Here is a 57,671-nt window from a genome sequence, read left to right on the forward strand (position 1 = left end):
CTCGAAACCGTCGAAGGAATGCAGTGGGGTCGGCGCCTGCGCGTTGGCGAAGCACAGGGTATCTGGCGTTACGCTCAGCACCCGCTTGCCGTGCCGGCGGTATAGCACGACGGCGCAGGCTAGCCCCGCTACCCCGAGGCCGGCCAGGCCGAGGCCGAAACCAGACATCAGCCAGATGACACCGCTGCTGGCACCGGGACTGAACTGCACCGCCAGGGCGGTCAGCCATATCCCCAGTGCGCCGAACAGCAGGCCAATCACAGCACAGGCCAGCGCCTTGCCGAGCGAGCGCTCCAGCAGTACGAAGCTGTCGGTGGGGCCATCAGCCTGCTCCTGCAGGTACGCGAGGTGGGCTTCGCGTTCGCCGTTATCCATCGGTCTGCAACAGATCCAGTTGCCGTTGCGCATGTGCCGCATCGCGGTAGGCCGCCAGCAGGGCGAGCACTTCCTCGTTCCCCAGCTTGCGTCCGTTGCTGGCCAGGCCTGCGGACATGATGCGGATCTGCGGTCGCGGTTTCTTCAACACCATGGCCTGGTTACCGAAGAACTGCAGTTTCACCACATGATGCTTTGGCAGGACGGCTTCGCTGCTCATTTCCAGCGTCTGCACCATGACCAGCCCTTCATCCTTGACCGAAACGTCTTCTACTTCCGCCAGGTCTACCGGTGCATCCAGCGTATCGACAAACAATTGCCGGCGGGTCAGGCGCATGAATACCTGGGTACCGGCATTACGGTGTTGCCAGGTCACCGCTGCTGCAATCAAGGTGATGAAGACACCGGCTGCAAGCGCCCCCAAGCGTTCAGGGTTGAATGTCACGGCCGTGATGATCAGGGAACCCAGCAACAATACTGGCCCCCAGACCCGGTAACGCCGGGAGTTGGTGAACTCGCTCTGCTCGGGCACGCGCTCGATCACTTGCTTGAGCTCAGCGATCACTCGGTCGCGCTGGGCGGCACGGCTTTGCTCATAGTCCTGACCGAGCGAGCCAGACAGCTCGGACAGCGGGTCGTTGAACTCGCTCATGGTCATTGCGCCTCCGTGCTCTGTGCTGCCAGGTAATCGGTAAGGAATGCCTGGGCATTGCCCTGATGCGACAGCCCTTCCGAATAGCCGACCTGCATTGCCTGAGCCTCACCCGGCAGATACAGTTCGCCGCCCCAGTTACCCTGGATGATCAGCACAACGTATTTCTTGCCATCCACGGTGGTGGAGTAACGGGTATCCCTGCTGGTTTTCTCCACCTGCATTTTCTGGATGCGCATGTTCCAGTCGTGATCGACGCCCTCGATTTGTACCAGCGCTTCGTTGGCGGCGCGTTCACCGATGCGCAGCGTCCACACCTTGGCACCTTGCGTCCCCGTGTAGGCAATTACCTGGTCAGCCACTTCCGGACGTTCTTCAGCGTGAACCTGGCCCAGCCACAGGCTGAGCGCAGCCACCAGAAGGGCAGTCCATTTGCGATAAGCGAGCATGTCTTTTCCATCCTGAATCGGAACAAACGCCCATTGAAATAAGCCTGGCCCGTCTAGCCAACCCCGCTGACCGGTTCGCACAACAGACAGCGCTGTGCGCACAATGGCTGTCGCTGAAAATGTGCACGCGTTACCATTTCCGGCCATGCCGCCCTCAGCCAAGGATGCCTAGCGCACATGCGATCGATCAGCCCCTACCTCGACACCGACTTTTCATTCGATAGCCCCGGGTCACTCGCCGAGGCCGGTGTGCTGGACGCGAACAGCGCGCGGGTGATGGGCAGCGCGTCCGGCCACTATCGGGCGCAGACGGTACACGACGGGTTGCAGTACTTCGATTGCAACCTGCAATTTCCGGAGCCGCTGAGGATCGACAAGGTGCTGCCGCAAAGCCTGTGCATCGTGCAGGTGTTCGACGGGGCGTGGCAGCACACGGTGGACGGAAGGCTCAACAGTTATGCCCCTGGCGAATTGCACATGCTGGGCCTTGGTGAAAGCCTGGAGGCGCGGGACCAATTGCCCGCCAACAGTCACGCCCGTATGGCCGGGGTACGTATTGCTGGCGATTACCTGCACGAGCTGGCCCGGGACGACGCGCAGCTGAAGCCTCTGCTGGCGCTGATCGCCGATGGCATGCGCTTCGACCAGTTGCCACAGTGCCCAGCGGTGAGCCGCCTGTTCCAGCAGCTCTATCTGTCGCCCTACACCGGCGGGCTCAGGCGCCTGCATTGCGAGAGCCTGAGCCTGGCCATCGTGCTGGAGCTGGCCAGCCACCTGATCGGGCACAGGTCTGCCGAGAAGATTCAGGACCGGGGGCGCCGCGATCTGGCCGTTGAAACGCGCCGCCAGCTCGACGAAAACCTGAACGCCCCGCCCACTGCTGCAGCCCTCGCTCGCCAATTGGGGGTGAGCGAAACCACCATGCGCCGCGCGTTCAGCCACGAATACGGCCGGTCGCTCCTGCAATACGTTCGGCAACAAAGAATGGAACTGGCCCGCGCCCTTCTGCTGGAGCGTCGATGGCAGGTATCGCAGGTTGCCTACCATGTCGGCTACGCCAACCCTGCCAATTTCTGCCATGCCTACAAGGCGTATTTCGGGCATTCTCCTGGGGCCGAGTAGGGTTTGGCAAAAAAAACGGGCCTGCAATGCAGGCCCGTTTCATTAACCGCGAGGCGGGATCATTCCCACTCGATGGTCGCTGGCGGCTTGCTCGACACGTCGTAGGTAACGCGCGAGATACCGTCGATTTCGTTGATGATACGGCCGCTGACGGTTTCCAGCAGTTCGTACGGCAGGTGCGCCCAGCGCGCGGTCATGAAGTCCACGGTCTCGACGGCACGCAGGGCCACGACCCAGGCGTAGCGACGGCCGTCGCCAACGACACCAACCGACTTGACCGGCTGGAACACCACGAATGCCTGGCTGGTCTTGTGGTACCAGTCGGCCTTGCGCAGCTCTTCGATGAAGATGTGGTCGGCGCGACGCAGGATGTCGGCGTATTCCTTCTTCACTTCACCCAGGATACGCACGCCCAGGCCCGGGCCCGGGAACGGGTGGCGGTAGACCATGTCGTACGGCAGGCCCAGCTCCAGGCCGATCTTGCGCACTTCGTCCTTGAACAGTTCACGCAGCGGCTCGACCAGCTTGAGGTTCATTTCCTCAGGCAGGCCACCGACGTTGTGGTGCGACTTGATCACGTGGGCCTTGCCGCTCTTGGCGCCAGCCGATTCGATCACGTCCGGGTAGATGGTGCCCTGGGCGAGGAACTGGATGTTTTCCAGCTTGCTGGCTTCGGCATCGAACACGTCGATGAAGGTGCGGCCGATGATCTTGCGCTTCTTCTCCGGGTCGGCTTCGCCGGCCAGGTTGTCGAGGAACTGCTTTTCAGCGTCGGCGCGGATGACCTTGACGCCCATGTTCTCCTTGAACATGGCCATCACCTGGTCGCCTTCGTGCAGGCGCAGCAGGCCGTTGTCGACGAATACGCAGGTCAGCTGGTCGCCGATGGCGCGGTGCAGCAGTGCGGCAACGACGGAGCTGTCGACGCCGCCGGACAGGCCCAGCAGGACGTTGGCCGAACCAACCTGCTCACGCACCTGGGCAATGGCGTCTTCGACGATGTTGGACGGAGTCCACAGGGCTTCACAGCCGCAAATGTCCTGCACGAAGCGGGACAGGATGCGACCGCCCTGCTTGGTGTGGGTCACTTCCGGGTGGAACTGCACGCCGTAGTAGCCGCGCGCGTCGTCGAACATGCCGGCGATCGGGCAGCTCGGGGTGCTGGCCAGCACGTGGAAGTTGCCCGGCATCTGGGTGACCTTGTCGCCGTGGCTCATCCACACGTCCAGGCCCAGTACGCCGTCGGCGTCGATGTGGTCTTCGATGCCGTCGAGCAGGCGGCTCTTGCCGACCACGTCCACGCGGGCATAACCGAATTCACGCAGGTCGGAGCCTTCGACCTTGCCGCCCATCTGCTCGGCCATGGTCTGCATGCCGTAGCAGATACCCAGCACGGGTACGTTCAGGTCGAACACCGCCTGCGGGGCGCGCGGGCTGTTGGCTTCGTGGACCGACTCGGGGCCGCCGGCGAGGATGATGCCGCGCGGGTTGAATTCGCGGATCGCTTCATCGTCCATGTCGAACGGATGCAGCTCGCAGTACACGCCGATTTCGCGCACGCGGCGGGCGATCAGCTGGGTGTACTGGGAACCGAAATCGAGGATCAGGATGCGGTGAGCGTGAATGTCGAGGGCCATGACTCAATCTCGTCAGTGGAAATCGGAAACGACGCGGGGCTGTCATGACAGCCCCGCATGCTTGTATTGCTTGAAGCCTCAGCCTACGCGGTAGTTAGGGGCTTCTTTGGTGATCTGCACGTCATGCACGTGGGACTCGGCCATGCCGGCACCGGTGATGCGCACGAATTCCGGCTTGGTGCGCATCTCTTCGATGGTTGCGCTGCCGGTGTAGCCCATGGACGAACGCAGGCCGCCCATCAGCTGGTGGATGATCGCGGCCAGGGCGCCCTTGTAGGGAACACGGCCTTCGATGCCTTCCGGTACCAGCTTCTCGGCGCCAGCCGAGGAGTCCTGGAAGTAGCGGTCGGACGAGCCTTGCGCCTGTGCCATGGCACCCAGCGAGCCCATGCCGCGGTAGGCCTTGTAGGAACGGCCCTGGAACAGTTCGACTTCACCCGGAGCCTCTTCGGTACCGGCGAACATCGAACCCATCATCACGCAGGAAGCACCGGCGACGATGGCCTTGGACAGGTCACCCGAGAAGCGGATGCCGCCGTCGGCGATCAGCGGCACGCCAGTGCCTTCCAGTGCAGCGGCAACGTTGGCGATGGCGCTGATTTGCGGCACGCCGACGCCGGCAACGATACGGGTGGTGCAGATCGAGCCCGGGCCGATACCGACCTTGACCGCGTCAGCGCCAGCTTCGGCCAGAGCCTTGGCGGCAGCGCCGGTGGCGATGTTGCCGCCGATCACCTGCACTTGCGGGTAGGTTTCCTTGACCCAGCGAACGCGGTCGATCACACCTTTGGAGTGACCGTGGGCGGTGTCGACCACCACCACGTCAACGCCAGCAGCCACCAGGGCGGCAACGCGCTCGCCGGTGTCCTTGCCGGTGCCGACCGCGGCGCCGACGCGCAGGCGACCCTGGTCGTCCTTGCTGGCCAGCGGGTAGGCCTTGGCCTTTTCGATGTCCTTGACGGTCATCATGCCCTTGAGGTTGAACTTGTCGTCAACGATCAGGACTTTTTCCAGGCGGTGCTTGTGCAGCAGCTCACGGACTTCGTTCTTGTCGGCGCCTTCGCGGACGGTGACCAAACGCTCTTTCGGGGTCATCACGTCGCGGACCTTGGCGTCCAGGCGGCTTTCGAAGCGCACGTCACGGGAGGTGACGATGCCGACCAGGTCGCCGTTCGCCAGCACCGGAACGCCGGAGATGTTGTTCAGGCGGGTCAGGTCGAACAGGTCGCGCACGGTGGCGTCGGCGTCGATGGTGATCGGGTCCTTGACCACGCCAGCCTCGAACTTCTTGACCTTGCGGACTTCGCTGGCCTGCTGTTCGATAGTCATGTTCTTGTGGATGATGCCGATGCCGCCTTCCTGGGCCATGGCAATGGCCAGGCGCGCTTCGGTCACGGTATCCATGGCGGCGGAAACCAGCGGAATGTTCAGCTCGATGCCGCGGGTCAAACGGGTCTTGAGACTGACTTCATTGGGCAGTACCTCGGAATAGCCAGGTACAAGGAGGATATCGTCGAAGGTCAGGGCTTCTTGGCTGATACGCAGCATCGCGGGGGCTCCCGGGCGGGAAAAATGGAAGCGCGCCATTATACTCATGCACGGCGCGCCGCTCAATGCAAAATAAGGGCCTTCGGTCAGCCTTGTGGCAGTTTCACCTGTACCACGGTCACCGGCTGGTCGAGCCAGTCGGCGAAGCTGTCGAGAAAGGCCTGGGTGAACCCGGCCTCGCCCCAGTTGTTGAAGATGAACCCCAGGTTGGAAAAGGCACATGGCTGCAGGTAAATGAAGCCATTGATGTCATCTTCGAAGCCGCACAACGGGCAGGTGAAGTTGTCGCTCACCGCCGGCATCCATTCTTCCAGGCTTTCGAACAGCGGCTCACCCACCTCGCGCCGGCACTCGGGGCAACCGGCCTCTTCGAGGAAACCTTCGGTAGGGGTATAGATGCAGCGCTTGAGCATTACCTCCAGGCCGTTGACCTGCTCGCCGAAGGGCAGTTTCTGCGGGTGCAGGGCCACTTTGCGGGCACCTTCGGCCAGGGCATGGCCCATGCGGTTGCCGGTGCGGCCACAGGTGGTCAGCTGTTCCTCGACGACTTTCTCGCGCACCAGCCAGCGCAGGATGGCGCGGGCCCGGGCTTCGTGCACCGGGACGGTAGACAGCTTGGGAACGATGATGCTCTGGGTGTTCATGAACGGGACAAGCCTGAAAAAAACTGCGGTATTGGCGCAATTCTACCGCCTGCTCAGGCGCTCAGGTAGCGACCGATCAGCGCCAGGCCGCTGGCCAGCACCAGCCAGGTGACCAGGCGCACGAAAGCTTCGCGGGACAGCCGGTGGGTGAGCCTGCGCCCCAACCAGAGGCCGACGAGCATGACCGGCAACAGGCAGGCGGCGAGCAGCAGCAGGTTCTGGTCGGCATAGACACCTGCGATCAGGAACAGTGTCAGGCGCACCACCGTACTGCAACTGATCAGCGCGCTCTGGGTAGCGCGCACCTGTTCCTTCACCTCCAGCCGCGCGCTCAGGTACAGGGCATAAAGGAAGCCGCCGCTGCCGAACAAGGCGCCGAACAGCCCACCTGCCGTGCCCATCGGCATTGCCCAGAAACCCGACAGACTGGCCGGCCGTACCTTCACCGCCAGCCCGTACAAGGCATAGGCCGTGACGAACAGGCCCATCAGCAGCAGCAACAGGTCGGACTTCAGCTGTAGCAGGAATACCACGCCCAGCGTGCAGCCAATGGCCATGAACGGCAGCAGCCGCAGCAGTTCGCCGCGCACGACATCGCGGCGCGAGGGCAACAGGTTGCCGAAGGCGGCGACGAAGTCCAGCAGCACCAGCAGCGGAATGATCCTCGACAGCGGCATGAAGTGGATCAGCACTGGGCCGGCCACCAGCGCGGTGCCGAAACCGGCGATGCCGAAGACGATGTAGGCAGCGCCGACACCAAGCAGGATGGGCAGCCAGTCAAGGCCGGAAAACGACAGTTGGGCGAGCATGGCAGCAGCTCCTGGGAAGACAGGCAAAGGTTAGCCAGCCATGAGCCATGCCGACTAATATGCCTTTGTCGCCACACTCATCTCGAAAAGGCATGACATGACGTCGATCCGCCAATTGCGTTACTTCGTGGAAATCGCCGAATGCGGCAGCTTCAGCGCTGCCGCCGAGCGGCTGTACATCGCCCAGTCGGCGCTGAGCCGGCAGATCAAGGAACTGGAGCAGCAACTGGGCACGCCGCTGTTCGAGCGCACCGCGCGCCTGCCGCGCCTGACACTGGCTGGCCAGGCCTTCCTCGAACGGGCGCGGCGCTTGCTGGCCGACCTGGCACAGGCCGAGAGGGTTACCCGCGATATTGGCGAAGGGTTGCAGGGCAGCCTGCGCCTGAACCACTCCAGTACCGTACCGCTGACCGGCCCGTTGCTGGCTCGCCTGGGCGGCTACTTGCGCGACAACCCAGGGGTTTCGCTGGAAATTGCCCAGCAGTCGTCGGAGGCGCAACTGGAGGATATCGCTGCCGGGCGGTTGGATATCGGCCTGCTGCGCTTGCCGGTGCTGCGCCAGCATGAAGGGGTGGTGCTGCATGAACTGTTCAGCGAGCCCCTGCTGCTGGCGGTCGCCGCCGGGCATCCCTTGGCCAGCGCGCCACAGGTGAAACTGGAACAACTGCGGGAAGAGCGCTTCATTTCCATTCCGCACCGGGACCGTGGCGGGCTGAGCTACCTGTCGGCCTCGATGTGCATGGAGGCAGGCTTTTTCCCGCGAGCGGCGCAGGTGCTGTCGCGCAAGACCACCCAGTTGCAGTTGATTCAGGCGGGGTTTGGGGTGGCGTTGTTGCCGGAATGCATGCGTGAGATTGCGCCAGCCTCAGTCAGCTTCGTGGCGCTGGAAGGAGGGTGTGAGAGTACTGTGGCGATGGCTTGCAGGCGTGATGCAGGTTCGATGGTACGCCAGTTCGTGACGGCGATGCAGGCCTGAAAGGCCCCATCGCCGGCAAGCCGGCTCCCACAGGGACAGCATGAGGCCCAAGCCAGCGCGATACCTGTGGGAGCCGGCTTGCCGGCGATAGGGCCGGGACAGACAACCGGGGCCGATGTCCTTTATGATGCCCGCCATGATCAGAGACCCTTTCGAACGACTCGGCCTGGACCGCGAGGTCCTTACCGTCAGCCAACTCAACGGCCGCGCCCGCGTGCTGCTGGAAGACGTGTTCCGCAGCGTGTGGGTGGAAGGCGAGATTTCCAACCTCGCCCGCCCGGCGTCCGGCCACATGTACTTCACCCTCAAGGACAGCGGCGCCCAGGTGCGTTGCGCGCTGTTCCGGCAGAACGCCACGCGGGTGCGCCAGGCCCTGCGCGACGGTCTGGCGGTGCGGGTACGCGGCAAGGTTTCGCTGTTCGAAGGGCGTGGCGACTATCAGCTGATTCTCGACACCGTCGAGCCGGCCGGTGATGGCGCCCTGCGCCTGGCCTTCGAAGCACTGAAGGAAAAGCTCGGTGCCGAGGGGCTGTTCAGCGCCGAACGCAAGCAGCCGCTGCCAGCCCACCCGCAGCGCATCGGCATCATTACCTCGCCCACCGGTGCAGTGATCCGCGACATCATCAGTGTGTTCGGTCGCCGCGCCCCGCAGGTGGAGCTGAACCTGATCCCCACCGCAGTACAGGGCCGCGAAGCCATTGCACAGATCGTGCGCGCCATCCGCCTGGCCGACAGCCTCGGGTTCGATGCGCTGATCCTGGCCCGGGGCGGTGGCTCGCTGGAAGACCTGTGGTGCTTCAACGAAGAAGCCGTGGCGCGGGCCGTGGCCGCTTGTGTCACGCCGATTGTCAGCGCCGTGGGCCATGAGACCGATGTCTCGATCAGCGACTTTGTCGCCGACGTGCGCGCGCCCACACCCTCTGCTGCCGCCGAGCTGCTGGCCCCCGACAACAGTGGCCTGCAGCAACGCCTGGATGGCCTGCAACGGCGCTTGCTGCTGCGCATGCAGAACCGCCTGACCCACGACCGCCTGCGCCTGGAGTCGCTGACCCGGCGCCTGCGCCACCCGGGCGAGCGCCTGCGCCAGCAGGCCCAACGGCTGGACGACCTGGACATGCGCTTGCGCCGCGCGTTCATGCTCAATCTCAACCAGCGCCACGAGCGCCTGGCACGCCTGGACACCCGCCTCGCCGCGCAGCACCCGGGGCGCACCCTGAAACTGCTGGGCCAACGCCTGGACAGCCTGGCCGAGCGCCTGCCACGGGCCATGCGCGAGGTGCTCAAGGACCGCCGCCAGCGCTTCCAGGCCCAGTTGCAGACGCTGCAGGTGGTCAGCCCGCTGGCCACCCTCGCCCGCGGCTACAGCATCCTGCTGGACGAACAGGGCCAGGCCATCCGCAGCGCCGAACAGACCCGCAATGGCCAGCGCCTGACCGCCCGCCTGAACGAAGGCGAGCTGTTGGTGCGGGTCGAAGACAACCACCTGACCCCGGTCACCCTCTCACTTCTGGACTGACACATGCCCCGCCTGCTCGCGCCCCTGCTTGCCCTTTCCCTCCTGCTGCTGGCCGGCGGCGCCCAGGCCAGCTACATCGCCCGCACGCTGAACAAGCCGGTACCCGGCGGCGTGGCGGTGGTCGACCTCGGCCCCGCCGCCAGCGCGCCCAGCGCCCGCTTCGACGGCAAGCCGGTGCTGGTGGTGAAAGAGCAGGACAACTGGCTGGCCATCGTTGGCATCCCGCTGACCCAGAAGCCCGGCACCGCGGTGCTGAGCCAGGGCGGCCGTACCCTGCCTTTCACGGTCGGTAGCAAGAAATACCCCGAGCAGCGCATCACCCTGAAGAACACGCGCCAGGTCAACCCGAACCCGGCCGACCTCAAGCGCATCGACCGTGAGCTGGCCGAGCAGATCAAGGCCTATCGCAGCTTCAGCCCGACCCTGCCCAGCAACCTGATCCTCGACAAGCCGGTCAGTGGCCCGCTGTCGAGCAAGTTCGGCGTGCGCCGTTTCTTCAATGGCGAAGAACGCAACCCGCATGCCGGGCTGGACTTCGCGGTGCCGGCCGGCACGCCGATCAAGACCCCGGCCAATGGCAAGGTGATTCTGGTGGGCGATTACTTCTTCAATGGCCGTACGGTGTTCGTCGACCACGGGCAGGGCTTTATCAGCATGTTCTGTCATATGTCGAAGATCGATGTGCAGGTGGGGCAGCAGCTGCGCCGGGGCGAGGTGGTGGGGCGTGTGGGCTCGACCGGGCGGGCTACCGGGCCGCACATGCACTGGAACGTCAGCCTGAACGATGCGCGGGTGGATCCGGCGATTTTCATTGGCGCGTTCCAGCCCTGAGACCGCGGCGCCTGCTTCGCGGGCATGCCCGCTCCCACAGGTCCCGCGCAGGATTCGAGGCCTGTGGTAATCCTGTGGGAGCTGGCTTGCCGGCGATGAGGCCAGAGCAGGTAAACTCGCTTCCAAGGTGTTGCGCCATCGAAAAATACTGCGCAAAAATAGAGAAGCACTCAGAAAATTACAGCGATAAAATCTCGCATTTCGGCTTTTTTTAAGCATTCCTCTCAATTTTTCCTGAATGCTTGCCATCCCCCACCCCACTGGTTAGGGTTGAAGGCATGAAAACCTTCAGCACCCTCATCCTGCTCCGACAACATCGCAGCCTCTGCCTGGTCAGCGCCCGACTACCAGGCTGAATCGCGTCGCCTCGCCTTTCATCTCGTTATCGCTCGGCAGGCCCGATCTCGGCCGCACACAAAAGGATTGCTTCCATGACCATGCTCAAAGACCCTTCGAAGAAATACCGCGCTTTCCCGACCATCGACCTGCCTGACCGTACCTGGCCGTCGAAGACCATCACCGCCGCGCCAATCTGGTGCAGCTCCGACCTGCGTGATGGCAACCAGTCGCTGATCGAGCCAATGGATTCGGAGAAGAAACTGCGCTTCTGGAAGACCCTGGTGCAGGTTGGCGTGAAGGAAATCGAAGCCTCGTTCCCGTCCGCTTCGCAGACCGATTTCGATTTCGTGCGCATGCTGATCGAAGACGGCCACATCCCGGACGACACCACCATCCAGGTGCTCACCCAGGCCCGTGAAGACCTCATCGCCCGCACCTTCGAGTCGCTGCGCGGGGCGAAGAAGGCCATCGTCCACCTGTACAACGCCACCAGCCCGTCGTTCCGCCGCATCGTCTTCAACCAGGACAAGCAAGGCGTGAAGGACATCGCGGTGAACGCGGCCAAGCTGTTCGTCAAGTACGCCGCCCAGCAGCCGGAAACCCAGTGGACCTTCCAGTACTCGCCAGAAACCTTCAGCGCCACCGAGATGGAGTTCGCCAAGGAAGTCTGCGACGCGGTCATCGAGGTATGGAACCCGACCCCCGAGCACAAGATCATCCTCAACCTGCCCGCCACCGTGGAAGTGTCCACCCCGAACATCTACGCCGACCAGATCGAATGGTTCTGCCGTAATGTCAGCCGTCGCGACAGCGTGATCATCAGCCTGCACTGCCACAACGACCGTGGCACCGGCATTGCCGCCACCGAACTGGGCCTGATGGCCGGTGCCGATCGCGCCGAAGGCTGCCTGTTCGGCAACGGCGAGCGTACCGGCAACGTCGACCTGGTGACCCTGGCGTTGAACCTCTACACCCAGGGTATCGACCCGCTGCTGGACTTCTCCGACATCGATGGCGTGCGCAAGGTGGTCGAAGAGTGCAACCAGCTGCCGGTGCACCCACGCCACCCGTACGTGGGCGACCTGGTCCACACCGCGTTCTCCGGCTCGCACCAGGATGCCATCCGCAAGGGCTTCGCCAAGCAGCAGGAAGGCGAGCTGTGGGAAGTGCCTTACTTGCCGATCGACCCGGCCGACATCGGCCGCAGCTACGAGGCGGTAATCCGCGTCAACAGCCAGTCGGGCAAAGGCGGCATCACCTACCTGCTTGAGCAGGAATACGGCATCAGCCTGCCGCGCCGCATGCAGATCGAGTTCAGCCAGGTAGTACAGGGTGAAACCGACCGCCTGGGCCTGGAAATGACCGCCCAGCAGATCTACAGCCTGCTGCACAAGGAATACCTCCAGGCCAACGCCCCGTACGCGCTGGTCAGCCACCGCCTGCAGGAAGAGAACGGCCACAGCGCCGTGGAAGTGGAAGTTGCCGGTGAAGGCGAAACCACCCTGCACTGGCGCGGCAAGGGCAACGGCGCGCTGGAAGCACTGGTGGCCGGCCTGCCGATTGCCGTGGAGATCATGGACTACAACGAGCATGCCATTGGCGCCGGTACCAATGCCAAGGCCGCGGCCTATATCGAACTGCGCGTGGCCGGTGGCCGCCCGGTGCATGGCGTGGGTATCGATGAAAACATCACCACGGCCAGCTTCAAGGCACTGTTCAGTGCGCTGAACCGCTCGCTGAGCCAGCAAGAAGCAAAAGCGGCCTGAGCCAAACTACAATAAATAATCCCGCATCCTGTGATGCGGGATTTTTTATTGGCCGATGCTGCCCCTTCGGACAGGGCAACAATCAATAGCGCGAACCGGGCCGATGGTAGGCGCTAGAATGGAACAGCCAGTGGCCACTATTGTCCGAAGCCTTGTAATTGTCCATCAGCACAGCCCTTTGGATCTCATGCCAACCCAGTGGCGTTATCGAAGAATCGGCCGCGACCGGCACGACAGTGTCAGTTGCTATAGAGGTAAGGAAACACAAATCCTCCCGCCCGCTTTCATCCGTGGCCACTTGGGAATACTGGAACAGCTCATTCAGATGGCCTGCAGATGTAGCCTTGTGCGCAAAAACCATGTGCATTTGATAGAAGTTATAAATCCCCGGCCCCTGAATCTCAAATGACTCCATACGCGTGTTCGATCCATGAACGCCTTCGGCATAACTGCTAGAGAGCTTCACCCCTCCAGCGCCTAGCGCCACGAATCCGCCGCCTACAGACAGCTCGACCTCTGAAGTTTGGGTAACAGACGAGCTGAACCCTTCCGTAACCTCAACGGCGTGAGTGTATTTGGTCGCGTTTGGTATACGAACCGTCTGCACATGTTCAAGGTAGGCAAACACCGGTACGCTGTAGGTTCCCCAGTTCTGGTTCCAGATCCACATGTCCCCATATATGGTCCCGCCTCGTACCCAGCAGCCGGGATTAAGCGACTTCCCGGTTTCGCCGAGCAAATAGTTATCAATTTCGTAACTACCGCGTTTCTCTGGCATATAGCTAATCTGCTCAACAACTTTGCTATCGATTATACTCACTGCACACTCCTGGCATTGACGGTTTACTGACATCGCCAACTTTATGAGCAGCAGATCTTGCAACTAAGCCTGAAGCGGTTCCTTGTTGGCACCCGCTTTATCAACGCAAAAAAAAAGGGGCGCCGACCAAGCGCCCCACAAGCCGTAAAGCACACAACAAATTCAGTTGGCGTCCAGCAGCGCCATCGCCTCCGCGCTGCACGCTTCGATCCGCGCCCAGTCGCCGTTCTTGATCCAGCTGCTGTCGAGCATCCAGGTACCACCCACGCACATCACATTGGGCAGCGCCATGTAATTGCGCACGTTGGCCGGGTTCACACCGCCCGTAGGGCAGAAACGAATATCGCCGAATGGGCCGCCAAAGGCCTTGATCGCCGCCACGCCGCCGCTGATCTCCGCCGGGAACAGCTTGAAGCGGCGGTAGCCCAGGGCGTAGCCCATCATGATTTCGGACGGCGTGCTGATGCCTGGCAGCAGCGGGATCTCGCTGTCCACACCGGCTTCGAGAATGTCCTGGGTAATGCCTGGGGTAACGACGAATTGCGCACCCCCAGCTTCAACGGCGGCGAACATTCCGCGATCGAGCACGGTGCCGGCGCCGACACAAAGCTCCGGGCGCTGCTCGCGCAACACCTGGATGGCCTTCAGGCCATATTGCGAGCGCAAGGTCACTTCCAGGGTACGGATACCGCCGGCGGCCAGGGCGTCAGCCAGCGGCAGGATGTCTTCCTCACGGGCGATGGTGATCACCGGCAGGATGCGCGCCTTTTCGCAAATGGCGTCGATCCGTGCGGCTTTGTCGGCCATCGAGAGCTTGGACTGTGGGCGTTCGAGGGTGGTCATGACTGTGGATCCTTGGCTCATGGGCACCAGTAGATGTCCAGGGGGGCGTGAAGAAAAGCGCGAATCGGCATTTCGGTAAGGTCGTTGCCAGCCAGCGCGGCGCGCAGGGTAGCGAGTTTGCCCTGCCCTTGTACGGACAGCGCGGTAAAGGCGGAGCTGGCCAGCAGCGAGCGGGTCATCGACAGGCGCTGGTGCGGCACGCTCGGTGCCAGCAAGGGCAGGCAGCGGCGTGGGTTGGCCAGGTCGAGGCCTGCCTCCAGGTTGGGGCTGGCAGGGAACAGCGAAGCGGTATGGCCATCATCCCCCATGCCCAGCACCAGTACGTCGATCGGCGGCAGCTCGGCCAGGGCCTGATCGGCCTTGCCCGCGGCGGCATCAAGGTTCTCCGCCTGCTGGTAAAGGCCAACGAAGCGGGCCTTGGCCGCCGCGCCCTTGAACAGGTGGCGGGCCAGCAGGCCGGCGTTGCTGTCGGCGTGCTCCACCGGCACCCAGCGCTCATCGGCCAGGCTGACGGTGACCTTGGCCCAGTCGAGGTTTTCGCTGGCCAGCTTCTCGAGAAACGGCACCGGGCTACGGCCGCCGGATAGCACCACGCAGGCCTGGCCCTTGGCGGCAATGGCTGCGCGCAGGCGCTCGGCCACGTCATGGGCCTGGGCTGCGGCCAGAGCCTTGGCATCCGCCAGCTCATGTACCGTCACAGTCGCTGGCAGTTTCAGTTCAGATATCCCCATACCACGCCCTCCCATCGCGTGTGATCAGTGCAATCGAGCTCATCGGCCCCCAGGAGCCTGCCGCGTATGGCTTGGGCGCATCGCCCGCGTTACGCCAGCCGGCGATCAGCTGGTCGCACCACTTCCAGGCATACTCGATTTCGTCCTTGCGCACGAACAGGTTCTGGTTACCGCGCATCACTTCGAGCAACAGCCGCTCGTAGGCATCCGGAATCCGTGCACTGCGCCAGGTATCGGAGAAATTCAGCTGCAACGGGCCGCTGCGCAGTTGCATGCCTTTGTCCAGGCCCTGCTCCTTGGTCATCACCCGTAAAGAGATGCCTTCGTCCGGTTGCAGGCGGATGATCAGCTTGTTACCGATCTGCAAACGCTGTTCCGGAGCGAAGATGTAGTGCGGCGTTTCCTTGAAGTGGATGACGATCTGCGACAGCTTCTGCGGCATGCGCTTGCCGGTACGCAGGTAGAACGGCACCCCCGACCAGCGCCAGTTGCGGATGTCGGCACGCAGGGCGACGAAGGTTTCGGTGTCGCTCTGGGCGTTGGCGTTGTCTTCTTCCAGGTAACCAGGCACCGGCTTGCCATCGCTGTAGCCAGCGATGTACTGGCCGCGCACCACACGGGTGCTCAGCCCTTCACCGGTGATCGGTGCCAGGGCCTTGAGTACCTTGACCTTCTCGTCACGGATGGCATCGGCCGACAGTTCGCTGGGCGGGTCCATGGCGATCAGGCACAGCAGCTGCAGCAGGTGGTTCTGGATCATGTCGCGCAGCTGGCCGGCCTTGTCGAAGTAGCCCCAGCGGCCTTCGATACCGACCTTCTCGGCGACTGTGATCTCCACATGGGAGATGGAATTCTGGTTCCACTGGGTTTCGAACAGGCTGTTGGCGAAACGCAGGGCGATCAGGTTCTGCACCGTTTCCTTGCCCAGGTAGTGGTCGATGCGGTAGACCCGGCTCTCCGGGAAGAACCGCGCCACGGCATCGTTGACCCGGCGCGACGACTCCAGGTCGTGGCCAATGGGCTTCTCCAGTACCACCCGGGTGCGTTCGGCCAGCCCGGCCTTGTCGAGGTTTTCGCAGATGGCCCCGTACACCGCCGCAGCGGTGGCGAAGTAGGCGATCAGCGGCAGCTCGCCCGGCAACTGCTCGGCCAGGGCCTGGTAGCCCTCGGGCTGGAGGAAGTCCAGGTGCTGGTAGCTCAGCCTGGCGAGGAAGCGGCCCAGCGCGGCGGGCTCGATATCGGCCTCGGGCACATGCCGGCGCAGGTGCGCTTCGATGCTGTCCAGGTGGCCCTGCGCGCTACCGGCCTCGCGGGCCAGCGCCAGCAGGCGGGTTTCCGGGTGCAACAGGTTGGCCCGGTCGAGCTGGTAGAGCGCAGGAAACAGCTTGCGCAATGCCAGGTCGCCGAGGGCGCCAAACAGGGCAAAGGTGCAAGGTTCGACACTGATCGCAGCCATGATGTTGGTTCTTTCCTAAAGTTGGTCTAGGAATACCGCTTTCACATACGGTTTTCAAGGGATAATGTAGTAAAAACCACAACATTACACACAAGTGTTACAGACAAGTGGTACGTCAACCGCGCCGACAGTACGATAGACGACCGTGCAAAAAGCCTGCTGCTCCCACAGCCGGCTGTCTTCCCGACCCAAGGACACACCCCATGGACCGCGTGCGAAACCTCCTGGAACAGATCCAGGGCCGCCTCGACGAGCTGAACAAGGCCGAACGCAAAGTCGCCGAAGTCATCCTGCTCAACCCGCAACAAGCCACCCGTTTCAGCATTGCTGCGCTGGCCCAGGCGGCCAAGGTCAGCGAACCTACCGTCAACCGCTTCTGCCGCTCGTTCGGCGTCAGCGGCTACCCCGAGCTCAAGCTGCAGCTGGCGCAGAGCCTGGCCAGCGGCGCCGCCTACGTCAGCCGCGCGGTGGAGGCTGACGACGACCCGGCCGCCTACACCCAGAAGATCTTCGCCAGTGCCATCGCCTCGCTCGACAGCGCCTGCCAGCAGCTCGACCCGCAGCAGGTCAGCCGTGCCGTGGACATGATGATCCAGGCCCGGCAGATTCACTTCTTCGGCCTGGGCGCCTCGGCCCCGGTGGCGCTGGACGCCCAGCACAAGTTCTTCCGCTTCAACCTGGCAGTATCCGCCCACGCCGACGTACTGATGCAGCGCATGCTGGCCTCGGTGGCGCACACCGGCGACCTGTTCGTGATCATCTCCTACACCGGGCGCACCCGCGAACTGGTCGAGGTTGCCCGCCTGGCCCGGGAAAACGGCGCCTCGGTGCTGGGCCTGACCGCTGCCGGTTCGCCACTGGCCAATGCCTGCAGCCTGAGCCTGCACATTCCGCTGCCGGAAGACACCGACATCTACATGCCGATGACCTCGCGGATCATCCAGCTGACTGTGCTCGATGTGCTGGCCACCGGCATGACCCTGCGTCGCGGCGTGGACTTCCAGCCGCACCTGCGCAAGATCAAGGAAAGCCTCAACGCCAGCCGCTACCCGATCGAGGACGACGAGCTCAACTGAGCCGGTGTGCCTGCAGGCGCAGGTGGGCACGCTGCCCCGGCGCCAGGCTCAGGCCCTCGCCACTGCCGCTGGCGGCCTCGACACAGACGAAGCGCTGGCATTCACGCCCGGTCACGCCCATCAGCGGGCGGTTGCCCGGGTGCCAGACCACCGTGTCGTCGCTGTCACCGGTATCGATGCACAGCTCGCGCTGCCAGGCCGGGTCCTGCAATTGCACCCGCGGCGTGCCGGGGTAGACCTTCTGGCAACCGCCCTTGAGCTTCAGCGCGCCATCTTCACGGCAGGCCTGGCGGTTCAGGCGGTCGTAGCCTTCGATATCCTCCAGCCCGGACAGCGCTATCTCGGACACGTCACTGATGCGCCAGTAGGCCAGCAGGGCATGGCTCAGCTGGCAGGGTTCGCTGTCCTGGTGCTCGGTGCTCAGGCTGAGCTCCATGCGGCTACCCAGCCGGGCATGCAGGTCGACCTGCCAGTCGCACAGGTCCAGCCGCCATTTCAAGGTTACCCCCTCCTCGTCCTCACGGCTGTCCACCAGCTTCCAGTCGAGCAGGCGCGCCCAGCCATGGGCCGGCCACAAGTCCTCGCTGGGGTGGCGGCCATACCATGGCCAGCACACCGGCACACCACCGCGGATCGCCCCCACCTGCGGCCACTGCTCGGCGCACCACAGCCAGGGCCGTTCACCCGCTGGTTGAAAATGCAGCAGTTGCGCACCCTGGCGGCTGAACACCGCCTGGCAACGGGGATGGTCGATGATCAGCACATCGCGCTGCTGGTAACGCTCCCACTCGAATGTCGGCCGGGGCCGCTGCGAGGTAAAGAAGCGATGGAGCGGATGTTCGGGCATGGTTCAGAGCTCTTGTTGTTTGAGATAGCGCTGTCTCGGCCTATCCCCGACAACCACTGAAGGCCAGTGGCTGCCGGGTACCGAAGTGGATTGGCGTAAATTTACAACAATTGCTCTCAGAATGACGACTGAATCTTCAAACCTGCGACCAGCGCGTTGTCCACCTCATCCACCCCGCCGGGGCTCTTGATGTACTGCAGGTTGGGCCGCACGGTCAGCCAGTTGGTGACGTGGAAGCCGTAGTAGAGCTCGGCGTTGTACTCGGTACGCTGCAGCGGCACGAAGCCTGGGTTGTCGTAATCGCTGATGCCGCTCTGGGCGTTGAGCAGTTCGGCGCGTTTCTTCACGTCGTCATTCACATGAATGCGCGCCACGCCGAAGCCGATATCGTCCTTGGGCCGGGCGTCGAATGCGCCTTTGTAGACCAAGCCCAGTTGCTGATAGTTGTCGACGACGTTGGTGGCCTTGTCGTGCACGGTGAAGTTGGCGAACAGGCTCAGGCCACGGTTGACGTCGCCGCCATGGGCAGTGACCTGCTGCTGTGCCACCACCCACCAGCCATGCTTGCTGGAGTGCGACTTGAAGGCTTCGCCCGTCAGCGCCTGCGGGTTGCCGTTGACGTCATCGAACACATCGTCGGCCTTGGCCGTGCTGTAGTAGTAACCCAGGCGGTACTCGCCCGGCAGGCCGTTGACCTTGGGTGACCACACCGCTTCCACCGGCAGGATCGCGCCCTTGGTGCCGCTGCCACTGAGCTTGAAGCCGTTGCCGGTTTCCAGGTTGGAAGGGTTTTGCTCGAAGGCGCCGACCTGGACGAAGAATTCCGGGGTGATGTTGTATTTCACCCGCAGCGCCCACTGGCTGACCGGCCAGTTGTACCAGATGCCGCCGACCCAGTTGCCCACCTGCGAGCCGCAGAACGCCAGGTTCTGGAAGTCGCAGGGGAAGCTGTTGAAGTCCTCGCCCTCGCCGAAGCGGCCAAATTTGACGTCCAGTGCGCCGTCGAAGTACTTCTGCTTGACCCACATCTGGGTCAGCCGCCAGGTCTGGCCGCGGCCCCACACTTCCTGCACCGAGCTGAACTGCCCGGCGCGCGGATCGCTGATGCGGTCGTTGGACAGGTTGCGGCCGCTGCGCTCGGTGATCGCCAGTTTGAACTCGGCGTCATGCCAGCCAAAGATTTTCTGCAGGTCCAGGTGCGCGCCCAGGGCGAACTGGTCGCTATAGCGCGCGGTCTTGTCGTCGTTGTAACCGCCGTGCAGGTTACCGGCAACCTCACCGACATAATCGAGGGTGAAGTCATAGCCCTTTTCCAGCAGCTCGGTGCGGGTGCCGCCCCAGTCGCCGGTCATCCACTTCGATTCGCTGGAAAAAGCCTCGGCAGCCTGCGCGCCGCTGCCAGCGGCCATCGCCAGCGGTGCGAGCAAGGCGAGCGAACCTAATGTCCTGATGCGTTTGCGCTGTTCCATCCCTTTGCGTCCTCTTTGTTCTTATTGATGGTGTAGACGAGTTATCGGCCTTTGAAGTGCGCCACATTGTCTTTCATGGTTGTGGCAGTAGTGGCCAGGTGCAGGCGCTCGCCGCTGGCGGCGTCGAACAGCAGCACCCGTGCCGGGTCGAATTGCAGGTTCAGGCTGTCGCCGACCCGGCACGCCACATCCGGCGCCAGGCGGCAGCAGACCTTGGTCTGGTTGAGGGTGACGAACACCAGCAGGTCTGGCCCGGTGGGCTCGGTCACCTGCACCTCGGCGCGAATGCCGGGCAGGCCATTGCCCTCGGCTGCACCCAGGGCAATCTGCTCGGGGCGGATGCCCAGGATGATCTCGCGGCCCTCCAGCTCGTCTGCAGCCACCCCGAAAGGCAGTTCGCAACGCGCCTGGCCGCTGTCGAGCACGGCCAGCAGGCGCCCGTCCTGTTGCGTGAGGCGCACCGGGATGAAGTTCATCGGCGGCGAACCGATGAAGCTGGCGACGAACTGGTTGGCCGGATCGTTGTAGATCTGCTGCGGGGTGCCGAACTGCTGGATGATGCCGTCCTTCATCACCGCCACCTTGTCGCCCAGGGTCATGGCCTCGATCTGGTCATGGGTGACGTACACGGTGGTGGTCTTCAGGCGCTGGTGCATCAGTTTCATTTCGGTACGCATTTCGACGCGCAGCTTGGCATCGAGGTTGGACAGCGGTTCATCGAACAGGTAGATCTTCGGCCGCCGCGCCAGCGCCCGGCCCATGGCCACGCGCTGCTGCTGGCCACCGGACAGCTGCGCCGGCTTGCGCGCCAGCAGGTGCTCGATCTGCAACAGCTTGGCCACCCGCGCCACTTCCTCGTCAATCGCGGCCTGGGGCAGCTTGCGGATCTTCAAGCCGAACTCAATGTTCTCGCGCACGCTCATGGTCGGGTACAGCGCGTAGGACTGGAACACCATGGCGATGTCGCGGTCCTTGGGGCTCATGCCGCTGACGTCCTGCTGGTCGATGAGTATCGCGCCGCCGGTGATCTGCTCCAGCCCGGCGATGCAGTTCATCAAGGTCGACTTGCCGCAACCCGACGGGCCGACCAGGATCAGGAACTCGCCATCCTTGATCGACAGCTGGATGTCCTTGAGGGTGTCCGGCAGGCCGCTGCCGTAGGTCTTGTTCACATTGCGAAGTTCGAGCGTTGCCATGACTTACCCCTTTACCGCGCCAGCAGTCAGCCCGCGGACGAAATATTTGCCTGCCACCACGTAGACCAGCAGGGTTGGCAGGCCGGCGATCATCGCCGCCGCCATGTCGACGTTGTATTCCTTGGCCCCGGTGCTGGTGTTGACCAGGTTGTTCAGGGCCACGGTAATCGGTTGCGAATCGCCGCTGGAGAACACCACGCCGAACAGGAAGTCGTTCCAGATCTGGGTGAACTGCCAGATCAGGCAGACCATGATGATCGGCGTGGACATCGGCAGGATGATGCGGCGGAAGATGGTGAAGAACCCGGCACCGTCCAGGCGCGCGGCCTTGACCAGCGCATCGGGGATGCTCACGTAGAAGTTGCGGAAGAACAGCGTGGTGAAGGCCAGGCCGTAGACCACGTGCACCAGCACCAGGCCGGTGGTGGTGCTGGCCAGGCCGAGCTTGCCGAGGGTGAACGAGGCCGGCAGCAGTACGGTCTGGAACGGCAGGAAGCAGCCGAACAGCAGCAGGCCGAAGAACAGCTGCGAACCGCGGAAGCGCCACATCGACAGCACATAGCCGTTCAGCGCGCCGATGGCGGTGGAGATGAGCACCGCTGGCACGGTGATCATGATCGAGTTCCAGAAGTAACCGCTGACCGTGTTCCAGGCCTTGACCCAGCCGATGCCGGTAATTGCCACCGGCCAGCTCAGCAGGTTGCCGGTGCTGATGTCGTCCGGGGTCTTGAAGCTGGTCAGCAGCATCACCACCAGCGGCACCAGGTACAGCAGCACCGCCAGCAACAGCACCGCGTGGATGGCGATGCGGCTCGGGCTAAGCACCGCTTTGTCGAGAGGGCTATGCATGGCGTTTGCTCCGCAGCTCCGAGTACAGGTAAGGCACGAGGATCGCCAGGATCGCCCCGAGCATCAGGATGGCGCTGGCCGAGCCCATGCCCATCTGGCCGCGGCTGAAGGTGAACGAGTACATGAACATCGCCGGCAGGTCGGACGAGTAGCCTGGGCCGCCGGCAGTCATGGCCGCCACCAGGTCGAAGCTCTTGATGGCAATGTGCGCGAGGATCATCAGGGAGCTGAAGAACACCGGGCGCAGGCTGGGCAGTACCACGCGCCAGTAGATGCGCGGCAGGCTGGCGCCATCGATCTGCGCGGCGCGGATGATCGACGGGTCGACGCCACGCAGGCCGGCGAGGAACATTGCCATGATGAAGCCCGAGGCCTGCCACACGGCGGCGATCACCAGGCAGTACACCACCCGGTCGGGATCGATCAGCCAGTCCAGGCGAAAGCCCTCCCAACCCCAGTCACGCAGCAGCTTGTCCAGGCCCATGCCCGGGTTGAGCAGCCACTTCCAGGCGGTACCGGTGACGATCATCGACAGCGCCATGGGGTACAGGTAGATGGTGCGGATGAAACCTTCGCGACGGATTCGCTGGTCCAGCAGGACCGCCAGCACTACGCCGATGACCAGGCTGATGGCGATGAACAGGCCGCCGAACAGCAGCAGGTTCTTGCTTGCCACCCACCAGCGGTCGTTGTCGAACAGCCGGGCATACTGCGCCAGGCCGGCCCATTTGTAGGTCGGCAGGAAGGTCGAGGTGGTGAAGGACAGGACGAAGGTCCAGAGGATGTAGCCGTAGAAGCCCACCAGGACGATGAACATGCTCGGCGCCAGCACCAGCTTGGGCAGCCAGCGCTGTAGCGCGTCCAGGGGTGAGGCCCGCAGTTGGGCGGTTGCTGTGGTCATGATTTGGTACCCAAAGCCCAGGCAGTGTGGGGCACTGCCTTTTGTGTTGTCGGTACTGGCCCTATCGCCGGCAAGCCAGCTCCCACAGGTAACCCACAATTTTCAAAGGCAGTGAAAATCCTGTGGGAGCCGGTTTGCCGGCGATAGGGCCGTCAGCGCTTTACTGGGCAGCCTGGATCGCCGCCGCCAGCTTCTTCGCCGCATCGGCCGGGTCGGCCTTGGGGTCGTTGATGTAGTTGGTCACCACATCGAAGAACGCGCCCTGCACGGCCAGCGTGGTGGCCATGTTGTGCGCCATGCTCGGCTGCAGGCCGCCATTCTTGGCATCGGCCAGGAAGTCCTTGGCGGAGGTTTGCGCGCAGGCGTCGAAGCCATACTTGCCCATGTCGGCCAGCATGTCGTTGCGCACCGGGATCGACCCCTTGTTGCTGCTGAAGACCTTCTGGAAGTCCTCGCCCAGCACCTTGCGGGCAATATCCTGCTGGCCGGCAGACGTGCCGGCGTCGTTCTGCTTGAACACCACCAGCGAGTCGATGTTGTACAGGAACGCCTTGTCGGTGCCGGGGAATGGCACGCACTGGTAGTCCTTGCCGGCGGTTTTCTTCGCCAGGGTCCATTCGCTCTTGGCCCAGTCGCCCATGATCTGCATGCCGGCCTTGCCGTTGATGACCTTGGCCGCTTCCAGGTTCCAGTCCTGGCCTTTGCCATCCGGGTCCATGTAGGTGGCGACCTTCTTCAGTTCGGTCAGCGCCTTGACCATCTGCGGGCCGGTCAGGGCCGCGCTGTCGAGGTCGACCAGGGCCTTCTTGTAGCCATCGGCCCCCATCACTGCCAGCACCACGCTTTCGAACACGGTGCTGTCCTGCCACGGCTGGCCGCCATGGGCGAGCGGGATGAAGCCGGCGGCCTTGAGCTTGTCGGCGGCGGCGTAGAATTCGTCGAGGGTGGCTGGCGCCTTGTCGATGCCAGCCTTCTTGAAGACGTCGGGGTTGATCCACAGCCAGTTGATGCGGTGGATGTTCACCGGCACGGCGACATAGTCACCGTCGTACTTGACGGTATTCGCGACTTTCTTGTCGAGCAGTGAGTCCCACTTTTCTTCCTTGGCCACATCTTTGAGCACATCGGCGTCAAGCAGGCCGGTGGCTGCCCAGTCCTGGATGTCCGGGCCCTTGATCTGCGCGACACCCGGCGGGTTGCCGGCCACGGCGCGGCTCTTGAGCACGGTCATGGCGGTGGCACCACCACCACCGGCGACCGCGCCGTCCTTCCAGGTGAAACCATCTTTTTCGACCTGGGCCTTGAGCACATCGACTGCCGCTTTTTCACCACCGGAGGTCCACCAGTGCACCACCTCGACACTGCCTTTGGCATCGGCAGCCAAGGCACTCAGCGGGAACAAGGAGGCCAGTGAGATTGCGGCAGCGAGACGGAGCGTGGAATTCATCGAAGCACCTTTCTTGTTGTTATGCCGTGCAAGTCGATCGCTTGCGTTGCATGAAGTCTAAACAGCGTGCTCGCCTCGCCAGGTAACGAAGCGATGCGTGAATGTCATCGTTTGGTTACATTGCCGGCCAAGCTGCTGGCCAGGCTGGGTGCCAGTGGCAAGCCCGGCAGCAGCAGCGCCTGGTAGGCATGGTAGAGGTCGGGCTTGCCTGGCCAGATGGTCGCGGCCGTCTGGTTGTGCGCATCGAGTTCGTGGTGCCAGCTGCCAGCGCCATGGTCAATGAAATGGTTGGCGATGAAGTCCCAGCAACGGCGGTACCACTGTTCGTAGTACGCCTCGCCAGTGCGCTGCAACAGGGCTGCGGCGGCGGCGCAGGCTTCGGCATGCACCCAGTGCAGGCGTGCGCGCACCACCGGGCGATCGTCCCAGTCCAGGGTGTAGACGAAACCGGGCGCGCCATCGACGTTCCAGGCCTGCTGGCAGGCTGTATCGAATAATGCGCGGGCACAGTCTGGCAGCCACTGCGAGGCATGCAGGCCGGCCCGTTCCAGGCTGGCCTCCAGATGCAGCAGTAACCGCGCCCACTCCAGGGCATGCCCGGGCGTGGAACCATAAGGCCGGAAGTGGTCGGCCGGGTGCGCCTGGTTGTAGTGCGGCAGTGGCTGCCAGAGGGCGTCGAAATGCTCGATGACCCGGTAGCCGTTGGCGGCGGCATGGGTATGGATGATGCGTTCGGCGATGCGCAAGGCGCGTTGCAGCCACAGGCTGTCGCCAGTGACGTCTGCCAGGGCCAGGAAGGCCTCGACCGCATGCATGTTGCTGTTGGCGCCACGGTACTGCTCGGGCAACTGCCAGGCGCGGGAGAAGGCTTCCCGCAGGGCTCCCTCCTCTTCGCTCCAGAAATGCGCTTCGAGCACCTGCACCGCGTCTGCCAGCAGAGCTGGTGCACCGCCAGCACCTGCCATCACCGCCGAGCTGGCGGCCAGGGCGACAAAGGCATGCAGGTAAGCCGCCTTGCCGCTGTCGTCATGGCCACCGGGGTGGGCGAACCAACCGCCGTAGGTGGCATCCTGCAGCGCACCACGCAGGGCGGCCACACCGTGTTCGGCATAGGCCAGGTAGCCGGGCACGCCCTGCAGGTGGGCCAGGGCGAAACAGTGGGACATGCGGGCGGTGATCAGGGTTTCGGCGCGGGCACCGGGTGCAAGCAGGCCTGCGGCGTCGAGGCTGCCGAAGCCATCGGGCAGTTTCGAAGCCGTGGCGAAGGCCAGCAGGCGTTGCCCTTCTGCCATGCGCCAGGCGGTGTGGGCCGGGGCGTCGAGCCAGCGGGTGGAAGGCAGGTTGGAGGTGCTCATGGGCCAGCTTGATCCTTGCCAGTCGTCTGCGAATTCTAGCCAGCGGGGTTTGGTGAGTTGTCACGAAGGACAGTGGGTTTGTCACCGGGTAGTTACATTTGTGTGACCCGCAATGGCCCTATCGCCGGCAAGCCGGCTCCCACCTCGACCGCATCGACCGAAGCCATACTCAGTACCTGTAGGAGCCTGGCTTGCCAGCGATGAGGCACTGACAGGCAACACAAGACAGTTGCTTCAACAAGGCCTGCAAAAATCTCAAGGCTTGCGCTGTACCTGTGGGAGCTGGCTTGCCGGCGATAGGGCCGGTACAGGCAATACAACCCTTCAGTCCATGCCCCGCGGCAGGTACAAGGTCACCCGCAACCCGCCCTCACGCAGGTTCAGCAAGCTCACCTCCCCGCCATGGCTATGGGCAATGTTGCGCGCAATCCCCAACCCCAGTCCGTACCCCTGCTGCTGCCCGGCCAGACGGAAGTGCGGCTCGAACACTTGCTCCAGTTGCTGCTGCGGCACCCCCGGACCCTGGTCATCCACCTGCAGGACAAACCCCTCGGCACTGTCGATTATGCGCAGCCGCGCCCGTTCGCCGTACTTGATGGCGTTGTCGATCAGGTTGCCGATGCAGCGCCGCAGCGCCAGCGGCTTGCCCGGGTACGGCGCCAGCGCCCGGCCTTCGAGCGTGATGCGGCCATCGCCCAGGTATGGTTCGGCCAGGATTTCCAGCACCTGGTTGAGGTCGACCGGCTCGATGTTCTCGTGGATGTCGGTGTCCTTCACGCACTGCAACGCGCCTTTGACCAGCAGCTCCAGCTCGTCCAGGTCCTGGCTGAACTTGGCCTGCAGGCGCTCGTCCTCCAGCAGCTCGACGCGCAGGCGCAAGCGGGTGATCGGCGTGCGCAGGTCGTGGGAAATGGCACTGAACAGCTGGCTGCGCTCGGTCAGATAGCGGCTGATGCGCTCGCGCATGCTGTTGAACGCACGCCCTACCTCGACCACCTCGCTGCCACCGCCTTCGGCCACCGGCGCCACATCGGCGCCCAGCGACATTTCCCGCGCAGCCCGCGCCAGGCGCTTGAGCGGCCAGCTTTGCCAGTGCACCAGCAAGCCGATGAACAACAGCAGCAAGGCCGTGGTCAGCACGATGAAGCCGATCTGCTGACGCGGCAGGCGCTCGGCTTCCAGGCTGGTGTAGGGCTCGGGCAGCAGCGAGGCGATGTACAGCCACTCACCCTCGCCCAGGCGGATCTGGGTGACCAGCACCGGCGGGTTGAGTGGCTCCAGGGTCAGCGAGTAATGCGCCCAGGAGCGTGGCAGTTCGTCGAGCTTCAGGCCGCTGTTGAAGATACGCAGGTCGTCCGGCCCGACGAACTCCACGGAAATTTCCATCTGCGAACCCAGGCGCTCATGCAGCACTTGCTGGAACACATCGATAACCGCCTGCTTGCGCGGGGTAACGGGCAGTAGCGGCATGTCCAGCGGCTTGGCGTTGAGCGACACAAAAAAGCGCGTGCCGCCCATGCTGCGCAGCTGGTCGAGGACCATCGGCCGGTAGGCCACCGGCAACGAGCGGAAGTAGCTGACACTGGCACTCATCGAATGAGCCAGGCTGCTGGCGCTGGCACGCAGGCCCTGCAACTGGCTGGCGCGCAATTGGGCAACCCAGATGATGCTCGACAACCCCTGGGCCAGCAGCACTACCAGCAATGTCAGCAGCAGCATGCGCCCCAGTAGCGAGCGCGGCAGCAGTCGCCAGCGCCGCTCAGGGCGCATTGCAGACATGGGCAGCCAACAGGTAGCCGCTGCCGCGTACGGTACGGATCAGCCGGGGTGGTTTGTCGGTATCGCGCAGGCGCTGGCGCAGGCGGCTGACCGCCATGTCGACGATGCGGTCCAGCGGCATCGGCTCGCGGCCACGGGTGGCGTTGCCGATGGTGTCGCGGTCGAGGATCTGCTGTGGGTGGTCGAGGAACAGCTTGAGCAGGGCGAAGTCGGCGCCGGAGAGAATCACCTCCTCACCGTCGCGATGGAACAGGCGGTGGCTGACCGTGTCCAGGCGCCAGTCGTCGAAGGCCAGCACCGCACTGCCCGGCGCCGCCTGGCCGAACTCGGCGCGGCGCAGCAGGGCCTTGATCCGCGCTTGCAGTTCGCGGGGGCTGAACGGCTTGCCCAGGTAGTCGTCGGCACCCAGCTCCAGGCCGATGACCCGGTCGGTTTCGTCGGAGCTGGCGGTGAGCATGATGATCGGTACCCGTGCCTGGCGCGGGTGCTGGCGTACCCAGCGGCACAGGCTGAAGCCGTCTTCGTCGGGCAGCATGACATCGAGGATGACCAGGTCGCAGGGGGTGGACTCCAGCGCGCGGCGAAAGCCCTTGCCGTCGGCTTCGGCATGCACCTGGAAGCCGGAGCGGCTCAGGTAGGTTTGCAGCAGTTCGCGGATTTCCTGGTCGTCGTCGACCATCAGGATCGATTTGCCGGCAGTGCTCAAGGTGGTCCGTCCTTTTGTTGGTTACAGGTCTTTGTTGCCTGTTTTTATTGGGGCCGCTTTGCGGCCCTTCGCGGGCTTGCCCGCTCCCACAGGTGTGTCGCTATGCCCATGACTTGTGCGATCCCTGTGGGAGCGGGCAAGCCCGCGAAGGGCTGCAAAGCAGCCCCAGTCAGTGATCCAGCGCCTGCTGCAAGGCTACCCCAGCCCCCAGCAACCCGGAAAACTCCGCCGTCACCAGCCAAACCGGCACGCCAGCGAAATAGCCACTCATGCAGCCCTTGTCGGAAAAACTGGCGGCAAACCCGCTGCGCACGAACAGCTCGGCAAAGCGCGGGATCACGCCGCCGACAATATAGACCCCACCCCGTGCGCCCAGCGTCAGAACATTGTTACCAGCGACTCGGCCGAGGAACCGGCAGAACTGCTCGATCACCGCCAGCGCCCGCGGCTCGCCGCCGAGCGCGGCATCGGTGATCTGTGCCGGGGTCTTGTGTCGGGGTGTGTCGCCGTCCAGCGCGCAGATTGCCTGGTACAGGCGCAGCAGGCCACCGCCACTGAGCACGGTCTCGGCGCTGACATGGCCGATCTGCCCGTGAATCTGTTGGTGAATCGCCGCTTCGCGGGCATTGCCCACCGGCAGGTCGACGTGCCCGCCCTCCCCCGGCAGGGCATGCCAGTTCTGTTCGCCCAGGCGCAATAGCGCACCCACGCCCAGCCCGGTACCCGGGCCGATGACCAGGGCCGGCCGCGACAGGTCTGCCTGGCCTGGGCACACTTCGCGGAACTCGCCGGGACGCAGGCGGGTCATGCCCAGCGCCATGGCGGTAAAATCGTTGATCAGCAGCAGCCGCTCGACCTGCAATGTCTGGCAGAAGGCCACGCGGCTGAGGCGCCAGTGGTTGTTGGTGAAGCGGAACTCATCGCCATCGACCGGCCCAGCCACCGCCAGGCAGGCAGCAGTCACGTCGCCGCGGGGAATGCCCAAGCCTTCAAGGTAAGCCTCGATGGCCTGTTCCGGGCTGGTGTAGTCCTCGGTGGCGAAGACCTTCACTTCGTGCAGCTGGTTGTCACGCCACAACGCAAAACGGGCATTGGTGCCGCCGATGTCGCCAACCAGCAGGTCCTTCATTTGAGGTTCTCCAGGGCCGAGGTGAACGCACTGGCGCCCTGCTCTGCCGGGCTGAACGCCACGCGCATGAAGCCGAACAGCTCGCGCCCGCAGCCCAGGTCGTTGCCCTGTGGCGCTGGCGGCAGGTCGCGGCTGGCCAGTTCTTCGGCCGACACCATTACCCGCAGCGTGCCTTCGACACCATCGACCCGCACCATATCACCATCGCGCACCCGTGCCAGCGGGCCGCCGTCATAAGCCTCGGGGCAAACGTGAATGGCCGCCGGGATCTTGCCCGAGGCACCGGACATGCGCCCGTCGGTAACCAGCGCCACCTTGAAGCCACGGTCCTGCAGCACGCCGAGGAACGGTGTGAGCTTGTGCAGCTCGGGCATGCCGTTGCAGCGAGGGCCCTGGAAGCGCACCACGGCGACGAAGTCACGCTCCAGCTCGCCGGCCTTGAACGCATCGGCCAGCGACTGCTGGTCGTGGAACACCCGCGCCGGGGCCTCGACCACCTGGTGCTCGGGGGCAACAGCGGAAACCTTCATCACGCCGCGGCCAAGGTTGCCCTCCATCACCCGCAGGCCGCCTTCGGCCGAGAACGGCCGCGCCACCGGGCGCAGGATGCTTTCGTCCAGGCTGTGCTGCGGCCCTTCGCGCCACACCAGCTTGCCGTTGTCGAGGAACGGCTCCTGGGTGTAGCGGCGCAGGCCATGGCCGGCCACGGTGTTGACGTCTTCGTGCAGCAGCCCGGCATCGAGCAGCTCGCGGATCAGGAAGGCCATGCCGCCCGCGGCCTGGAAGTGGTTGATGTCGGCCTTGCCGTTGGGGTAGACGTGGGACAGGGTCGGTACCACCTCGGACAGGTCGGCCATGTCCTGCCAGGTCAGCTGGATACCCGCGGCCTGGGCAATCGCCGGGATGTGCAGGGTATGGTTGGTCGAGCCACCAGTGGCGTGCAGGGCAACGATGGAATTGACCAGCGCCTTCTCGTCGACGATTTCACCCAGCGGCATGAAGTTGCCGCTGGCCTTGGTCATGCGCGTGACCTGCTGCGCGGCCTCGGCGGTGAGCGCGTCGCGCAGCGGTGTGTACGGGTTGACGAACGAGGCGCCCGGCAGGTGCAAGCCCATCACTTCCATCACCAGCTGGTTGGTGTTGGCAGTGCCGTAGAAGGTACAGGTGCCAGGGCTGTGGTAGGACTTCATCTCCGACTCCAGCAGCTCTTCGCGGCTGGCCTTGCCTTCGGCGTAGCGCTGGCGCACATCGGCCTTCTGCTTGTTGGAAATGCCGGAGACCATCGGCCCGCCCGGAACGAAGATGGTCGGCAGGTGGCCGAAGCGCAGCGCCCCCATCATCAGGCCGGGGACGATCTTGTCGCAGATGCCCAGCATCAGCGCGGCGTCGAACATGTTGTGCGACAGGGCCACGGCGGTGGACATGGCGATCACTTCGCGGCTGGCGATGGCCAGCTCCATGCCCGGTTCGCCCTGAGTCACGCCATCGCACATGGCCGGCACGCCACCGGCGAACTGGCCGACCGAGCCGACCTCGCGCAGGGCCTGCTTGATCTGCTCGGGGAAGTGCTGGTACGGCTGGTGCGCCGAAAGCATGTCGTTGTAGGCCGAGACGATGGCCACGTTGGCCGCGTTCATCAGGCGCAGGGTCTGCTTGTCGTCGCTGCCGCAACCGGCCACGCCATGGGCGAAGTTGGCGCACTGCAGGCTGGCACGCATGGGGCCGTCACTGGCCGCGCCGCGAATCAGTTGCAGGTAGCGTTCGCGGGTGGCACGGCTACGTTCGACCAGCCGCTGGGTGACCTCAAGGATGCGCGGATGCATGTACTGGACTCCAGGCTAATTGTAAGGGCGGTTTGCCGGGCATTTCCCCTCCAAACGATTGCGGCCTAGGCTCAAGGTAGAGGAGCCCGCTGCATCGATGGAGGCACGTCGCCCAACCACTCGTTGTATGTTTAAACAAAATACTGCCACTAAAAAGGCTTGTTTTCTATCGGCAGGTGAATAATCTTGTAATTCCAACAACAAAACCGTTTCAGTGAAGCTCCTTTGTGCCACAGGTTTCACTCGGACTGCCAGAGGTACTGCCATGACCCTACGCATCGCCATCAATGGATTCGGCCGCATCGGGCGCAACGTCCTGCGCGCACTGTATACCCAAGGCTACCGCCAGGACCTGCAGGTCGTCGCCATCAACGACCTGGGCGACAGCGCCATGAATGCCCACCTGCTCAAGTACGACAGCGTGCACGGCACCTTCGACGCCAGCGTCGAGGCCGACCACGAAAGCCTCACGGTCAATGGTGACCGTATCGCGGTCAGTGCCATCCGCAACCCGGCCGAACTGCCCTGGAAGGCCGAGGCGATCGACGTGGTGTTCGAATGCACCGGGCTGTTCACCGAGCGCGCCAAGGCCGCCGCCCACCTGGCTGCGGGGGCTGGCAAGGTGATTGTCTCGGCACCGGCCAAAGGCGCCGATGCCACCGTGGTGTACGGGGTCAACCATGACATCCTGCGGGCCTCGCACCAGATCATTTCCAATGCCTCCTGCACCACCAACTGCCTGGCACCGATTGCCCAGGTGCTGCACCGCGAGTTCGGCATCGAACAGGGCCTGATGACCACCATCCATGCCTACACCAACGACCAGGTGCTGACCGATGTGTACCACGGCGACCCGTACCGTGCGCGCTCGGCGACCCAGTCGATGATCCCGAGCAAGACCGGCGCTGCCGAGGCCGTGGGCCTGGTGCTGCCGGAGCTGGCCGGCAAGCTTACCGGCATGGCGGTACGGGTGCCGGTGATCAACGTGTCGCTGGTGGACCTCACCGTCAACCTCAAGCGCGAGGCCACGGCCGAGCAGGTCAACCAGCTGTTCCTCGAGGCCAGCAAGCATTCCAGGGTATTGGGCTACAACGCCTTGCCGCTGGTTTCCTGCGATTTCAACCACAACCCGCTGTCGTCGATCTTCGATGCCAACCATACCCGGGCCAACGGGCGCATGCTCAAGGTGCTGGCCTGGTATGACAACGAGTGGGGGTTTTCCAACCGCATGCTGGATAACTGCCTGGCGTTGTGCCGCGCCCGCTGAATTTCTCAACCTGATGCGGCCAATGTGGGTGTGACCCTTGTGGGAGCGGCCTTGCGTCGCGAAAGGGCTGCAAAGCAGCCCTCGGACCTCAGCGGTGGTGCTGAGACCTCCGGGGCCGCTTTGCGGCCCTTTCGCGACGCAAGGCCGCTCCCACAAAAAGCATGCCGGCGCCAGCCACTCACAATCTTTACCTTTTCCTAACATTTCCAGGCTTGACCTTTGGGATAGATGATAAGCATTATCATTAACCTTTCGTCGGCCAGGTCCCCCAGTGAGTCAGTCCCGGTTCAACTCTGTCTTCCTCGTCCAGCGCCTTATCCTGCTGCGCACCTTGCAGCGCATGGTGGGCAACCCCAACACGGCCGAGGACCTGTTGCAGGAAACCTACCTGCGGGTGTCCCGTGCCCTCGGTGAGCGGCCCATCGAACACATCGAACCGTTCGTGTTCCAGACCGCGCGCAACCTGGCCCTCGACCACCTGCGCGCGCGCCGGGTGCAATCGCGCATGCTGGTCGATGACGTGCCCGACGAGGTCCTGCACAGCGTGGCCGCGCCGGCCACCAGCAGCGAGGATGCGGCCCATGCCGAGCAGTTGCTCAAGCACCTGAGCATCAGCCTCAACCAATTGAGCGAACGCCAGCAGCGCATCTTCATCCTCAGCCGCCTGCATGGCGCCACCTATCTGGAAATCGCCGAACAACTGAATGTTTCGCCCAGCACGGTGCAGAAGGAACTGAAACTGATCATGGCGATCTGCATGGGTGTCGCCGACCGCCTCAAGTGAGGCAACGCAAAGCCCTTGCCACACCCCGCCTCAGCCTTGATCATTCGCAAAAAACCATTCAAGGATTCACCGTGACCGACAGCCCTGTCCCTCGCCCGTCACCTGCCGGGCCCAGCGCCCGTGCTCGTGCCATGGACGAGGCGCTGGACTGGCTGGTGCGCCTGCAATGCGCCGACGCCGAGGACACCCAGGCCTTCGAAGCCTGGCTCAGCGCAGCGCCGGAAAATGCCGAGGCCTATGTCGAGGCAGAAGCATTGTGGAACGGCGCACCGCTGCACCAGGTGGCCGTGCAGATGCATCAGCAACAGCGCCGCTCGTGGCGCGGGCGCCTGCGCAGCCACTGGAAACCCCTGGCCACGGCGGCGCTGCTGCTGGTCGGGCTGTTCACCCTCGGCAACCTGCCCATGCGCCTGCAGGCCGACCACCTGACGGTGGTGGGCGAGCGCCAGCGCCTGCAGCTGGAAGACGGCGCGAAAGTGCTGCTCAACACCAATTCGGCATTTGCCAGCGAGCAGCGTGACGGCCGCCAGATCGCCCGCCTGCTACAGGGCGAGGCCTATTTCCAGGTCCCCGAAGGCGCGCTGCTACCACTGGAAGTGCAAGCCGGGCCATTGCGCGCGCAGGTGCGCGACACCGACTTTGCCGTGCGCTACCTCGACGGCGAGGCACAGGTGCGGGTGCAGCGCGGCGATGTCGATCTGCAGGGGGCCCGCGACCAGCGCATCCGCCTGAGGGCCGGCGACAGCATCAGCGTCGGCCCCCAGGGGTTCGGCCAGCGCCAGCGCCCCGACATGCACAAGGACCTGGCCTGGGTCGACGGCCGCCTGGTGTTCGAGAACTGCCCGCTGAGCCAGGTGCTGGCCGAGGTGCAGCGCTACTACCCGGGCTGGATCATCAACCGCAATGCACAGCTGGAAGACATGGCGGTCACCGGCAACTACCGCCTCGACCAGCCGCTGGAAACCCTGCGCGCGCTGGCCCACATCACCTCGGCACAGCTGCATGAGTTCCCGGCGCTGGTCATCCTGAACTGATCCGCAAATCTGAAACCCGACACGGTCCCTGTGGGAGCGGGCGTGCCCGCGAACACGGGCAACGCCCGTGCCATCCACCGCGGTGCCTGTTTCGCGGGCATGCCCGCTCCCACAGAAATCGCGATACCGATCGCCAGACCGCAATCCAACTTTTTTTACGCAGTCACGCTACCCCGCCCGTCTCGTTATAGCCAATGCAACTGATTCTCGTTTGAAAACGAGGACAGCCATCACCTATAACAGTCCGCGCGTCAGGGAGCGCTTCCGATGTCCACAGGTCCTACCCGCCCCTCCACCCTTCCTCGCCATGGAGGGCAACTGCCCCTCCTGAGCCTTTCCCTACTGAGCCTCGCCCTGCTCGCCAGCGGCGCCATCAGCCTGCCGGCACTGGCCGCCGAGCCGGCACAGGCCAGCAGCCCGCGCATGGGCGACTACCGCTTCAGCATCGGCCAGCAGCCGCTGGTTTCGGCCATCAATGCTTTCAGCCAGGTCACCGGCTGGCAGGTCGGCTTCAGCGCCGAACTGGCCGACGGCGTGGCATCGCCAGGGGTGCAGGGTTCGCTACCGCCGGAAGCCGCACTCAAGCGCCTGCTGCACGGCACCGGCCTGGGCTTTCGCAAGATCAGCAACGGCAATGTGGTGCTCGAACGCCAGGCCAGCGCCAATGTGATTGCCCTGCAGCAGGTGACCGTCAGCGCCACCCGCAGCGCCCAGGACGTCAGCCAGGTGCCGAGCACCGTCAGCGTGCAGACCCGCGAGCAACTGGACCGGCAGAACGTCAACAACATCCAGGACCTGGTGCGCTACGAACCGGGCGTGTCGGTAGCCGGCACCGGCCAGCGCAGCGGCCTGAACGGCTACAACATCCGTGGCATCGACGGCGAGCGCATCCTCACCCAGGTCGATGGGGTGTCGATCCCCGACAGCTTCTTCTTCGGCCCCTACGCCCAGACCCAGCGCAACTACGTGGACCCGGAGATCGTCAAGCGTGTGGAAATCCTCCGCGGCCCGGCTTCGGTGCTGTATGGCAGCAACGCCATCGGCGGCGCGGTGAGCTACTTCACCCTCGACCCGGACGACATCATCAAGCCCGGCAAGGACGCAGGCGCCCGTCTGAAGACCGGCTACAGCTCGGCCGACGAAAGCTGGCTGACTTCCGCCACTGTCGCCGGCCGCCAGGGCGACTTCGACGGCCTGTTGCACCTGAGCCAGCGCAACGGCCACGAAACCGAGACCCACGGCGGCCACAGCGGTGACGGCCTGGCCCGTACCGAAGCCAACCCGATGGACGTGCGCACCACAAACGTGCTGGCCAAGCTGGGCTGGAACTACGCCGACGACGCGCGCCTGGGCTTTACCTACGAACGCTACAAGGATGACCGCGACCAGAACATCCTCAGTGCGGTGGGCGGGCCGTTCATTCCTGGCTTTGGTGCCTCGGGTTACTACAAGGCGCGCACTGGCAACGACACCATCACCCGCGAACGCTTTGGCATCAACCATGAGTTCGGCCTGGATTCGCTGGTGGCCGACCATGTGAAGTGGAGCCTGAACTATCAGATCGCCAAGACCGACCAGCACACCGAAGAAGTCTACGCACCACCTGGCCGTCAGGTGCTGCGTACCCGCGACACCCTCTACAAGGACCGCCAGTGGGTATTCGACGCCCAGCTGGACAAGGCCTTCAGCCTCGGCGCCACCGACCACCTGCTGACCTACGGCACCACCCTCAAGCACGAGAAGGTCACCGGTTCGCGCAGTGGCACCGGCACCTGCCTGGCCGTTGGCTCAGATTGCACCGGCGCTGGCGCCGAGCGCCCGGCAGACGGCCAGGCCCTGGTCAGCGACTTCCCGGACCCGACCGTGAACACCTACAGCTTGTTCGTGCAGGATGAAATCCGCTGGAACAACTGGACCTTCATGCCTGGCGCTCGTTACGACTACACGCGCATGGAGCCCAGGTTCACCAAGGAGTTCCTGCGTGGCCTGGAGTCCACCGGTACCGCGCCTACCTCTCAGGACGACTCGGACAAGAAGTGGCACCGCGTCTCGCCCAAGTTCGGCCTGACCTACGCCTTCAACGACAACTACACCTGGTATGGCCAGTACGCCGAAGGTTTCCGCACCCCGACTGCCAAATCCATGTACGGCAAGTTTCAGAACATCGAGCAAGGCTACCGGGTAGAAGGCAATCCGGGCCTGGAGCCTGAAAAGAGCAAAAGCTATGAAGCCGGCCTGCGTGGCAACTTCGACGCTGGCAACTTCGACGTGGCGGTGTTCTACAACAAGTACCGCGACTTCATCGACGAGGACGCCGTGAAAAGCGCCAACCTGGAGCAGACTTTCAAGGCCAACAACATCAAGCACGCCACCATCAAGGGTGCCGAGGTCAAGGGCCGCCTGAACCTCGACCACTTCGGTGCGCCGCAGGGCCTGTATACCCAGGGCTCGATCGCCTACACCTATGGCCGCAACGATGACACCGGCGAGCCACTGAACAGCGTCAACCCGCTCAAGGGCGTGTTCGGCCTGGGTTACGAACAACAGCACTACGGCGGCCTGCTGAGCTGGACACTGGTCAAGCGCAAGACCCGCGTCGACGACAGCACCTTCTACTCGCCCGACGGCTCGAGCTCCAAGTTCCGTACCCCCGGCTACGGGGTGCTGGACCTGGCCGGTTACTACAAGGTCACCGACGATGTGACCATCAACGCCGGCCTGTACAACCTCACCGACAAGAAGTACTGGCAGTGGGATTCGGTACGCAGCTACGACGGCCAGGGTGAAGCGGCCGTGACCCAGCCGGCCAACATCGACCGCCTGACCATGCCGGGGCGCAACTTCGGCATCAATGTGGTTTGGGATATCTGACCCGTTGCGCCTGCACCGGCCTCTTTGCGGGCTCGCCCGCTCCCACAGATACTGCGCAAGCCTTGGGCCTGCGCTGGACCTGTGGGAGCGGGCATGCCCGCGAAGAGGCCAGTACAGACAACACGAAAACCCGATTTTTTTACTGTCCCAGCCCCACTGTTTCGTCTTGTCTCTAGACGCCCCCTTTTCCAAGGACTGCCCCATGACCGACCGCCCAGCCCTGCGCTCCCAGCGCCTCAACCAGATCACCCATGCCCCCCACGCCGAACTGGATGCCCTGGTCAAAGCCCACGCGCCCTTCGACAGCCGCGAAAGCTTCGCCCGCTTCGTGGTCGCCCAGTACCTGTTCCAGGCCGAGCTGCAGGCCCTGTACAACGACCCGCAACTGATTGCCATCGTCCCCGACCTGGCGGAGCGCTGCCGCGCCGAACAGGCCCGCCTGGACCTCGCCGACCTCGACACCGAAGTACCGCCAGCCGTGCCAGGAGCCCTGCGCAACCCGAGCCTGGGCGAGGCAATGGGCTGGATCTTCGTCTCCGAAGGCTCCAAACTGGGCGCTGCGTTTCTGATCAAGCGTGCCGTGGCCCTGGAACTGTCCGACAGCTTCGGTGCCCGACACCTGGGCGAACCGGCCGGTGGCCGTGCCGAAGGCTGGAAGCAGTTCACCCGCATTCTTGATGGCCTGGCCCTGTCGGCCGAAGAGGAAGCCGCTGCCGAACGCGGCGCAGTTGCTGCCTTCGAGCGCTTCACCGAGCTGCTCAAGCACGCCTACGCCGCGGATGCCGCGCTGGTTTGACACGCCGTAGCCGGCCACCCTACCGGTGGCCGAACCGTTTTATGCAGTGAGACCATGACCCGACCCGCCCGCTCGAAACTCGCCCGCCTGCTGTATGCGCTCCTGGCTTACGTGAGCCTGGGCGTGGGCCTGGTCGCGATCGTCATTCCCGGCCTGCCGACCACCGAATTCATCCTGCTGGCCGCCTGGGCGGCCACGCGCAGTTCGCCGCGCCTGTCTGCCTGGCTGGAAAACCACCGGCTGTTCGGGCCGATCCTGCATAACTGGCGCAATGGCAAGGTGATCCAGCGCCGGGCCAAGGTCAGCGCGACCCTCAGCATGCTGTTGTGCGCGGGCCTGATGTTGACATTCCTGGAACACCGCTGGCCGGTGTTCCTGGCCATTGCCGGCATGACCCTGGGCAACCTGTGGATCTGGTCCCGCCCGGAGCACGCCCCCTGCCCTGCCCCGTCACAAGCTCAGCAGCCCTGAGTACAGGGCATAGGCCGCCAGCGCGGCACCTGCCAGCACGGCGGCGAAGATCAGCTTTTCCCAGGTGGTGAACAAGGTTTTTCCCTGCTCATGCTTGGCCCTGGCGAACAGGATCACGCCCGGCGCGTACAGCAGCGCCGACAGCAACAGGTACTTGAGCCCGCCGGCGTACAACAGCCACACGGCATACACCAGGGCAACCAGCGCCACCAGCAGGTCCTTGCGGCGCAGGGCCGGCTGCCCGTCGTAGGTTTCTGCACGCACCGCCAGCAGCACGGCGTAGGCCGCCGACCACAGGTAGGGCACCAGAATCATCGACGAGGCCAGGTAGATCAGGCTGGTATAGGTACCGGCAGAAAACAGCGTGATCAGCAGGAAGCCCTGGATCATGCAGTTGGTCAGCCACAGGGCGTTGGCCGGCACGTGATTGGCGTTTTCCTTGGCCAGGAAGCGCGGCATGGTCTTGTCCCGCGCCGTGGCAAAGAGGATCTCGGCGCACAGCAACGCCCACGACAACAGCGCGCCAAGCAGCGAAATCGCCAGACCGATACTGATCAGCAAGGCGCCCCAGGGCCCGACGATATGTTCCAGCACCGAGGCCAGTGACGGGTTCTGCAACCCGGCCAGTTCCGGCTGGGTCATCACCCCCAGCGACAGCACGTTGACCAGCACCAGCAGCGCCAGTACCCCCAGGAAACCGATCACCGTGGCCTTGCCCACATCCGAGCGGCGCTGGGCGCGCCCGGAATACACACTGGCGCCCTCGATGCCGATGAACACGAACACGGTGACCAGCATCATGTTGCGTACCTGCTCCAGCACGCTGCCGAACTGCGGGTTGCTCAGGCCCCAGATGTCACGTGTGAAGATATCGGCGCGGAAGGCAAACGCGGCGATCACCACGAAAATCAGCAACGGCACCACCTTGGCCACGGTGGTCACCTGGTTGATGAACGCCGCTTCCTTGATGCCGCGCAGCACCAGGAAATGCACCGCCCACAGCAGCAGCGAAGCGCAGCCGATGGCGATTGGCGTGTTGCCCTCGCCGAACACCGGGAAGTAGAAGCCCAGGGTACTGAACAGCAGCACGAAGTAGCCGACGTTGCCCAGCCAGGCACTGATCCAGTAGCCCCAGGCCGAGGAAAAACCCATGTACTCGCCAAAGCCGGCCTTGGCGTAGGCGTACACCCCCGAGTCCAGCTCCGGCTTGCGATTGGCCAGGGTCTGGAACACGAACGCCAGGGCCAGCATGCCGACCGCGGTGATACCCCAGCCGATCAGCACCGCCCCCACATCGGCACGCGCCGCCATGTTCTGCGGCAGCGAGAAGATCCCGCCTCCAATCATCGAGCCGACCACCAACGCGATCAGCGCGCCCAGGCGCAGCTTCTGTCCCGGTTCGCTCATGAGCCTTCCTTTTTTTTGCGCGTTGTCATGGGCTTGAAACAGCCATGCGGGCCATATAAATGGTGTTACTTATAATGATCCTGATCAATGAAGCTATAGCACTAATAACTGCTTTGTCTATGTCACCCTTCGAGTAAAAACTAGCAGCTCCCGAGCAACTAGAAAAGAATCCGATAAAACTCGAAATTCTTGTGAAAAATTTGCGAAAGCGGCAAAAGCGGCTAGCTTCAAGCATCGCAGGCTGAACAGAGCGTTTGCTCTAGAAGGACATGGAGGTGCCAGCGTGCAAGCCCTGCAGCATAAGTTGTCGGCACTCTCCAGGAGCTTCGTGAAGGAATTTTCCTACTTCACGTCGCCATGAACTGACCCAAGTCAGCGAATGGCAGCGGCGTCGGATTTACTCTTTCGTCAACTTTCTCCTGGCAGGAGTTGTTAAATGTCTGATTCATCCGGAAAACTAAAGCTCGGCGCGTTAGTTGCACTTGTCGTCGGTTCGATGATTGGTGGCGGGATCTTCTCGCTGCCGCAAAACATGGCTGCCAGCGCAGGGGTTGGCGCCGTACTGATCGGCTGGGCGATCACCGCGGTCGGCATGCTGACGCTGGCGTTCGTGTTCCAGACCCTGGCCAACCGCAAGCCTGACCTGGATGGCGGGGTGTATGCCTACGCCAAGGCCGGTTTCGGCGACTACATGGGCTTCTCCTCGGCCTGGGGCTACTGGATCAGTGCCTGGCTGGGCAACGTCGGCTACTTCGTGCTGCTGTTCAGCACCCTGGGCTACTTCTTCCCGATCTTCGGCGAAGGCAACACCCCGGCCGCCATCATCGGCGCGTCGGTGCTGCTGTGGGCCGTGCACTTCCTGGTACTGCGCGGTATCAAGGAAGCGGCGTTCATCAACCTGGTCACCACCGTGGCCAAGGTGGTGCCACTGCTGCTGTTCGCCCTGATCTGCCTGTTCGCCTTCAAGCTCGACATCTTCACCGCCGACATCTGGGCCTTGGGCACACCAGAGCTTGGCAGCGTGATGAACCAGGTGCGCAACATGATGCTGGTCACCGTGTGGGTGTTCATCGGCATCGAAGGTGCGAGCATCTTCTCGTCGCGGGCGGAAAAACGCTCTGACGTGGGCAAGGCCACGGTCATCGGCTTCGTCACCGTGCTGCTGTTCCTGGTGCTGGTCAACGTACTGTCGCTGGGCATCATGACCCAACCGGAACTGGCCAAGCTGCAGAACCCGTCGATGGCTGCCGTGCTGGAGCATGTGGTCGGCCACTGGGGCGCGGTGCTGATCAGCGTCGGCCTGATCATCTCGCTGCTCGGGGCCCTGCTGTCGTGGGTGCTGCTGTGCGCCGAGATCATGTTCGCCGCCGCCAAGGACCACACCATGCCGGAGTTCCTGCGCCGCGAGAACGCCAACCAGGTACCGGCCAACGCCCTGTGGCTGACCAACGCCATGGTGCAGATCTTCCTGGTGATCACGCTGTTCTCCAACAGCACCTACCTGTCGCTGATCTACCTGGCCACATCGATGATCCTGGTGCCCTACCTGTGGTCGGCAGCCTATGCCGTGCTGCTGGCAGTGCGTAGCGAAACCTACGAGCAGGCCCTGGCCGAACGGCAGAAGGACCTAGTGATCGGTGGTATCGCCCTGTTGTACGCCGTCTGGCTGCTTTACGCCGGTGGCGTGAAATACCTGCTGCTCTCGGCCCTGCTCTACGCACCTGGCGCGATCCTGTTCGCCAAGGCCAAGCGTGAGGTTGGCCAACCTGTCTTCACCAACGTGGAAAAACTGATCTTCGCAGCCGTGGTCATCGGCGCCCTGGTGGCAGCCTTTGGCCTGTACGACGGCTTCCTGACTCTTTGACCCACGTCTTCGTTCAACTGGAGGAATGAAATCATGTCCGCTGAAAAACAGAAGTACGGTGTCCACTCCGAAGCCGGCAAACTGCGCAAGGTCATGGTTTGCTCGCCGGGCCTGGCGCACAAGCGCCTGACGCCGAGCAACTGTGACGAGCTGCTGTTCGACGACGTGATCTGGGTCGACCAGGCCAAGCGTGACCATTTCGACTTTGTCACCAAGATGCGCGAGCGTGGCGTGGATGTGCTGGAGATGCACAACCTGCTGACCGACATCGTCCAGCAACCCGAGGCACTGAAGTGGATCCTCGATCGCAAGATCACCCCCGACACCGTCGGTGTCGGCCTGACCAATGAAGTGCGCAGCTGGCTCGAAGGCCTCGACCCACGCCACCTGGCCGAGTTCCTGATCGGCGGCGTCGCCGGGCAGGACCTGCCGCAGAGCGAAGGTGCCGAGGTGGTCAAGATGTACAACGACTACCTGGGCCACTCCAGCTTCATCCTGCCACCGCTGCCCAACACCCAGTTCACCCGCGACACCACCTGCTGGATCTACGGCGGCGTCACGCTCAACCCGATGTACTGGCCGGCGCGACGCCAGGAAACCCTGCTGACTACCGCCATCTACAAGTTCCACCCACAGTTCACCAACGCCGACTTCCAGGTGTGGTATGGCGACCCGGACAAGGAACATGGCCAGTCCACCCTCGAGGGCGGCGATGTCATGCCGATCGGCAAGGGCATCGTGCTGATCGGCATGGGCGAGCGTACCTCGCGCCAGGCTATCGGCCAGCTCGCGCAGAACCTGTTCGCCAAGGGCGCCGTCAAGGAAGTGATCGTCGCAGGCCTGCCGAAATCGCGCGCCGCCATGCACCTGGATACCGTGTTCAGCTTCTGCGACCGCGACTTGGTCACGGTCTTCCCGGAAGTGGTGAAAGAGATCGTGCCGTTCATCATCCGTCCCGACGAAAGCAAGCCTTACGGCATGGACGTGCGCCGCATCAACAAGTCGTTCATCGAGGTGGTGGGCGAGCAGCTTGGGGTCAAGCTGCGCGTGGTCGAAACCGGTGGCAACAGCTTTGCCGCCGAGCGCGAACAGTGGGATGACGGCAACAACGTGGTGGCCATCGAGCCGGGCGTGGTCATCGGCTACGACCGCAACACCTACACCAATACCCTGCTGCGCAAGGCCGGGATCGAAGTCATCACCATCAGCGCCGGCGAACTGGGCCGGGGCCGTGGCGGCGGCCACTGCATGACCTGCCCGATCGTGCGCGACCCGATCGACTACTAACGACCATTACCCCCGGCCGCCCTCACAAAGCGGCGGCCGGTGTGTTCACCAAACTCAAGGAGAAAAGTCATGGCGTTCAATATTCACAACCGCAACCTGCTCAGCCTGGAACACCACACCACCCGCGAGCTGCGCTACCTGCTGGACCTGTCTCGCGACCTCAAGCGCGCCAAGTACACCGGCACCGAGCAGCAGCACCTGAAAGGCAACAACATCGCGCTGATCTTCGAAAAAACCTCTACCCGTACCCGCTGCGCCTTCGAAGTGGCCGCCTATGACCAGGGCGCCAATGTCACCTACATCGACCCGACCTCCTCGCAGATCGGCCACAAGGAAAGCATGAAGGACACCGCCCGTGTGCTCGGGCGCATGTACGACGCCATCGAGTACCGTGGCTTCAAGCAGGAAATCGTCGAAGAGCTGGCCAAGTTCGCCGGCGTTCCGGTGTTCAACGGCCTGACCGACGAATACCACCCCACCCAGATGATCGCCGACGTGCTGACCATGCGTGAGCACAGCGACAAGCCGCTGCACGACATCAGCTACGCCTATCTGGGCGACGCCCGCAACAACATGGGCAACTCGCTGCTGCTGATTGGCGCCAAGCTCGGCATGGACGTGCGCATCGCCGCGCCCAAGGCGCTGTGGCCGCATGACGATCTGGTCGAGCGTTGCCGCAAGTACGCCGAGGAAAGCGGCGCGCGCATCACCCTCACCGAAGACCCGGTTGCCGCGGTCAAGGGCGTGGACTTCGTGCACACCGACGTGTGGGTATCGATGGGTGAGCCGATCGAAGCCTGGGGTGAGCGCATCAAGCTGCTCAAGCCGTATCAGGTGAATGCACAGCTGATGAAGTCCACCGGCAACCCGCGGACCAAGTTCATGCACTGCCTGCCGGCGTTCCACAACTCCGAAACCAAGGTAGGCAAGCAGATCGCCGAACAGTACCCGGACCTGGCCAACGGTATCGAAGTGACCGACGACGTCTTCGAGTCGCCGGCCTGCATCGCCTTCGAGCAAGCGGAAAACCGCATGCACACGATCAAGGCGATCCTGGTGTCGACACTGGCTGACCTGTAAGCCATATCCGCCTACCGGAGGATTGCACTGTACTTGTGGGAGCGGGCATGCCCGCGAATGCGTCAGCCGCACCATTGATGGTGTCTGGCCTGGCCTCTTCGCGGGCACGCCCGCTCCCACAGGGAACCCGGCAGCCTCCGTGCAGCGGCAGCTCATTCTTTTCGTTAAAGGACATTCCCCATGCGTATCGTTGTTGCATTGGGCGGCAACGCCCTGCTGCGTCGCGGCGAGCCCATGACCGCTGACAACCAGCGCGCCAATATCCGCACCGCCACCGAACAGATCGCCAAGATCCACCCAGGCAACGAGCTGGTCATCGCCCACGGCAACGGCCCGCAAGTTGGCCTGCTGTCGCTGCAGGGCCTGTCCTACAAGCCCGACGAGGCCTACCCGCTGGACGTGCTGGGTGCCGAGACCGAGGGCATGATCGGCTACATGATCGAACAGGAACTGGGCAACCTGCTGGCCTTCGAAGTGCCGTTCGCCACCCTGCTGACCCAGGTCGAAGTGGACGCCAACGACCCCGCCTTCAAGGACCCGACCAAGTTCATCGGCCCGGTCTATGGCAAGGAAGAGGCCGAGCGCCTGGCCAAGGAAAAGGGTTGGGTGGTCAAGGCCGACGGCGACAAGTACCGTCGTGTGGTGGCCAGCCCGAAACCCAAGCGCATCTTCGAGATCCGCCCGATCAAGTGGCTGCTGGAAAAGAGCAGCATCGTGATCTGCGCCGGCGGCGGCGGCATCCCCACCATGTACGACGAGAACCGCAAGCTCAAGGGCATCGAGGCGGTGATCGACAAGGACCTGTGCTCGGCCCTGCTGGCAGAGCAGCTGGACGCCGACCTTCTGATAATCGCCACCGACGTCGATGCGGCGTATGTTGACTGGGGCAAGCCCACGCAAAAGGCCATTGCCCAGGCCCACCCCGACGAGCTCGAACGCCTTGGCTTCGCCGCCGGCTCCATGGGGCCGAAGGTGCAGGCGGCCTGCGACTTTGCCCGCAACACCGGCAAAGTGGCAGTGATCAGTTCGCTGGAGAACATCGAAGACATCGTCAAAGGCACCGCCGGCACTCGGGTTTCCACCGCGAAGCCGGGGATCAGCTACCGTTGAATGCAGTGGGCGAGCGCCAGCGCCCGCCATTTTCGACCTTCCAAAGGAGCTTGCCATGGCCCAGTACCAGCCCGGTCATGTACACATCGAGCGCACCGCGCTGAACCAGAACGACCACAGCTATGACCTGAACATCGAATACGAGGCAGTGTCGGACCCCAAGGAAGGCAGAGGCATCCAGTTCAAGATGCATGGCAGCATCGAAGGCAAGCCAGTGGAAGAAAAGTTCTTCCTGGCCAAGGACCAGGTGTTGCCCAGCTTCCTCATGCAACTGAGCCGAAGGGCGCAGTCGTACCTGAAGCCACCGAAGAAATTCGAGAGCCTGGGTTCGCCGCACAAGCTTTATGACCATATGTTCGCGGACATTCGCGAAAAGCTGGATGTGAAATCGGGCGATCCGATCAAGCCTGAACATCTGGAGTGATTTCAGGATCCGGGGGCTGCTTTGCAGCCCATCGCCGGCAAGCCAGCTCCCACAGGTACTGCGCAGGCCTTGAGGCCGATGAGATCGAGGTGGGAGCTGGCTTGCCGGCGATAGGGCCGCAAAGCGGCCCCGGCGATGTTGAGGCATACTACCGCCCTCCCCGGCCACCACTTCACCCTCCCCATGCGCATCCACGTCAGCTTCATCGACCGCGTCGGCATCACCCAGGAAGTCCTCGCCCTGCTCGGTGCCCGCAACCTCAACCTGGACGCCGTGGAGATGGTCCCGCCGAACGTCTACATCGACGCCCCTACCCTCAGCCCCGCCGTGCTCGAAGAACTGCACGACGCGCTGTTCGAGGTACATGGCGTGCAATCGGTGGACGTGGTCGACATCCTCCCTGGCCAACGCCGGCACCTGCAGCTCGATGCCCTGCTGGCGGCGATGAGCGACCCGGTGCTGGCCGTGGACAGTGCCGGCAAGGTGCTGCTGGCCAACCCGGCGCTGATCGAGCTGTGCGGCCGCGAATCGGCCGGGCGCTCGGTGGGTGAACTGTTCGGCGACCCGGCGCTGCTGCAGGCCCTGCTGGACAACAACTTCCACCTGCCCATGCGCGAGATGCAGCTCAACGGCCAGAGCCTGCTGCTGGACGCCATGCCGATCACCAACGCCGGTGGCCTGCTGACGCTGTACCCACCCACGCGCATGGGCGAACGCCTGTCGGCCATGCACCACGACCATGCCGAAGGCTTCGATGCCCTGCTCGGCGAGTCACCGGCCATCCGCACCCTCAAGGCCCGCGCCCTGCGCGTGGCGGCGCTTGATGCACCGCTGCTGGTGCATGGCGAAACCGGCACCGGCAAAGAGCTGGTAGCCCGCGCCTGCCACGCCATCAGCAGCCGCCACGCGGCGCCATTCCTGGCCCTGAACTGCGCCGCGCTGCCCGAGAGCCTGGCCGAGAGCGAACTGTTCGGCTACGCCCCCGGCGCCTTCACCGGCGCGCAACGGGGCGGCAAGCCCGGGCTGATGGAACTGGCCAACCAGGGCACGGTATTTCTCGATGAAATCGGCGAGATGTCACCGTACCTGCAGGCCAAGCTGCTGCGCTTTCTCAGCGATGGCAGCTTCCGCCGGGTGGGTGGCGACCGCGAAGTGAAGGTGGATGTACGCATCATCAGCGCCACCCACCGCGACCTGGAGCGCATGGTCGCCGAAGGCAGCTTCCGCGAAGACCTGTTCTACCGCCTGAACGTGCTCAACCTGCAAGTGCCACCGCTGCGCGACCGTGGCCAGGACATCCTGATGCTGGCGCATTTCTTCATGCAGCAGGCCTGCACGCAGATCCAGCGCCCACCGTGCCGGCTGACCCCGGCCACCCATTCGGCACTGCTGGCCAACCCTTGGCCGGGCAATGTGCGCCAGCTGCAGAACGTGATATTCCGCGCCGCAGCCATCTGCGAGGGCAACCTGGTGGATATCGGTGACCTGGACATCGCCGGCACCTCGGTGGCCCGTGGCCAGGACGGCGAAGTGGCCAGCCTGGAACAGGCCGTGGGCGATTTCGAGCGCGAGCTGCTGCAACGCCTGTACGCCAGCTACCCATCGACGCGGCAACTGGCCGGGCGCTTGCAAACTTCACATACCGCCATTGCGCAGCGCCTGCGCAAATATGGAATACCGGGCAAAGCCTGATACCTGCCAGATAGCGTCAACCGGGGCTGCTACGCAGCCCATCGCAGGCAAGCCAGCTCCCACAGGTACGGCGTTGCTCTCGAGGTTGTCACGGTAATTGTGGGAGCTGGCTTGCCTGCGATGGGCCGCAAAGCGGCCCCTGATAGTTATTGTAATAATCCGGTTGTTATTCAGGCTTTTCCTACGCCAGTGAAAGATACTCTCCCACGGATGCCTCGTAGAATGGTGACAGTGTATTCCCACCTGTCACCCCACTTGTCCGCCCCATAGCGGGAAGTGGTCCGCTACTGGATATAACGAGAGCACCTGATGTTTGAACTCGATTTTTACGGGACGCTTGTAGCCGCCTCTTTGGTACTGTTATTGGGGCGCGGCCTGGTCGCGCGTATTGGTTTCCTGCGCACTTACAATATTCCCGAACCTGTCGCTGGCGGCCTGGTAGTGGCCTTGGCGCTCTTGGCGTTGCGCAGTTTCGATATCCACGTGCAATTCGATACTTCACTGCAAACCCCTCTGATGCTGGCATTCTTCGCCACCATTGGTTTGAGTGCAGACTTCGCCAGCCTGAAAAAAGGTGGCCGCGTGGTTACCGTGTTCCTGCTGGTGGTAACCGGTTTGCTGCTGGTCCAGAACGCCATGGGCATCGGCCTGGCAACGGCACTGGGCCTCGACCCGCTGATGGGCCTGCTGGCCGGCTCTATCACCTTGTCCGGTGGCCACGGTACAGGCGCTGCATGGGGGGCCACTTTCACCGAAAAGTTCGGCCTGGCCTCAGCCTCCGAGCTGGCAATGGCATCAGCTACCTTCGGCCTGGTACTGGGCGGCCTGATTGGTGGCCCGGTCGCCAGGTTGCTGATCAAGCGGGTATCGACGCCTGGTATCGAAGAAGCAGCACCACAACTGCCCAAGGGTTTCGAACAACCGGACAAAGAGCGCCTGATTACACCGTTTTCATTTATCGAAACACTGGCGCTGATCGCTGTCAGTTTGCTCGCAGGCTCGTTACTTAACGGTTTGCTGAAAGGCACTGCATTTGAACTGCCAACGTTCGTTTGCGTGCTGTTCGTGGGCGTGGTGTTGCGAAACGGCCTTTCGGCGCTCGGCTTTTATCAAGTTTTCGAACGGGAAGTGTCGGTATTGGGCAATGTGAGCTTGTCGTTGTTCCTGGCCATTGCCTTGATGTCGCTCAAGTTGTGGGACCTTTCAGCGCTGGCATTACCGTTCTTTGCATTGCTCGCCGCACAGACATTGGTCATGGCACTGTTCGCGATATTCGTCACGTTCCGGGTCATGGGCCGCAACTATGATGCAGCGGTACTGGCTGCCGGGCACTGTGGTTTCGGCCTGGGCGCAACGCCGACGGCAATCGCCAACATGCAAGCGGTGACCCAGCGCTACGGAGCCTCGCGCATTGCCTTCCTGGTGGTGCCGATGGTGGGGGCGTTCTTCATCGACATCATCAATGTCATCGTCATCAAGCTGTATCTGGCGTTGCCGTTCTTTTGAGCCAGAGGCTGAACACTCAGCCGGTAAGTCAGAACCGTATCGATTTAAATACACCGTATTCAAATCGATACACACCCATTCGGATACGGCAGTGCAAGGGTTTGATCCCCAAACCCTTTTCCATCCCCCACCCGCTGTAGCGTTTTCATTCCACAAGAATGACAAAATGATTACGCAAAATAATTAACATCTTGATTTATAAAGATTTTTAACGATTGGCCGCATTTTTGCTAAGGGAATCCCAACCCCAAGAGCGCGGAGCCACTGCGCCTAACGCCCTGCTTCCCGAGGATTCCCCATGAGCGAGTTGCGTTTCACTGAAGATCACGAATGGCTGCGCGTCGAAGCCGATGGCAGCGTCACCGTGGGCATCACCGCCTACGCCCAGAACGCCCTTGGCGATGTGGTTTTCGTGCAACTGCCAGAGTTGCAGCAGTATGAGAAAGGCAGCGAAGCGTCCACCGTCGAGTCGGTCAAGGCCGCCAGCGGTGTGTACATGCCCCTGACCGGCGAAGTGGTCCAGATCAACGACCAACTCGAAGACAGCCCGGAACTGGTCAACGAAGACCCGATGGGCGAAGGCTGGTTCTTCCGCTTCAACCCGGCCGACATGAGCGAAGTCACCGCCCTACTCGACCAAGACGCCTACGACCGCCTGATCAAAGCCAACGACGACGCCTGAGGAGCCCCGCCATGACCATCAACCTCGGCACCGCCAACGAATTCATCGCCCGCCACATCGGCCCGCGCGCCGCTGACGAGCAGGCCATGCTGGCCGCCCTCGGCTTCGACTCGCTGGAAGCCATGACCGCCGCGGTCATTCCCGACAGCATCAAAGGCACCAGCGTGCTCGGCTCGCACGACGGCCAGAGCGAAGCCGACGCGCTTGCCGCGCTCAAGGCCATCGCCGGCAAGAACCAGCTGTTCAAGAGCTACATCGGCCAGGGCTACTACAACACCCACACTCCGGCGCCGATCCTGCGCAACCTGCTGGAAAACCCGGCCTGGTACACCGCCTATACCCCGTACCAGCCAGAAATCTCCCAAGGCCGCCTGGAAGCGCTGCTGAACTTCCAGACCCTGATCAGCGACCTGACCGGCCTGCCGATCGCCAACGCCTCCCTGCTCGACGAAGCCACCGCTGCGGCCGAGGCCATGACCTTCTGCAAGCGCCTGTCGAAGAACAAGGCCAGCCACGCCTTCTTCGCCTCCGTGCACTGCCACCCGCAAACCCTCGACGTGCTGCGCACCCGTGCCGAGCCGCTGGGCATCGAGATCGTGGTCGGCGACGAGCGCGAGCTGGGCGATGTCAGCGCCTTCTTCGGCGCCCTTCTGCAGTACCCGGCCAGCAACGGTGAAGTGTTCGACTACCGCGAAGTGGTCGAGCGCTTCCACGCCGCCAACGCCCTGGTCGCCGTGGCCGCCGACCTGCTGGCCCTGACCCTGCTGACCCCGCCGGGCGAGTTCGGCGCCGACGTAGCCATCGGCAGCGCCCAACGCTTCGGCGTGCCACTGGGCTTCGGTGGCCCGCACGCGGCCTACTTCTCCACCCGTGACGCGTTCAAGCGCGACATGCCGGGCCGCCTGGTCGGCGTGTCGATCGACCGCTTCGGCAAGACCGCCCTGCGCCTGGCCATGCAGACCCGCGAGCAGCACATCCGCCGCGAAAAGGCCACCAGCAACATCTGCACCGCCCAGGTGCTGCTGGCCAACATTGCCAGCATGTTCGCCGTATACCACGGCCCGGCCGGCCTCAAGCGCATCGCCGAACGTACCCATGCCCTGACCGCGATCCTGGCCGCCGGCCTGAAGACGCTGGGCGTGCAGGTGGTGGGCGCCAGCGCCTTCGACACCCTGACCCTGGCCACCGGCAGTGCCACTGCCAGCCTGCATGACAAGGCACGCGCCCAGGGCATCAACCTGCGCCAGATCGACGCCGCCCACGTGGGCCTGTCGCTGGACGAAACCAGTAGCCAGGCCGATGTCGAGGCCCTGTGGCAGCTGATCGGTGGCGACCAGGCCCAGCCGGACTTCAACGCCCTGGCCGCCAGCAGCGGCTCGCTGCTGCCTGCCGCCCTGCTGCGCCAGTCGGCCATCCTCGCGCACCCGGTATTCAACCGCTACCACAGCGAAACCGAGCTGATGCGCTACCTGCGCCGCCTGGCCGACAAGGACCTGGCGCTGGACCGCAGCATGATCCCGCTGGGCTCGTGCACCATGAAGCTGAACGCCGCCAGCGAAATGATCCCGGTCACCTGGGCCGAGTTCGGCAACCTGCACCCGTTCGCCCCGGCCGAGCAGAGCCAGGGCTACCTGCAGATGACCACCGAGCTGGAAGCCATGCTCTGCGCCGCCACCGGCTATGACGCCGTGTCGCTGCAGCCCAACGCCGGTTCCCAGGGCGAGTACGCAGGCCTGCTGGCCATACGCGCCTACCACCGCAGCCGTGGCGAAGGCCACCGCGACATCTGCCTGATCCCGTCGTCGGCCCACGGCACCAACCCGGCAACCGCGCACATGGCCGGCATGCGCGTGGTGGTCACCGCCTGTGATGCCCGCGGCAACGTCGATGTCGAGGACCTGCGCGCCAAGGCCATCGAGCACCGCGAGCGCTTGGCCGCGATCATGATCACCTACCCGTCGACCCACGGCGTGTTCGAGGAAGCGATCGGCGAAATCTGCGCGATCATCCACGACAACGGTGGCCAGGTGTACATCGACGGCGCCAACATGAACGCCATGGTCGGCCTGTGCGCCCCGGGCAAGTTCGGCGGCGACGTATCCCACCTGAACCTGCACAAGACCTTCTGCATCCCGCACGGCGGTGGCGGCCCGGGCGTCGGCCCGATCGGCGTCAAGTCGCACCTGGCGCCGTTCCTGCCCGGCCACGCGCAGCTGGAAAACACCGAGGGCGCGGTTTGCGCCGCGCCGTTCGGCAGCGCCAGCATCCTGCCGATCACCTGGATGTACATCCGCATGATGGGCGGTGCCGGCCTCAAGCGTGCCTCGCAGATGGCGATCCTCAACGCCAACTACATCGCCCGTCGCCTGGAAGAGCACTATCCTGTTCTGTATACCGGCGGCAATGGCCTGGTGGCCCACGAGTGCATCCTCGACCTGCGCCCGCTGAAGGACACCAGCGGCATCAGCGTCGACGACGTGGCCAAGCGCCTGATCGACTTCGGCTTCCACGCCCCGACCATGTCCTTCCCGGTGGCGGGCACGCTGATGATCGAACCGACCGAAAGCGAGTCCAAGGAAGAACTGGACCGCTTCTGCGACGCGATGATCCAGATCCGCGAAGAAATTCGCGCCGTCGAGAACGGTAGCCTGGACAAGGACGACAACCCGCTGAAGAACGCCCCGCACACTGCGGCCGAGTTGGTTGGCGAATGGGCCCATGGCTACAGCCGCGAGCAGGCGGTGTACCCGCTGCCGAGCCTGGTGGAAGGCAAGTACTGGCCGCCGGTCGGCCGGGTCGACAACGTGTTCGGCGACCGCAACCTGGTGTGCGCCTGCCCGTCGATCGAGAGCTATCAGGACGCCTGACCCGGCGCTCAGGCCTCATCGCCGGCAAGCCAGCTCCCACAGGGGCCTCACCGCACTCAAGGCTGGTGCAATACCTGTGGGAGCTGGCTTGCCGGCGATCGAGTGCGCAGCACTCGCCTTACTTACCGGAGGGAATGAGCAATGTCTTTGAGCGTCTTCGACCTGTTCAAGATCGGCATCGGCCCCTCCAGCTCGCACACGGTCGGCCCGATGCGCGCCGCCGCGCGCTTCGCCGAAGGGCTGCGCCGTGATGGCCTGCTTGCCCGCACGGTCAGCGTCAAGGCCGAGCTGTACGGCTCGCTCGGCGCCACCGGCAGGGGCCACGGCAGCGACAAGGCCGTGCTGCTGGGCCTTGAAGGCGAACACCCCGATGTCATCGACACCGACACCATCCCTGCCCGCCTGCAGGCCATCCGCGACAGCGGTCGGCTGAACCTGCTCGGCGAGCACAGCATCGCGTTCATCGAAAAGCAGCACCTGGCTATGATCCGCAAGCCGCTGGACTACCACCCCAACGGCATGATCTTCCGCGCCTTCGACGAGGCCGGCCTGCAAATCCGCAGCCGCGAGTACTACTCGGTGGGCGGCGGTTTCGTGGTCGACCAGGACGCTGCCGGCCACGACCGCATCGTCGAGGACAGCACACCACTGACCTACCCGTTCAAGACCGCCAAGGAGCTGCTCGGCCATTGCACCGGGCAAAACCTGTCGATCAGCCAGGTAATGCTGGCCAACGAGGCAGCCTGGCGCCCCGAGGCGGAAACCCGTGCCGGGCTGCTGCGCATCTGGCAGGTGATGCAGGACTGCGTCGAAGCCGGTTGCCAGCATGAAGGCATCCTGCCGGGCGGGCTCAAGGTCAAGCGCCGGGCGCCGGCGTTGTACCGCCAGCTGAGCCGCAACCCGGAAGCCAGCCTTCGCGATGCCCTGTCGGTACTCGACTGGGTCAACCTCTATGCCCTGGCAGTGAACGAGGAAAACGCCTACGGCGGGCGTGTGGTCACCGCACCGACCAACGGCGCGGCGGGCATTGTTCCGGCGGTGCTGCATTACTACATGCGCTTCGTACCGGGAGCCAACGAGGACGGGGTGGTACGGTTTCTGCTCACCGCCGCGGCCATCGGCATCCTGTACAAGGAAAACGCCTCCATCTCCGGCGCCGAAGTAGGCTGCCAGGGCGAGGTCGGCGTGGCCTGCTCGATGGCCGCCGGTGCGCTGTGCGAGGTGATGGGCGGCACCGTGCAGCAGGTGGAGAACGCTGCCGAAATCGGCATGGAACACAACCTGGGCCTGACCTGCGACCCGATTGGCGGGCTGGTCCAGGTGCCTTGCATCGAGCGCAACGCCATGGGCTCGGTGAAGGCGATCAACGCGGTGCGCATGGCCTTGCGCGGCGACGGGCAGCACTACGTGTCGCTCGACAAGGTCATCCGCACCATGCGCCAGACCGGCGCCGACATGAAAAGCAAATACAAAGAGACCGCCCGTGGCGGCCTGGCCGTCAACATCATCGAATGTTGACCCGACAACAACAGCAAGGAGTCACCGATGTCCGAAACACTGCTCAAGACCCCACTGCACGCCCTGCACCTGGAACTGGGTGCGCGCATGGTGCCGTTCGCCGGCTATGACATGCCGGTGCAGTACCCGTTGGGCGTGCTCAAGGAACACTTGCACACCCGCGAGCAGGCCGGCCTGTTCGATGTCTCGCACATGGGCCAGATCACCCTGCGCGGCAGCGATGCCGCCAAGGCCCTGGAAAGCCTGGTGCCGGTGGATATCATCGACCTGCCGGTGGGCATGCAGCGCTATGCCATGTTCACCAATGAGCAAGGCGGCATCCTCGACGACCTGATGGTCGCCAACCTGGGCGACGACACGCTGTTCCTGGTGGTCAACGCCGCCTGCAAGGACCAGGACCTTGCCCACCTGCAAGCGCACATCGGTAGCCGTTGCGAGGTGCAGCCGCTGTTCGAGCAGCGCGCTCTGCTGGCCCTGCAAGGCCCGGCGGCGGTCAAGGTGCTGGAGCGCCTGGCCCCGGAAGTGGCCGGCATGACCTTCATGCAGTTCCGCCCGGTGAAACTGCTGGGTGAAGACTGCTTCGTCAGCCGCTCGGGCTACACCGGCGAAGACGGCTACGAAATCTCGGTACCGGTACATGCCGCCGAAGCCCTGGCCCGCCGCCTGCTGGCCGAGCCCGAAGTACAGCCGATCGGCCTGGGTGCGCGTGACTCGCTGCGCCTGGAAGCCGGCCTGTGCCTGTATGGCCACGACATGAACACCGAAACCACGCCGGTGGAAGCCAGCCTGTTGTGGGCCATTTCCAAAGTTCGCCGTGCCGATGGCGCGCGTGCCGCCGGTTTCCCGGGTGCCGAGGCCATCTTCGCTCATCAGCGCGATGGTGTGGCGCGCAAACGTGTGGGCCTGTTGCCGCAGGAGCGTACCCCAGTACGTGAAGGCGCGGATATTGTCGATGCAAACGATAAACCTGTAGGCAAAGTGTGCAGCGGCGGCTTTGGCCCGACACTCGGTGCACCTGTAGCAATGGGTTATATCGATAGTGAACATAGCGCTATCGACACCTCACTGTTTGCCCTGGTGCGCGGCAAGAAGGTTGCCCTGAAAGTCAGCAAAATGCCTTTCGTGGCACAACGTTACTACCGGGGCTGAAGCCGCTTTGTGAAGGTTGCGGGCAGGTTCGACATATTCGTTTTCGAACCTGTCCAATAACTTTTGAACATGGCGCCAGGCCAGGCGCCATGCCGTTTCCGACAAATCGGTCGGTTATCGGCAAACGGCCGATTTTCCATACGACCAAGGGCTTGTTTTTCGCTCGGGAGTTGGCGTAGAGTCACTGCACTGTGTTTGCATGGGTCGCAACAGTTCGTGACCTGGGCCAGTAGCCGCAATCTGCTACAACCCGTTCGACGTCTCTTACTTTCCTGCAACCCAGCCCAGTAATCTTTTGCTTCCTTTATTGCAAAAGAAACTGTCATCAAAATTCAAGTTTCATAGGAAATAAGACAATGGCTGAGCGTCAGAACGGTACCGTCAAGTGGTTCAATGACGAAAAAGGTTACGGCTTCATCACCCCAGAAAGCGGTCCGGATCTGTTCGTGCACTTCCGCGCTATCGAAGGTAACGGCTTCAAGAGCCTGAAAGAAGGCCAGAAGGTCACCTTCGAAGCAGTCCAGGGCCAGAAAGGCATGCAGGCTGACAAAGTTCAGGTCGCCGGCTAAGCCGAACCCGACTTCGAGAAAAGCCCCTGCCAAGTGCAGGGGTTTTTTTTTGCCCGTAGAATAGCGGCTTCGTCTTCTGGAGCCGTTTTGCATGTCCAAGCCTCTGCTCACACCCCAGGGTGATTTTCCGCCGGTCGGCCTGGGCCGGCGCCTGGCGGCGATGTTCTACGACTTCCTGCTTTGCGCGGCACTGCTGATCGTGACCGCCGGCGCCTACAAGATGATCCAGATGGCGATCATCGGCGAAGCCCGCATGCGTGAGCTGACCGAGGCTGGCGCACTGGACGGCGACCCGCTGTTGTCCACCGTATTGCTGTTCGTCCTGTTCGGTTTCTTTGCCAAGTTCTGGACCCATGGCGGGCAGACCCTGGGCATGCAGGTGTGGGGCGTGCGGGTGCAGAACGCCGATGGCACGGCCATCAGCCTGTGGCAGGCGCTGCTGCGCTTCGTGGTGTCGATTGCCTCGTGGCTGTGCCTGGGGCTGGGGTTTTTCTGGGTGTTTATCGACAAGCGCCAGCGGGGCTGGCATGACATCTATTCGGAAAGCCAGCTGGTGCGGGTGCCGAAGCAGAAGAAATGAGCTGAGACTTGTATTGCCTGCTCCGGCCTTTTCGCGGGCTTGCCCGCTCCCACAGGTTCATCACAGGTCCTGGGGATGGTGAGGTTCCTGTGGGAGCGGGCAAGCCCGCGAAGAAGGCAACACAAATGCCAGCAAAAAGCCGACCCTGAGGTCGGCTTTTTTGTACAGCTCAGGCCATCAACCTGCCCGGCGCAACAACCACACACCGGCCAGCGCGCAGATGCCTGCCGGGATCACCACCGCCAGCAGCGGCGGGAAGCCGAACACCTGGCTCGAAGGCCCCAACAAGTCCTGGGCGATGCGGAACACGAAGCCCACCAGTACACCGGTGAACACGCGCTGGCCAAGGGTTACCGAACGCAGCGGGCCGAAGATGAAGGAAATGGCCATCAGCACCAGCGCCGCGGTCACCATCGGCTGCAACACCTTGGTCCAGAACGCCAGCCAGTAACGGGCATTGTTCAGGCCCTGGTCGGACAGGTAGTGGATGTAGTCCCACAGCCCGGTGATGGACAGCGACTCCGGCGCCAGGATCACGGTATTGAGCAGTTGCGGCGTGAGCGAAACGTCCCAGCGCTCCTTCGGCGCGGTCACCACTTCGGTGTGGTCGCCACGGAAGAAGGTGGTGCGCACGTCGCTGAGCATCCAGTGGTCGTCCTGGTACTGTGCACGGCGGGCAAAGCTCGAGGTGACGATCTTGCGCTCGCTGTCGAAGCGGTAACGGGTCACACCCAGCAGCAGGCCGTTGGGCTGCACGGCGTTGATGTGCACGTATTCCTCGCCCTGGCGGTGCCACATGCCGCGCTTGGAGCTTTGCGCATCACCACCGCCCTGGGCCAGGGAACGGTCGGCCTGGGCCTTGTTCTCGGTCACCGGCGCCACGTACTCGCCGATCAGCAGGCCGACCAGCATCAGTACCAGCATCGGCTTCATCACCGCCCAGACGATGCGCCCGATGGAAACCCCGGCAGCACGCATGATGGTCAGTTCGCTGCTGCTGGCCAGGCTGCCCAGGCCGATCAGGCAGCCGATCAAGGCGGCCATCGGCAGCATTTCGTACAGGCGCCGCGGTGCGGTCAGCAGGACGAAGTTGCCCGCCTCCATCACCGTGTAGGTGTCACTCAGGTCGCTCATCTCGTCGATGAAGGCAAACAGCGAAGCCAGGCCGAGGATGATCCCCAGCACGGCAAGGATGGCCAGCAGCACGCTCTGGCCGATGTAGCGGTCGAGCTTACCCATGGGCCACCTCCGCACGACGGGCGGCGCGTTTGAGACGCAGCGGCTCCCAGTACATCAGGCCCAGGCCGATCAGCAGGAACAGGCCGTGGACCCACCACATGCCCAGGGCGATCGGCAGTTTGCCCTTCTCGAGGGCGCCGCGTACGGAAATCAGCATTGTCAGGTAGGCCATGTACAGAAGAATCGCCGGCAGCAGCTTGAGGAAGCGGCCCTGGCGCGGGTTGACCCGGGACAGCGGCACCGCCAGCATGGTGACGATGAACACCAGGATCGGCAGCGACAGCCGCCATTGCAGCTCGGCGCGCTCACGCAGGCCTTTCTTGCCGATCAGCTCGGAAGTGGGGATGGCTTCGCGATCGGTCACTTCCTCGGCGACTTCCGGC

At 63.6% G+C, this 57,671-nt stretch carries 50 protein-coding genes (2 of these 50 cut by a window edge); 25 read left to right on the top strand and 25 right to left on the bottom strand.

Going from position 1 to position 57,671, the window contains the following annotated elements; genetic code table 11:
• The 3 genes in view from B2790_RS24190 to B2790_RS24200 are tightly spaced (at most 2 nt apart) and all read right to left on the bottom strand, a layout consistent with a single transcriptional unit that may run on beyond the window.
• Positions 1 to 375, bottom strand: partial view of a hypothetical protein gene (locus tag B2790_RS24190; RefSeq protein WP_286919949.1) — the 5' portion only. Its footprint begins 291 nt before the window's first position; the window shows 375 of its 666 coding nt (coding positions 1-375); its start codon is at positions 373 to 375; its stop codon lies off the left edge, out of view.
• Positions 368 to 1,027: a hypothetical protein gene (locus B2790_RS24195; RefSeq protein ID WP_286919950.1), complete on the bottom strand. Its 660-nt coding sequence runs from the start codon at positions 1,025 to 1,027 to the stop codon at positions 368 to 370. Before B2790_RS24195 ends, B2790_RS24190 begins: the two co-directional genes overlap by 8 nt.
• A 2-nt stretch (positions 1,028 to 1,029) precedes the next feature.
• Positions 1,030 to 1,476 carry a hypothetical protein gene (locus B2790_RS24200; RefSeq protein WP_286919951.1) on the bottom strand — a complete coding sequence of 149 codons (447 nt, stop codon included), beginning with the start codon at positions 1,474 to 1,476 and terminating at the stop codon, positions 1,030 to 1,032.
• A 177-nt stretch (positions 1,477 to 1,653) separates the two neighbouring features.
• On the opposite strand from B2790_RS24200, the gene B2790_RS24205 reads away from it, so the two are divergent.
• The gene (locus B2790_RS24205; protein WP_286919952.1) at positions 1,654 to 2,598 is read left to right on the top strand and encodes a helix-turn-helix transcriptional regulator; all 945 of its coding nucleotides are present in this window, start codon (positions 1,654 to 1,656) and stop codon (positions 2,596 to 2,598) included.
• 59 nt (positions 2,599 to 2,657) lie between these two features.
• Here B2790_RS24205 and guaA read toward each other — a convergent pair whose 3' ends face one another.
• The 4 genes from guaA to B2790_RS24225 all read right to left on the bottom strand — a co-directional run bounded on the left by guaA (position 2,658) and on the right by B2790_RS24225 (position 7,236).
• On the bottom strand, positions 2,658 to 4,235 hold the full coding sequence (gene guaA / locus B2790_RS24210; RefSeq protein ID WP_013971139.1) for a glutamine-hydrolyzing GMP synthase: 1,578 nt from the start codon (positions 4,233 to 4,235) through the stop codon (positions 2,658 to 2,660).
• A 78-nt stretch (positions 4,236 to 4,313) separates the two neighbouring features.
• Positions 4,314 to 5,783, bottom strand: coding sequence for an IMP dehydrogenase (guaB, locus tag B2790_RS24215; RefSeq protein ID WP_013971138.1), 1,470 nt, complete (start codon positions 5,781 to 5,783; stop codon positions 4,314 to 4,316).
• Between the two features lie 86 nt (positions 5,784 to 5,869).
• The gene (locus B2790_RS24220) at positions 5,870 to 6,427 is read right to left on the bottom strand and encodes a sugar ABC transporter ATPase (RefSeq protein WP_075043909.1); all 558 of its coding nucleotides are present in this window, start codon (positions 6,425 to 6,427) and stop codon (positions 5,870 to 5,872) included.
• Between the two features lie 53 nt (positions 6,428 to 6,480).
• Entirely contained in the window at positions 6,481 to 7,236 is a 756-nt protein-coding gene (locus B2790_RS24225; RefSeq protein WP_286919953.1) for a sulfite exporter TauE/SafE family protein, read from the bottom strand.
• Between the two features lie 97 nt (positions 7,237 to 7,333).
• On the opposite strand from B2790_RS24225, the gene B2790_RS24230 reads away from it, so the two are divergent.
• The 4 genes from B2790_RS24230 to leuA all read left to right on the top strand — a co-directional run bounded on the left by B2790_RS24230 (position 7,334) and on the right by leuA (position 12,664).
• Positions 7,334 to 8,212, top strand: coding sequence for a LysR family transcriptional regulator (locus tag B2790_RS24230; RefSeq protein WP_286919954.1), 879 nt, complete (start codon positions 7,334 to 7,336; stop codon positions 8,210 to 8,212).
• Between the two features lie 136 nt (positions 8,213 to 8,348).
• Entirely contained in the window at positions 8,349 to 9,728 is a 1,380-nt protein-coding gene (gene xseA / locus B2790_RS24235; RefSeq protein ID WP_061303230.1) for an exodeoxyribonuclease VII large subunit, read from the top strand.
• Positions 9,729 to 9,731: 3 nt separating this feature from the next.
• On the top strand, positions 9,732 to 10,559 hold the full coding sequence (locus tag B2790_RS24240; protein WP_286919955.1) for a M23 family metallopeptidase: 828 nt from the start codon (positions 9,732 to 9,734) through the stop codon (positions 10,557 to 10,559).
• 431 nt (positions 10,560 to 10,990) lie between these two features.
• Positions 10,991 to 12,664 (top strand): 2-isopropylmalate synthase, encoded by a 1,674-nt coding sequence (leuA, locus tag B2790_RS24245; RefSeq protein WP_112250867.1) that lies wholly within the window; start codon positions 10,991 to 10,993, stop codon positions 12,662 to 12,664.
• A gap of 82 nt (positions 12,665 to 12,746) precedes the next feature.
• Here the strand turns inward: leuA and B2790_RS24250 are convergent, their stop codons facing one another.
• The 4 genes from B2790_RS24250 to zwf form a co-directional block, all read right to left on the bottom strand.
• Complete coding sequence (locus B2790_RS24250; RefSeq protein WP_286919956.1) at positions 12,747 to 13,484, bottom strand: monalysin family beta-barrel pore-forming toxin; 738 nt, start codon at positions 13,482 to 13,484, stop codon at positions 12,747 to 12,749.
• Between the two features lie 162 nt (positions 13,485 to 13,646).
• Positions 13,647 to 14,327, bottom strand: coding sequence for a bifunctional 4-hydroxy-2-oxoglutarate aldolase/2-dehydro-3-deoxy-phosphogluconate aldolase (locus B2790_RS24255; RefSeq protein WP_286919957.1), 681 nt, complete (start codon positions 14,325 to 14,327; stop codon positions 13,647 to 13,649).
• Positions 14,328 to 14,344: 17 nt separating this feature from the next.
• Positions 14,345 to 15,058 carry a 6-phosphogluconolactonase gene (gene pgl / locus B2790_RS24260; RefSeq protein ID WP_286919958.1) on the bottom strand — a complete coding sequence of 238 codons (714 nt, stop codon included), beginning with the start codon at positions 15,056 to 15,058 and terminating at the stop codon, positions 14,345 to 14,347.
• The gene (gene zwf / locus B2790_RS24265) at positions 15,045 to 16,514 is read right to left on the bottom strand and encodes a glucose-6-phosphate dehydrogenase (RefSeq protein WP_085616745.1); all 1,470 of its coding nucleotides are present in this window, start codon (positions 16,512 to 16,514) and stop codon (positions 15,045 to 15,047) included. The genes pgl and zwf overlap by 14 nt, the downstream gene beginning before the upstream one ends.
• 212 nt (positions 16,515 to 16,726) lie before the next feature.
• Here zwf and hexR point away from each other — a divergent pair, with 212 nt between their 5' ends.
• Complete coding sequence (hexR, locus tag B2790_RS24270; RefSeq protein ID WP_169774905.1) at positions 16,727 to 17,590, top strand: DNA-binding transcriptional regulator HexR; 864 nt, start codon at positions 16,727 to 16,729, stop codon at positions 17,588 to 17,590.
• On the opposite strand, the gene B2790_RS24275 is transcribed toward hexR, so the two are convergent.
• The 11 genes from B2790_RS24275 to edd all read right to left on the bottom strand — a co-directional run bounded on the left by B2790_RS24275 (position 17,583) and on the right by edd (position 31,091).
• Positions 17,583 to 18,437, bottom strand: coding sequence for a D-hexose-6-phosphate mutarotase (locus B2790_RS24275; protein WP_013971129.1), 855 nt, complete (start codon positions 18,435 to 18,437; stop codon positions 17,583 to 17,585). The genes hexR and B2790_RS24275 overlap by 8 nt on opposite strands.
• A gap of 116 nt (positions 18,438 to 18,553) precedes the next feature.
• Entirely contained in the window at positions 18,554 to 19,846 is a 1,293-nt protein-coding gene (locus B2790_RS24280) for a carbohydrate porin (RefSeq protein WP_256575221.1), read from the bottom strand.
• Positions 19,847 to 19,947: 101 nt separating this feature from the next.
• Positions 19,948 to 21,102, bottom strand: a complete 1,155-nt coding sequence (locus B2790_RS24285; RefSeq protein WP_286919959.1) for an ABC transporter ATP-binding protein — start codon at positions 21,100 to 21,102, stop codon at positions 19,948 to 19,950.
• A gap of 3 nt (positions 21,103 to 21,105) precedes the next feature.
• On the bottom strand, positions 21,106 to 21,951 hold the full coding sequence (locus B2790_RS24290) for a carbohydrate ABC transporter permease (protein WP_286101120.1): 846 nt from the start codon (positions 21,949 to 21,951) through the stop codon (positions 21,106 to 21,108).
• Positions 21,944 to 22,852, bottom strand: coding sequence for a carbohydrate ABC transporter permease (locus B2790_RS24295; protein ID WP_025337868.1), 909 nt, complete (start codon positions 22,850 to 22,852; stop codon positions 21,944 to 21,946). Before B2790_RS24295 ends, B2790_RS24290 begins: the two co-directional genes overlap by 8 nt.
• Before the next feature lie 160 nt (positions 22,853 to 23,012).
• Positions 23,013 to 24,299: an ABC transporter substrate-binding protein gene (locus B2790_RS24300; RefSeq protein ID WP_286919960.1), complete on the bottom strand. Its 1,287-nt coding sequence runs from the start codon at positions 24,297 to 24,299 to the stop codon at positions 23,013 to 23,015.
• Between the two features lie 104 nt (positions 24,300 to 24,403).
• Positions 24,404 to 25,654 carry an AGE family epimerase/isomerase gene (locus B2790_RS24305; RefSeq protein ID WP_286919961.1) on the bottom strand — a complete coding sequence of 417 codons (1,251 nt, stop codon included), beginning with the start codon at positions 25,652 to 25,654 and terminating at the stop codon, positions 24,404 to 24,406.
• Positions 25,655 to 25,978: 324 nt separating this feature from the next.
• Positions 25,979 to 27,433, bottom strand: a complete 1,455-nt coding sequence (locus B2790_RS24310; RefSeq protein WP_025337865.1) for an ATP-binding protein — start codon at positions 27,431 to 27,433, stop codon at positions 25,979 to 25,981.
• Positions 27,414 to 28,139, bottom strand: coding sequence for a two-component system response regulator GltR (gene gltR / locus B2790_RS24315; RefSeq protein ID WP_025337864.1), 726 nt, complete (start codon positions 28,137 to 28,139; stop codon positions 27,414 to 27,416). The genes B2790_RS24310 and gltR overlap by 20 nt, the downstream gene beginning before the upstream one ends.
• Positions 28,140 to 28,308: 169 nt before the next feature.
• Complete coding sequence (locus B2790_RS24320) at positions 28,309 to 29,268, bottom strand: glucokinase (protein WP_286919962.1); 960 nt, start codon at positions 29,266 to 29,268, stop codon at positions 28,309 to 28,311.
• A complete protein-coding gene (gene edd / locus B2790_RS24325; RefSeq protein ID WP_238067316.1) occupies positions 29,265 to 31,091 on the bottom strand; it encodes a phosphogluconate dehydratase in 1,827 nt (608 codons plus the stop codon). The genes B2790_RS24320 and edd overlap by 4 nt, the downstream gene beginning before the upstream one ends.
• A 265-nt stretch (positions 31,092 to 31,356) precedes the next feature.
• Here edd and gap point away from each other — a divergent pair, with 265 nt between their 5' ends.
• The 6 genes from gap (at position 31,357) to B2790_RS24355 (ending at position 38,314) form a co-directional block, all read left to right on the top strand.
• Entirely contained in the window at positions 31,357 to 32,358 is a 1,002-nt protein-coding gene (gene gap, locus B2790_RS24330; protein WP_041506241.1) for a type I glyceraldehyde-3-phosphate dehydrogenase, read from the top strand.
• Positions 32,359 to 32,629: 271 nt separating this feature from the next.
• A complete protein-coding gene (locus tag B2790_RS24335; RefSeq protein WP_137163075.1) occupies positions 32,630 to 33,142 on the top strand; it encodes an RNA polymerase sigma factor in 513 nt (170 codons plus the stop codon).
• Between the two features lie 71 nt (positions 33,143 to 33,213).
• Positions 33,214 to 34,176 (top strand): FecR family protein, encoded by a 963-nt coding sequence (locus tag B2790_RS24340; RefSeq protein ID WP_286919963.1) that lies wholly within the window; start codon positions 33,214 to 33,216, stop codon positions 34,174 to 34,176.
• Between the two features lie 267 nt (positions 34,177 to 34,443).
• Complete coding sequence (locus tag B2790_RS24345) at positions 34,444 to 37,047, top strand: TonB-dependent receptor (RefSeq protein ID WP_286919964.1); 2,604 nt, start codon at positions 34,444 to 34,446, stop codon at positions 37,045 to 37,047.
• A gap of 202 nt (positions 37,048 to 37,249) precedes the next feature.
• The gene (locus B2790_RS24350; RefSeq protein WP_025337858.1) at positions 37,250 to 37,843 is read left to right on the top strand and encodes a biliverdin-producing heme oxygenase; all 594 of its coding nucleotides are present in this window, start codon (positions 37,250 to 37,252) and stop codon (positions 37,841 to 37,843) included.
• A gap of 54 nt (positions 37,844 to 37,897) precedes the next feature.
• Positions 37,898 to 38,314: a YbaN family protein gene (locus B2790_RS24355; RefSeq protein WP_075043892.1), complete on the top strand. Its 417-nt coding sequence runs from the start codon at positions 37,898 to 37,900 to the stop codon at positions 38,312 to 38,314.
• Here the strand turns inward: B2790_RS24355 and arcD (B2790_RS24360) are convergent.
• Entirely contained in the window at positions 38,294 to 39,721 is a 1,428-nt protein-coding gene (arcD, locus tag B2790_RS24360; RefSeq protein ID WP_137163069.1) for an arginine-ornithine antiporter, read from the bottom strand. The two genes, B2790_RS24355 and arcD (B2790_RS24360), sit on opposite strands and share 21 nt — an antisense overlap.
• Before the next feature lie 436 nt (positions 39,722 to 40,157).
• Here arcD (B2790_RS24360) and arcD (B2790_RS24365) point away from each other — a divergent pair, with 436 nt between their 5' ends.
• The 13 genes from arcD (B2790_RS24365) to B2790_RS24425 all read left to right on the top strand — a co-directional run bounded on the left by arcD (B2790_RS24365) (position 40,158) and on the right by B2790_RS24425 (position 56,049).
• Positions 40,158 to 41,585 (top strand): arginine-ornithine antiporter, encoded by a 1,428-nt coding sequence (gene arcD, locus B2790_RS24365; RefSeq protein ID WP_085616769.1) that lies wholly within the window; start codon positions 40,158 to 40,160, stop codon positions 41,583 to 41,585.
• 33 nt (positions 41,586 to 41,618) lie between these two features.
• Complete coding sequence (gene arcA / locus B2790_RS24370; protein ID WP_137163068.1) at positions 41,619 to 42,872, top strand: arginine deiminase; 1,254 nt, start codon at positions 41,619 to 41,621, stop codon at positions 42,870 to 42,872.
• A 69-nt stretch (positions 42,873 to 42,941) separates the two neighbouring features.
• Positions 42,942 to 43,952, top strand: a complete 1,011-nt coding sequence (locus B2790_RS24375) for an ornithine carbamoyltransferase (protein ID WP_046616970.1) — start codon at positions 42,942 to 42,944, stop codon at positions 43,950 to 43,952.
• A gap of 180 nt (positions 43,953 to 44,132) precedes the next feature.
• Positions 44,133 to 45,062 (top strand): carbamate kinase, encoded by a 930-nt coding sequence (gene arcC / locus B2790_RS24380; protein WP_003257953.1) that lies wholly within the window; start codon positions 44,133 to 44,135, stop codon positions 45,060 to 45,062.
• Positions 45,063 to 45,117: 55 nt separating this feature from the next.
• A complete protein-coding gene (locus B2790_RS24385) occupies positions 45,118 to 45,486 on the top strand; it encodes a DUF5064 family protein (protein WP_025337852.1) in 369 nt (122 codons plus the stop codon).
• Between the two features lie 183 nt (positions 45,487 to 45,669).
• Entirely contained in the window at positions 45,670 to 47,178 is a 1,509-nt protein-coding gene (locus B2790_RS24390; RefSeq protein ID WP_025337851.1) for a sigma-54-dependent transcriptional regulator, read from the top strand.
• Between the two features lie 309 nt (positions 47,179 to 47,487).
• A complete protein-coding gene (gene gltS / locus B2790_RS24395) occupies positions 47,488 to 48,684 on the top strand; it encodes a sodium/glutamate symporter (RefSeq protein WP_075043886.1) in 1,197 nt (398 codons plus the stop codon).
• A gap of 298 nt (positions 48,685 to 48,982) precedes the next feature.
• Positions 48,983 to 49,366, top strand: a complete 384-nt coding sequence (gene gcvH, locus B2790_RS24400) for a glycine cleavage system protein GcvH (RefSeq protein WP_075043885.1) — start codon at positions 48,983 to 48,985, stop codon at positions 49,364 to 49,366.
• A gap of 11 nt (positions 49,367 to 49,377) precedes the next feature.
• Positions 49,378 to 52,233: an aminomethyl-transferring glycine dehydrogenase gene (gene gcvP / locus B2790_RS24405; RefSeq protein ID WP_286919965.1), complete on the top strand. Its 2,856-nt coding sequence runs from the start codon at positions 49,378 to 49,380 to the stop codon at positions 52,231 to 52,233.
• Positions 52,234 to 52,374: 141 nt separating this feature from the next.
• On the top strand, positions 52,375 to 53,751 hold the full coding sequence (locus tag B2790_RS24410) for an L-serine ammonia-lyase (RefSeq protein ID WP_286919966.1): 1,377 nt from the start codon (positions 52,375 to 52,377) through the stop codon (positions 53,749 to 53,751).
• A 27-nt stretch (positions 53,752 to 53,778) separates the two neighbouring features.
• The gene (gcvT, locus tag B2790_RS24415) at positions 53,779 to 54,900 is read left to right on the top strand and encodes a glycine cleavage system aminomethyltransferase GcvT (RefSeq protein WP_286919967.1); all 1,122 of its coding nucleotides are present in this window, start codon (positions 53,779 to 53,781) and stop codon (positions 54,898 to 54,900) included.
• A gap of 356 nt (positions 54,901 to 55,256) precedes the next feature.
• A complete protein-coding gene (locus B2790_RS24420; protein WP_003257941.1) occupies positions 55,257 to 55,469 on the top strand; it encodes a cold-shock protein in 213 nt (70 codons plus the stop codon).
• Between the two features lie 91 nt (positions 55,470 to 55,560).
• The gene (locus tag B2790_RS24425) at positions 55,561 to 56,049 is read left to right on the top strand and encodes an RDD family protein (protein WP_286919968.1); all 489 of its coding nucleotides are present in this window, start codon (positions 55,561 to 55,563) and stop codon (positions 56,047 to 56,049) included.
• Positions 56,050 to 56,226: 177 nt separating this feature from the next.
• Here the strand turns inward: B2790_RS24425 and lptG are convergent, their stop codons facing one another.
• Positions 56,227 to 57,288, bottom strand: a complete 1,062-nt coding sequence (gene lptG, locus B2790_RS24430) for an LPS export ABC transporter permease LptG (RefSeq protein ID WP_075043879.1) — start codon at positions 57,286 to 57,288, stop codon at positions 56,227 to 56,229.
• On the bottom strand, positions 57,281 to 57,671 hold the end of the coding sequence (gene lptF, locus B2790_RS24435) for an LPS export ABC transporter permease LptF (protein WP_286919970.1). It continues 725 nt past the right edge of the window; 391 of the gene's 1,116 nt are visible here — the last part of the coding sequence; the start codon falls outside the window, past its right edge — the gene reads right to left on this strand; it ends in the stop codon at positions 57,281 to 57,283. Before lptF ends, lptG begins: the two co-directional genes overlap by 8 nt.

Origin of the sequence: Pseudomonas sp. UBA6753, assembly GCF_002453565.1 — a bacterium.
GTDB lineage: Bacteria > Pseudomonadota > Gammaproteobacteria > Pseudomonadales > Pseudomonadaceae > Aquipseudomonas > Aquipseudomonas putida_Z.

Coding starts and splice junctions, on each gene's coding strand:
- B2790_RS24290 (WP_286101120.1), bottom strand. CDS start 21,951: ATGCATAGCCCTCTCGACAAAGCGGTGCTTAGCCCGAGCCGCATCGCC.
- B2790_RS24225 (WP_286919953.1), bottom strand. CDS start 7,236: ATGCTCGCCCAACTGTCGTTTTCCGGCCTTGACTGGCTGCCCATCCTG.
- B2790_RS24310 (WP_025337865.1), bottom strand. CDS start 27,433: ATGTCTGCAATGCGCCCTGAGCGGCGCTGGCGACTGCTGCCGCGCTCG.
- B2790_RS24350 (WP_025337858.1), top strand. CDS start 37,250: ATGACCGACCGCCCAGCCCTGCGCTCCCAGCGCCTCAACCAGATCACC.
- lptG (WP_075043879.1), bottom strand. CDS start 57,288: ATGGGTAAGCTCGACCGCTACATCGGCCAGAGCGTGCTGCTGGCCATC.
- gcvT (WP_286919967.1), top strand. CDS start 53,779: ATGTCCGAAACACTGCTCAAGACCCCACTGCACGCCCTGCACCTGGAA.
- gap (WP_041506241.1), top strand. CDS start 31,357: ATGACCCTACGCATCGCCATCAATGGATTCGGCCGCATCGGGCGCAAC.
- B2790_RS24205 (WP_286919952.1), top strand. CDS start 1,654: ATGCGATCGATCAGCCCCTACCTCGACACCGACTTTTCATTCGATAGC.
- B2790_RS24305 (WP_286919961.1), bottom strand. CDS start 25,654: ATGAGCACCTCCAACCTGCCTTCCACCCGCTGGCTCGACGCCCCGGCC.
- arcD (WP_085616769.1), top strand. CDS start 40,158: ATGTCTGATTCATCCGGAAAACTAAAGCTCGGCGCGTTAGTTGCACTT.
- B2790_RS24240 (WP_286919955.1), top strand. CDS start 9,732: ATGCCCCGCCTGCTCGCGCCCCTGCTTGCCCTTTCCCTCCTGCTGCTG.
- B2790_RS24195 (WP_286919950.1), bottom strand. CDS start 1,027: ATGAGCGAGTTCAACGACCCGCTGTCCGAGCTGTCTGGCTCGCTCGGT.
- B2790_RS24275 (WP_013971129.1), bottom strand. CDS start 18,437: ATGCCCGAACATCCGCTCCATCGCTTCTTTACCTCGCAGCGGCCCCGG.
- B2790_RS24280 (WP_256575221.1), bottom strand. CDS start 19,846: ATGGCCGCTGGCAGCGGCGCGCAGGCTGCCGAGGCTTTTTCCAGCGAA.
- zwf (WP_085616745.1), bottom strand. CDS start 16,514: ATGGCTGCGATCAGTGTCGAACCTTGCACCTTTGCCCTGTTTGGCGCC.
- B2790_RS24320 (WP_286919962.1), bottom strand. CDS start 29,268: ATGAAGGACCTGCTGGTTGGCGACATCGGCGGCACCAATGCCCGTTTT.
- edd (WP_238067316.1), bottom strand. CDS start 31,091: ATGCATCCGCGCATCCTTGAGGTCACCCAGCGGCTGGTCGAACGTAGC.
- gltS (WP_075043886.1), top strand. CDS start 47,488: ATGTTTGAACTCGATTTTTACGGGACGCTTGTAGCCGCCTCTTTGGTA.
- pgl (WP_286919958.1), bottom strand. CDS start 15,058: ATGGGGATATCTGAACTGAAACTGCCAGCGACTGTGACGGTACATGAG.
- guaB (WP_013971138.1), bottom strand. CDS start 5,783: ATGCTGCGTATCAGCCAAGAAGCCCTGACCTTCGACGATATCCTCCTT.
- B2790_RS24375 (WP_046616970.1), top strand. CDS start 42,942: ATGGCGTTCAATATTCACAACCGCAACCTGCTCAGCCTGGAACACCAC.
- arcC (WP_003257953.1), top strand. CDS start 44,133: ATGCGTATCGTTGTTGCATTGGGCGGCAACGCCCTGCTGCGTCGCGGC.
- guaA (WP_013971139.1), bottom strand. CDS start 4,235: ATGGCCCTCGACATTCACGCTCACCGCATCCTGATCCTCGATTTCGGT.
- B2790_RS24390 (WP_025337851.1), top strand. CDS start 45,670: ATGCGCATCCACGTCAGCTTCATCGACCGCGTCGGCATCACCCAGGAA.
- B2790_RS24420 (WP_003257941.1), top strand. CDS start 55,257: ATGGCTGAGCGTCAGAACGGTACCGTCAAGTGGTTCAATGACGAAAAA.
- B2790_RS24355 (WP_075043892.1), top strand. CDS start 37,898: ATGACCCGACCCGCCCGCTCGAAACTCGCCCGCCTGCTGTATGCGCTC.
- arcD (WP_137163069.1), bottom strand. CDS start 39,721: ATGAGCGAACCGGGACAGAAGCTGCGCCTGGGCGCGCTGATCGCGTTG.
- arcA (WP_137163068.1), top strand. CDS start 41,619: ATGTCCGCTGAAAAACAGAAGTACGGTGTCCACTCCGAAGCCGGCAAA.
- xseA (WP_061303230.1), top strand. CDS start 8,349: ATGATCAGAGACCCTTTCGAACGACTCGGCCTGGACCGCGAGGTCCTT.
- B2790_RS24220 (WP_075043909.1), bottom strand. CDS start 6,427: ATGAACACCCAGAGCATCATCGTTCCCAAGCTGTCTACCGTCCCGGTG.
- B2790_RS24200 (WP_286919951.1), bottom strand. CDS start 1,476: ATGCTCGCTTATCGCAAATGGACTGCCCTTCTGGTGGCTGCGCTCAGC.
- B2790_RS24425 (WP_286919968.1), top strand. CDS start 55,561: ATGTCCAAGCCTCTGCTCACACCCCAGGGTGATTTTCCGCCGGTCGGC.
- B2790_RS24255 (WP_286919957.1), bottom strand. CDS start 14,327: ATGACCACCCTCGAACGCCCACAGTCCAAGCTCTCGATGGCCGACAAA.
- B2790_RS24300 (WP_286919960.1), bottom strand. CDS start 24,299: ATGAATTCCACGCTCCGTCTCGCTGCCGCAATCTCACTGGCCTCCTTG.
- B2790_RS24230 (WP_286919954.1), top strand. CDS start 7,334: ATGACGTCGATCCGCCAATTGCGTTACTTCGTGGAAATCGCCGAATGC.
- gcvH (WP_075043885.1), top strand. CDS start 48,983: ATGAGCGAGTTGCGTTTCACTGAAGATCACGAATGGCTGCGCGTCGAA.
- B2790_RS24285 (WP_286919959.1), bottom strand. CDS start 21,102: ATGGCAACGCTCGAACTTCGCAATGTGAACAAGACCTACGGCAGCGGC.
- B2790_RS24385 (WP_025337852.1), top strand. CDS start 45,118: ATGGCCCAGTACCAGCCCGGTCATGTACACATCGAGCGCACCGCGCTG.
- B2790_RS24295 (WP_025337868.1), bottom strand. CDS start 22,852: ATGACCACAGCAACCGCCCAACTGCGGGCCTCACCCCTGGACGCGCTA.
- leuA (WP_112250867.1), top strand. CDS start 10,991: ATGACCATGCTCAAAGACCCTTCGAAGAAATACCGCGCTTTCCCGACC.
- B2790_RS24345 (WP_286919964.1), top strand. CDS start 34,444: ATGTCCACAGGTCCTACCCGCCCCTCCACCCTTCCTCGCCATGGAGGG.
- B2790_RS24410 (WP_286919966.1), top strand. CDS start 52,375: ATGTCTTTGAGCGTCTTCGACCTGTTCAAGATCGGCATCGGCCCCTCC.
- gcvP (WP_286919965.1), top strand. CDS start 49,378: ATGACCATCAACCTCGGCACCGCCAACGAATTCATCGCCCGCCACATC.